Source organism: Mesorhizobium sp. M1163 (assembly GCF_040318415.1).
GTDB lineage: Bacteria > Pseudomonadota > Alphaproteobacteria > Rhizobiales > Rhizobiaceae > Mesorhizobium.
The window spans coordinates 53,801-110,618 of the sequence record NZ_JAMYMF010000011.1 but is presented as its reverse complement, the minus strand read 5'-3'; the positions used below and the strand labels follow the sequence as shown (position 1 = coordinate 110,618).

Genomic DNA, 56,818 nt, shown 5'->3' with positions numbered 1-56,818 from the left:
GTCGTGGACAGAAAACGCCATGGTCAAGCACAAGCATGCCGATGTCGGTGTTGCAGTGTCGATCCCCGGCGGCTTGATCACGCCAATCATCCGGCGTGCCGACGAAAAGACGCTGTCCGTTATCTCCAACGAGATGAAGGATCTTGCCGGCCGCGCCCGCAGCCGCAAGCTGAAGCCGGAAGAATATCAGGGCGGCACCACGGCAGTGTCCAATCTCGGCATGTTCGGCATCAAGGATTTTTCTGCCGTCATCAACCCACCGCATGCGACGATCCTGGCGGTCGGCGCCGGAGAGCAACGCGCGGTGGTCAAGAACGGCGAGATCAAGATCGCCACGATCATGTCGGTGACGTTGTCGACCGATCACCGCGCCGTCGACGGTGCGCTCGGCGCCGAGCTGCTCGTCGCCTTCACACGCATGGTCGAAAACCCGATGGGCATGCTGGTCTAAGAGAAGGGAACAGGGCGGTGCGGAAATTCTTCACCAGCCTTTTTGCCTTCTTTCTTTCCGGTTTGGCCGGCGGATTGGTGGCGCAGTGGCTCGCCGTCGCAACCAATGCCGACGTAGAGTACATCCTTGTGTTTATGATCTCGGCTCTCGTCACCGTCCTCGTGACGGTCGCGTTCTTCATCGCACAATTCATGTCGGACCCACGACGGGCAACAAAGCTGACGGCGACCATAGGGGTAGCGTTTTTTGTGCTCGTTGGAGTTTCCCTGATCGGCTGGACTTTCTCCCAGCCCCCAGGCAAGAGCCAATGGTCGGGCGATCTTCCCATAGTCGCGGGTCTCGTCCTGCCGGGCATCGCTACGGTGCTGGTCCAGTGGCTTTTCGTGCGCTGGCGATTGGCGCGCTCGCAACCAGGTTTCGGCGGGGCAGGCACATGAAGACGGTCCTCTGCTACGGCGATTCGCTTACTTGGGGCTATGACGCGGCAAACCTCGGCCGACATCCGCTGGAAGATCGCTGGCCGAGCGTGCTGCAGGCGGCATTGGGCAGCGGCGTCGAGGTCATCGCCGAAGGCCTGAATGGCCGAACCACCGCCTTCGACGATCACTTGGCCGGAGCGGACCGCAATGGCGCAAGGCTGTTGCCAACGATCCTGACGACTCATGCGCCGATCGATTTGATCGTCATCATGCTCGGCGCCAACGATATGAAGCCGTGGATTCACGGCAATCCGGTCGCGGCCAAACAAGGCGTGCAACGCCTGATCGATATTGTGCGCGGTCATGATTACCCGTTCGATTGGCCGGCGCCGCAGATCCTGATCGTCGCGCCGCCCGTAGTCAGCCGCACGGAAAACGCCGAGTTCAAAGAAATGTTCGCCGGCGGAGATGACGCGTCAAAGCGGCTGGCGCCGCAATATTCCGCCCTTGCCGACGAGGCCGGCTGCGGCTTCTTCAATGCGGGCACGGTGGCCGAAACGACGCCGCTGGACGGCGTCCACCTTGACGCGGAAAACACGCGGAGCATCGGGCAAGCGCTGGCGCCGCTCGTGCGCGTCATGCTGGAATTGTGAAGGAGAAAAGCCGTGGCTGAGAACTACGACGTTATCATCATCGGCTCCGGCCCCGGCGGCTATGTCACTGCAGTGCGTTCGGCGCAGCTTGGCTTCAAGACGGCGATTGTCGAGCGCGAGCACTTGGGCGGCATCTGCCTCAACTGGGGCTGCATTCCGACCAAAGCGCTGCTGCGCTCGGCCGAGATCATGCACTATTCGGATCATCTGAAGGATTACGGCCTGAAGATCGACGGCAAGGTCAGCGTCGACACCGCCGCCGTCGTCGATCGCTCGCGAACGGTCTCGCTGCGGCTCAACGGCGGCGTCGGCTTCCTGATGAAGAAGAACAAGGTCGACGTCATCTGGGGCGAAGCCAAACTGACGAAACCCGGCGAGATCGTCGTGTCGAAATCGTCGAAGAAGCCGATGGAGCCGCAGCCGCCGGCGCCCAAGGGCGTCAAAGGCGAGGGCACCTACACCGCCAAGCACATCATCCTGGCGACCGGAGCCAGGCCGCGCGCATTGCCCGGCATCGAGCCGGACGGCAAGTTGATCTGGACCTATTTCGAGGCGATGGTGCCGAAAGAGATGCCGAAGTCGCTGCTGGTGATGGGCTCGGGCGCCATCGGCATCGAGTTCGCCTCGTTTTACCGCACTATGGGCGCAGAGGTGACGGTGGTTGAACTGCTGCCGGCTGTGATGCCGGTCGAGGACGCCGAAGTGTCGAAGTTTGCGCAAAAGCAGTTCGAGAAGCAGGGCATGAAGATCATCCTCGATGCCAAGGTGACCAAGGTCGAGAAGGGCGCCAATTCGGTCACCGCGCATGTCGAGATGAAGGACGGCAAGGTCGAGAAGATCACCGCCGACCGCATGATTTCAGCCGTCGGGGTACAGGGCAATATCGAAAATCTCGGCCTCGAGGCGCTCGGCGTGAAGACCGAACGCGGTTGCATCGTCGTCGACGGCTACGGCAAGACCAACGTGCCCGGCATCTATGCCATCGGCGATGTCGCCGGACCGCCGATGCTCGCCCACAAGGCCGAGCATGAGGGCGTGGTGTGTGTGGAAAAGATTGCCAATTTCGCCGGCGTGCATGCCATCGACAAGCTGAAGATCCCGGGCTGCACCTATTGCAATCCGCAAGTCGCCTCGGTCGGACTGACGGAAGCCAAAGCGAAAGCCGATGGCAAGGACATCCGCGTCGGCCGCTTCCAGTTCGCCGCAAACGGCAAGGCGATTGCGCTGGGCGAAGACCAAGGCTTCGTCAAGACCATTTTCGACAAGAAGACCGGCCAGTTGCTGGGTGCCCACATGGTTGGCGCAGAAGTAACCGAACTGATCCAGGGCTTCGTCGTGGCTATGAACCTGGAAACCACCGAGGAAGAGCTGATGCACACAATCTTCCCGCACCCGACGCTGTCGGAGATGATGAAGGAGAGTGTTCTCGACGCCTATGGCCGTGCGCTGAACGCATGATAAATTGGCTGCGCGAGACTCACACATGTATGTCAAGGAACTCGACGGCAAGGTAATTCGTTTCCGGATGCATTCATCGCCACAGGAGAGGGCATATGGACGTGAACGGCGTGGGCTGGGTAGCAGCCATCATCATCGGCGGTTTGGCAGGCTGGTTTGCCGAGATGTTCATGAAGAGCAACACCGGCATCTTGATGAACATCATTCTTGGCATCGTCGGCGCGATCGTGCTGAATGCCATCCTGCAGGCGCTCAACATCGGCGCCTTCGGCGCCGGCTGGATCGCCTATCTGATCACCGGTTTCATTGGTGCCTGCCTGCTGATCTGGGTAGGACGCATGGTGCGCCGTTAATTGCTGAACTCATGCCATGCGAAAACGGCTGTGGCGGCATGCGCCGCCGCGGCCTTTTTCTTTGCAGCGAAAAGTCCTAGATGACTTGGGAAAGCGAACGTCGGACAGGCGATCGCGAATGAACCGGATTTCATATGGTCACCGTCCTCGACACGATCGCCAATGCGCCGCGCCTGCGGCATCCCGAAAAGGCGCACAAGCCCGACCAGGATGTGCTGCGCAAGCCCGACTGGATCCGCGTCAAGGCGCCGATGTCGAAAGGCTATGCCGAGACGCGCGAGATCGTGAAGTCGCATAAGCTGGTGACGGTGTGCGAAGAGGCCGGTTGCCCCAACATCGGCGAGTGCTGGGAAAAGAAGCACGCCACCTTCATGATCATGGGCGAGATCTGCACGCGCGCCTGCGCGTTCTGCAACGTGGCTACCGGTATACCGACCGCACTCGATCCCGACGAGCCGGCGCGCGTCGCACACGCCGTCAAGCAAATGGGCCTAAGCCATGTCGTCATCACCTCAGTCGACCGCGACGATCTCGCCGATGGCGGAGCTCAGCACTTTGCCGAGGTCATCCGCGCCATCCGGGCGGCAACGCCTCTGACGACGATCGAAATCCTGACGCCCGACTTCCTGCGCAAGGACGGCGCACTGGAGATCGTCGTGGCGGCCAAGCCCGACGTTTTCAACCATAATCTCGAGACCGTGCCGTCGAACTATCTGACGGTTCGGCCGGGTGCGCGCTATTTCCACTCGATCAGGCTCTTGCAGCGAGTCAAGGAACTCGACCCCTCGATCTTCACCAAGTCCGGCATCATGGTTGGCCTTGGCGAGGAGCGGAACGAAATCCTGCAACTGATGGACGATCTGCGTTCGGCCAATGTCGACTTCATGACCATCGGCCAATATCTTCAGCCGTCGAAGAAGCACCATCCGGTGATCCGCTTTGTCACACCGGAGGAGTTCAAGTCTTTCGAGACGATCGGCCGGACCAAGGGCTTCCTGCTGGTGGCGTCGAGCCCGCTGACGCGCTCGTCGCACCATGCCGGCGACGATTTCGCCAGGTTGCGCGCGGCGCGCGAAGCGTTTCTCAGGAAGTCCGCCTAACAAACTGGTTTCATGCCACAATTCGAAGCCCATCGCCGCGTCGCGCATACGCCTGAACAGATGTTCGCTCTGGTCGCGGATATCGAATCCTATCCGCAATTCCTGCCGCTTTGCGAGGCACTTACGGTTCGTTCGCGCAAGGAACGCGACGGACGCACGCTGCTCATCGCCGACATGAGCATTGGCTACAAGGCGATCCGCGAGACTTTCACCACGCAGGTGCTGCTGAAGCCTGACGAGAACGCCATCGACGTCAAATATATCGACGGCCCGTTCAAATATCTGAGCAATGTCTGGCGCTTCGACCCGGCGGACGGCGGTGGTTGCAACGTCTGCTTCTTTATCGACTATGAGTTCAAGAGCCGCATTTTGGGTGCGCTCATGGGAACCATGTTCGACCGCGCCTTCCGCATGTTCTCCGAGGCGTTCGAGAAACGCGCCGAAATCATCTACGGCACGCCATCGGCGGCCTGATCCGCAGCGAGCGCGCGCAGACCCAGTTCAAGCGCATGCCGGACCGTTTCCCGGCGGATGAAATCACGGCCCTTGTCGGCGAACAGCTGGCATTCGCTGACCACCGGCCGGCCAGCCACGGCAACGCCGAACCAGACCAGGCCGACAGGTTTTTCCGCTGAGCCACCGCCCGGACCGGCGATGCCGGTCACCGCGAGCGCAAGCCCGGCGGGCGAATGGGCCAAGGCGCCGGCCGCCATCTCCACCGCAGTCTCGCGCGAGACCGCCCCGTTCGCCTCGAGTGTAACGGCCGAGACGCCGAGCATCTCGGTCTTGGCCTGGTTGGAATAGGTGATGAAGCCGCGATCGACCACAGTGGAAGAGCCGGCAATGTCGGTCAGCGTGGCGATGATCATGCCGCCGGTGCAGCTCTCCGCCGTCGCCAGCATGATGCCGCGCTGCTGGCAGGCCTGAAGCAGGGCATCTGCGAGATCGCTATTGCTCATTCGGGGACATCCCCTGGAAACACAACGCTGGCGGTCGCGATGGCCGCTATGCCTTCCTCACGGCCGACGAAGCCGAGCTTCTCATTGGTTGTCGCCTTGATCGAGATGCGGTCGCGCGAAATTCGCAACATTGCGGAAAGCGTTTCGGTCATGGCCTCGCGATGCGGGCCGACGCGCGGCGCCTCGCAAACCAATGTGATGTCGGCGTTGGCGATGCGCCCGCCGCGCTCGCGCACCAGCTTCGCTGCGTGTTCGACGAAGATGCGTGAAGCGGCCCCTTTCCACTGCGGGTCGGAGGGCGGGAAATGCGTGCCGATGTCACCGGCGCCGCAGGTGGCGAGCAGCGCGTCGGTCAACGCATGCAGGCCGACATCGGCATCCGAATGGCCGGACAATTTCCTGTCGTGCGGAATAGCGACACCGCACAGGGTGACATGGTCGCCGGGCTCGAAGGCATGGACGTCGTAGCCGTTGCCGGTTCGGATGTCCGGAAAACGTGAGGCGCTGGAAAGCCGCTGATCCGCCATCGCAATATCCCGTGCCCAGGTCAGTTTGACATTGTCCGGCGAGCCGGGAACGATCTTCACCGGAATATGCGCCCATTCGGCGATTGCCGCATCGTCGGTGAAATCCGCCTTGCCCAATTGATGAGCCTTTTCGTGCGCGGCCAGGATCGGCCAGAACGGAAAGCCTTGTGGTGTCTGTGCGGCATGGAGCCCGGCCCTGGACACTGTTTCGCCGCTCATGCCTTCGGCCGTTTCGCGCTTCAGCGTATCGGCAACGGGCAAAGCAGGCAGCGCTCCCTGGCGCTCTTCAATGGCGGCGATCGTGCGATCTATCAGTTCCGCATCGACAAACGGCCGAGCCGCATCATGGATCAGGACCCGGCCCGGCGCATGGCTTCTCAACGCCAGCAGTCCAAGCCGGACGGACTCCTGCCGTGACGTACCGCCGATCACAGCGACGACACGGTCGGCGTTCGCGCCGGCGGCGCGGCGGAAAAGCGCGCCGTCTTCGGCATGGATAGCAACGACGACAGGTCCAATTTTCGGATGCGTCAGAAAGGCGTCGAGCGTGCGTGCGATAACGGCGCCGCCGCCAATCTGCTGGTACTGCTTCGGCCCATTGGCCTGCCCCGCGCGCGCGCCGCGCCCGGCAGCAACGATGACCACGGCGACCTTGTCGTCGGCAGCTGGCTTTTCGCTGACATGTCTCATGCCGAGACGCTTAGCGCATGATCCTGAAAAGTGGTATCGCTTTCACAAGACCTAGGATTGATGCCGTCCGGCGATCCATATTTTTCCCAAATGCGCCTTAATGTCACGACATTGCGCGTTGCACATTGCCGTCGTTCTGGCTAGAGAATGTGCAGCAATCGAAGGTGCTTGGTTTTTGTGCATGCCTGATGTGACCAAATTGGCTTCGCCGCTGGAGGTGGGTGGCGTGAGAATCCGCAACCGCGTGTTTCTCGCGCCGATGTCGGGCATTACCGACGAACCGTTCCGGCAGCGCGCCCATGCGCATGGCGCCGGGCTGGTTGTATCGGAAATGGTGGCGAGCGGCGAGCTTGCAAAGGGCAGGGCTGGCTCGGGCCTGCGCATCCGTCATTCCGGGCTGCCTGTCCACATGGTCCAGCTTGCCGGCCGCGACGCGGTGCACATGGCCGAGGGCGCACGAATCGCAGCCGGCGAAGGCGCCGACATCATCGACATCAACATGGGCTGTCCGGCCAAGAAGGTGACGGGCGGCTATGCCGGTTCGGCACTGATGCGAGACCTCGACCACGCGCTGTCGCTGATCGAAGCGGTAGTCGGCGCGGTCGACGTGCCGGTCACGGTCAAGATGCGGCTTGGCTGGGACGAGAGCGCGCTCAACGCGCCGATGCTGGCGCGACGCGCCGAGCAGGCCGGCGTCAGGATGGTGACGGTGCACGGCCGCACACGTTGCCAGTTCTATCAGGGCACGGCCGACTGGCGTGCCATCGCACGCGTCAAGCAGGCCGTCTCCATCCCTGTGGTTGCCAATGGCGATGTCGGCTCGCCGGCAGAGGCAGCCTTGATCCTCGACCAGTCCGGCGCCGACGCGGTGATGATCGGCCGTGCGCACTATGGCGCGCCGTGGACTGCCGGCAGCATTGTAGCGGCCGCGCTGGCCGAGCCAGTATCCGGCATGCCGGACAGCCCGCAAGCGCTGACCGACTACGTCATTGCCCATTACGAAGACATGCTGACGCTCTATGGCGCCGAAAGCGGATTGCGCCAGGCGCGCAAGCATCTCGGCTGGTATCTCGACCGCCATGCCGTCACAAGCGATGACTGGCGCAAGGCCATCCTCACGTCTTTCGAGCCTGGGCGGGTCATTGCCTTGCTGCGCGACATGTTTTCAAGCGCTCCCGAAGCGCCGAATCTGCGGAGTGCGGCATGAACGCCACCGTCACACAGAGCACGGACATGGCGGACGCCGCGCATATTGTGCTCAACACAATTCGTCGGCCGGTGATCATGGTCGATCCGCAAGGCTTCATCACCTTCGCCAATGCCGATGCCGAGGATTTTTTCCGCTCGAGCGCCACGATGCTCGCCCGCAACACGCTGCACAAGCTCATTCCTTTCGGCAGTCCGCTGCTGACGCTTGTCGACCAGGTGCGCGAGCGCCGTGCGCCGGTGAACGAATACCGGGTGGACGTGTCGTCGCCGCGTCTCGGCATCGAGAAGGTGGTCGATCTCTACGTCGCGCCGGTGACGGAATTTCCAGGCTCCGTCGTGGTGATGTTCCAGGAACGCTCAATGGCCGACAAGATCGACCGGCAGATGACGCATCGCGGTGCGGCGCGCTCGGTCACCGGCCTTGCCGCGATGCTTGCCCATGAGATCAAGAACCCGCTGTCCGGCATTCGTGGCGCCGCGCAGCTGCTAGAACTGTCGGCGTCCGATGAGGATCGCGCGCTGACGCGTTTGATCACCGACGAGACCGACCGCATTGTCTCGCTGGTCGACCGCATGGAGGTGTTTTCGGACGAGCGGCCGATCGACCGCTACCCCGTCAACATCCATGTCGTGCTCGACCATGTCAAAGCAATCGCCAAGAACGGTTTTGCCAAGCGGATCAAGATATTAGAAGACTATGATCCATCATTGCCTCCGGTTTTTGCCAATCGCGACCAGCTCATCCAGGTGTTCCTCAATCTGGTAAAAAATGCCGCCGAGGCGATCGGCAGCGATCCGCAGGGCGAGATCATGCTGTCGACCGCCTTCCGCCCGGGCATCCGTGTTTCCGTGCCCGGAACGCAGGACCGGGTGTCGCTGCCATTGGAATTCTGCGTGCGCGACAACGGTTCGGGTGTCTCCGAGGATATCCTGCCGATCCTGTTCGATCCCTTCATCACCACCAAGCCGAACGGCTCCGGTCTCGGTCTGGCGCTGGTCGCAAAGATCGTCGGCGAGCATGGCGGCATCATTGAATGCGAATCGACGCCGCGCGGGACCACCTTCCGCATCCTGATGCCGGCGTGGAAAGAAACCCAGTTTGCCGACGACGACGGTGAAGGAGACCGCAAATGACCATTCGCGGCAATATTCTCGTCGCCGACGACGATGCGGCCATCCGCACTGTCCTCAACCAGGCGCTTTCGCGCGTCGGTCACGACGTGCGCGTCACCTCCAATGCCTCGACGCTGTGGCGCTGGGTGGCCGCGGGCGAGGGGGATCTGGTCATCACCGACGTTGTCATGCCTGACGAGAACGCCTTCGACATGCTACCGCGCATCAAGAAGGCGCGACCGGAACTGCCGGTCATCGTCATGAGTGCGCAGAACACGTTCATGACGGCGATCCGGGCCTCCGAAACCGGAGCCTATGAATATCTGCCAAAACCGTTCGACCTGACGGAGCTGCTCAACATCGTCAATCGGGCGCTTTCCGAGCCGCGGCGGCCCAAGATCGATACGCGTGCCGACGAGCCGCCTGAAACGATGCCGCTGGTCGGCCGCTCGGCGGCCATGCAGGACATCTACCGCATGCTGGCGCGGATGATGCAGACCGACCTGACGGTGATGATCTCAGGCGAATCGGGTACCGGCAAGGAACTGGTGGCGCGCGCGCTGCATGAATATGGCCGTCGTCGTGGTGGCCCCTTCGTCGCGATCAACATGGCGGCGATCCCGCGCGACCTGATCGAATCGGAACTATTCGGGCACGAGAAGGGCGCCTTTACCGGCGCACAGAGCCGCTCCACTGGCCGTTTCGAGCAGGCCGAAGGCGGCACGCTGTTCCTCGACGAGATCGGCGATATGCCGATGGAAGCGCAGACGCGGCTTCTGCGTGTGTTGCAGCAGGGCGAATACACCACGGTCGGCGGCCGCACGCCGATCAAGACCGACGTGCGCATCGTCGCTGCCACCAACAAGGACCTGCGCACGCTGATCAATCAGGGGCTTTTCCGCGAGGACCTGTTCTACCGCTTGAACGTTGTGCCGCTCAGGCTGCCGGCGCTGCGCGAGCGATCGGAGGACATTCCGGACCTCGTCCGGCACTTCTTCAAGCTCGGCGCCAGTGAAGGCCTGCAGACCAAGCGCATTTCCACCGGCGGCATCGAGCTGATGAAGCGCTACCCATGGCCTGGCAACGTGCGCGAACTCGAAAACCTCATCCGCAGGCTGGCTGCACTGTATTCGCAGGACGAGATATCCGCCGAGATCATCGAGGCGGAGTTGAAGACTGGCGAAAGGCCTGTCGTTCCAGGTGGCGGCAACCTCATTCCCGACGACCTTTCCATCGGCCAGGCGGTGGAGCATTTCCTGCAGCGCTATTTTGCCTCGTTTGCCGGCGACTTGCCGCCGGCCGGCCTCTATCAGCGAATCCTCTCCGAGGTCGAGTATCCACTGGTCCTCGCCTCGATGACCGCAACGCGCGGTAACCAGATCAAGGCCGCCGAATTGCTAGGACTCAACCGCAACACGCTGCGCAAGAAGATTCGCGAACTCGGCGTCAACGTCTACAAGTCCTCCAGGCAGGTCTAGACGAACCCCTTACGAGCGCTTTCCAGGGGATCGATCGCCGAAAGATTTCCGTCTCGGCCACACTTGTTGCATAATCGCCACAATGCGTTGCATACATCCGACGCAATCACTGGCTCTAGACGGCGACATGGCTCTGCACGCACCGACACTGAGCAAACCGCTTTTCAGCACTACCGGCGCGCGAGACGGTCGCCGGCTGCTTGCGCTGCCCGGCGTGGTCGCCATTGCCGGTGCGCTGGTGACGGCGGCGATCTCCTTCGCCATTCTGGTTGGCGCCACGCCGATCACGCCCGACGCGCGGACGACGCTGGCGCTGATCGCGCTTAACGCCGCGTTCGTCCTGTTTCTGATCTTGCTGGTCGGCCGCGAAGTGCATCGCATCCTGATGGCACGCCGGCACGGCAAGGCTGCGTCGCGCCTGCATGTGCGCATCGTGGCGATGTTTGCGCTGGTCGCCGCCATCCCCGCGATCATGGTGGCGATCATCGCGTCGATCACGCTCGACATCGGCCTCGACCGCTGGTTCGAGATCCGCACCAAGACGATCGTCAATTCGTCGTTGTCGATCGCCGACGCCTATGTGCAGGAAAACGCACGAAATCTTCAGGGCACGACGTTGTCGATGGCTTACGACCTCGACGCTTCGCGCACGCTTTACGGCCTCGATCGGACCGGCTTCCTTGACCTCATGAACAAGGAGGCGGTTGGACGCTCCCTGGCACACGCAGCACTCATCAAGCCCGATGGTTCCTTCGTCATGAGCGCCAAGACCGACGCGGACTTTGCCATGCCGGAGCCGCCGGAGGGCGCTGTGGCAAGCGCGGCCAACGGCAAGCCGGTGCTGATCGAGCCGCGCACCCGTAACATCATGGGGGCCATCGTCAAGCTGCGCGAGATCGACGGGCTCTATCTCTACACCATTCGCCTCGTCGATCCCGAGGTGATCAAGGCACGGCAGATCGTCAAATCCAACACCGCAGAATATCGCGGTCTCGAAGACAATCGCCGCACCTCGCAAGTGGCTTTCGCGCTTCCCTATCTGTCGCTGACGCTGATCATCATCCTGTCCGCCATCTGGACCGGCATTGCGGTGGCCGACCGCCTGGTGCGGCCGATTCGTCAGCTCATCGGCGCGGCCGACGAGGTCGCTACCGGCAATCTCGATGTGGCCGTGCCAGTCCGCCCCTCCGATGGCGACGTCGCCTCGCTCGGCGACACCTTCAACAAGATGCTGATGGAGCTGAAATCGCAGCGCAACGAGATCCTGTCGGCCAAGGATCTGATCGACGAGCGGCGGCGCTTTTCGGAGGCTGTGCTTGCCGGCGTCACCGCCGGGGTCATCGGCGTCGATCCATATGGCATCGTCACCATCGTCAATCGTTCGGCCGAAACGATGCTGGCCATATCCGCCACCGCGGCGCTTGGGCAGAACCTTTCCGCCGTGCTACCGCATGTCGGCCGCGTCTTTGAGATCGGCCGCAAGTCGGGCAAGCCGGTCTATCGCGAACAGGTCACCTTCTATCGTGCCGGCACCGAACGGACCTTCAACGTGCAGATCACGATTGAAGCCGGCGACGACGGTTCGGAGGATAAATCCTACGTCGTGACAGTCGACGACATTACCGATCTGGTCCAGGCACAGCGTTCCTCTGCATGGGCCGACGTGGCGCGGCGCATCGCCCACGAGATCAAGAACCCGCTGACGCCGATCCAGCTTTCGGCCGAGCGTATCAAGCGCCGTTACGGCAAGGTCATCACCGAGGACCGTGAGGTTTTCGATCAATGCACCGACACCATCATCCGGCAAGTGGAGGACATCGGCCGCATGGTCGACGAGTTCTCAGCGTTCGCCCGCATGCCGAAACCAGAAATGAAGGCCATCGATCTGCGCGATTCGTTGCGCGAGGCCTCGTTCCTGGTCGAAGTGAGCCGCGCCGACATCACCTTCGAGCGCGTCTTCGGCAATGAGCCGCTCAAAGGCACGTTCGACAGCCGCCTGATGGCGCAGGCTTTCGGCAACGTCATCAAGAATGCTGCCGAAGCTATCGACGGACTTGATGCAGAGGATCGTCCGCACGGCATAATCCGGATTCAAGCCGGGCGTCAGAATGGCGCGATTCGAATCGACGTCATCGACAACGGCAGGGGCTTGCCGCGCGAAAACCGGCAGCGCTTGCTCGAGCCTTACATGACGACACGCGAGAAAGGCACCGGGCTTGGCCTCGCTATCGTCAAGAAGATCGTGGAGGACCATGGCGGGCGACTCGAATTGCACGATGCACCAGCGGAATTCCACGATGGGCGGGGTGCGATGATCAGCATCATCCTGCCGGTTGCCGCCACCGTTCCGATACGCGGCGAAAGCAAGACGGAACACGAAAAAGAAACTGAAAAGGTCGGTAATGGCGTCTGATATTCTCATCGTCGACGACGAGGAAGACATCCGCGAACTCGTCGCCGGTATCCTGAGCGACGAAGGTCACGAAACCCGCACGGCGTTTGACGCCGACAGCGCGCTGGCGGTGGTTGCCGACCGGGCACCCAGGCTGATCTTCCTCGACATCTGGCTGCAGGGTTCGCGGCTCGATGGCCTCGCTTTGCTGGACGAGATCAAGACGATGCACCCGAACCTGCCGGTGGTGATGATCTCGGGCCACGGCAATATCGAAACGGCAGTCTCGGCCATCCGCCGCGGCGCCTATGATTTTATCGAAAAGCCGTTCAAGGCCGACAGGCTGATCCTTATTGCCGAACGGGCGCTTGAAACGTCCAAATTGAGACGCGAGGTTTCGGATCTCAAGCTGCGCAGCGGCGAGACTTTCGACCTCATCGGCATGTCGTCGGCAATGAGCCAATTGCGCCAGACCATCGAGCGCGTCGCGCCGACCAACAGCCGCGTCATGATTATCGGCCCCTCCGGCTCGGGCAAGGAACTGGCGGCGCGCGCCATCCACGCACTGTCGGCGCGCAAGAGTGCACCGTTTGTGACGCTGAGTGCCGCCAACATCACGCCTGAGCGTATGGAGATCGAGTTGTTCGGCACCGAATCGAACGGCGTCGAACGCAAGGTCGGTGCGCTGGAGGAGGCCCATCGCGGCATTCTCTACATCGATGAAGTGGCCGACATGCCGCGTGAGACGCAAAACAAGATCCTGCGCGTGCTGGTCGAACAGCAGTTCGAGCGGGTAGGGGGCACCAAGCGGGTCAAGGTCGACGTACGCATCATCTCGTCGACCTCGCAGAACCTGGAAGCCATGATCGCCGACGGCCGTTTCCGTGAGGACCTTTATCATCGCCTGGCCGTGGTTCCGGTCATGGTGCCGGGACTGGCCGAGCGTCGCGAGGACATTCCTTATCTGGTCGACAATTTCATGAAGCAGATCGCTCGCCAGGCCGGCATCAAGCCGCGCCGCATCGGCGACGACGCGCTGGCGGTGCTGCAGGCGCACAACTGGCCGGGCAACGTTCGGCAGTTGCGCAACAATGTCGAGCGCCTGATGATCCTGGCGCGCGGCGACGATGTCGATGCGCCGATCACCGCCGACCTCCTGCCAGCCGAGATCGGCGACGTCATGCCGCGCACTCCAACCAAGTCCGATCAGCACATAATGGCACTGCCGCTGCGTGAAGCACGCGAACAATTCGAGAAGGACTATCTGATCGCCCAGATCAACCGTTTTGGCGGCAACATCTCGAAGACGGCAGAGTTTATCGGCATGGAACGCTCTGCACTGCACCGCAAGCTGAAGTCGCTGGGCGTCTGAGAGCCAAACCAGCCGTGGCCCACGCAATTACCGGTTACGGCGGTCGTGGAATCGCATAAGAGCACTGCAGCGCCGCGCGTCTTTGGGACGCATAAAGGAGGCTGTAGCATTTTGATTTTTGCGCATGATCCTTTCCGAAATCGATTCCGATTTTCGGGCTCATGCGCTGACTTCTCCAGGGGTTATCCATGCCGCGCATTGCCTATGTGAACGGACGCTATGTCGCTCACGCCGAAGCTTCCGTGCACATCGAGGACCGTGGCTATCAATTCGCCGACGGCGTCTACGAGGTCTGCGAGGTGGCGCGGGGCTTCATCGTCGACATGCCGCGCCATGTCGCCCGATTGAACCGCTCGCTCACCGAACTCTCGATCGACTGGCCGATCACGCGCGGCGTGCTGCCGCTCGTCATGGGCGAGGTGGTGCGCCGCAACCATGTCGTCGACGGCCTGGTCTATGTCCAGGTGACACGCGGTGTCGCCAGCCGTGAGTTTTTCTTCCCGCCGGTGGGCACGAAGCCGTCGCTGGTGGTGACCGCCAAAAAAGCCGATCCTGCAGCTGCCGCGAAGCGGGCCGAGAGCGGGATCCGGGTTATCACGGTGCCGGAGAACCGGTGGGATCGGGTCGATATCAAGTCGGTCGGCCTGTTGCCGAACGTGCTGGCCAAACAGAAAGCCAAGGAAGCAGGCGCCCAGGAGGCGTGGTTCGTCGATGTTGACGGCACCGTCAAGGAAGGTGGATCGTCGAACGCCTGGATCATCACCAGGGACGGCGTGCTGGTGACGCGGCCGGCCGAGCATGGCATCCTGCGCGGTATCACCCGCACGACACTGTTTGATGTCGCCGCCAAGCTCGGCCTGAAGATCGAGGAGCGCGGCTTTTCGGTTGCCGAGGCCAAGGCCGCGCGCGAGGTTTTCATCAGCTCCGCGACCACGATCGCCATGCCGGTGGTGGCAATCGATGGCGCTCCCGTCGCCAACGGCCACCCGGGCTCGATAACAGTTTCACTACGGCGGGCCTTTTTTGACGTTGCGGAAAAAAGTCCAGCCTGATAACCGCACAGATGGAATGAACATCAATATATCTCGTTCTGCTTGTCGTTACTGACGGCAAGATGGTGTTTGCGTGCTTGACATGTGCCAGCTAATTTGGCGCATTGGCTTGCAAACCGAAGGGGATCGGCGAAAGACAAGAACAATGGCGGAACGATCGCAAAATCTTCAGGACCTGTTCCTGAATTCAGTTCGCAAGAGCAAAAACCCACTCACCATCTTTCTCATCAACGGCGTGAAGCTGACCGGCGTGGTCACTTCGTTCGACAATTTCTGCGTTCTGCTGCGTCGCGACGGCCATTCCCAGCTCGTCTACAAGCACGCCATTTCCACGATCATGCCGAGCCAGCCGGTTCAGATGTTCGATGGTGAGGAAAGCCAGGGCGCCTGATTGGCACGTGAGAAAGACGCGGACCGCAGCGTTCGCGGAAAACCAGCACATCAGACCGGGACAGAGGCCAACGGTCCGACCCGGGCGGTGGTCATCGTGCCGGTGCTTACCCGGCAGCCGCGTGGCAACGACGACACCAATCGCCCGCGCCTGACCCGTTCCGCCGAGGCCCGTCGCGACGAGGCGGTCGGCCTCGCCAGCGCCATCGACCTTGACCTGGTCCACACGGCAGTGGTGACCGTCAACGATCCACGCCCGGCGACCTTGCTCGGCAGCGGCAAGGTCGCGGAGTTCGCCGAGATCGTCAAAGAGGGGCACGCGGAAGTGGTCATTGTCGATCATCCGCTGACACCGGTACAGCAGCGCAATCTCGAAAAAGAGTTGAACGCCAAGGTGCTCGACCGCACCGGGCTGATCCTGGAGATTTTCGGCGAGCGCGCCCGCACCAAGGAAGGCACGCTGCAGGTCGACCTTGCCCATCTCAACTACCAGAAGGGCCGCCTTGTGCGGAGCTGGACCCACCTTGAGCGCCAGCGCGGCGGCGCCGGCTTTCTCGGCGGCCCTGGCGAGACGCAGATCGAGTCGGATCGGCGTGTGTTGCAGGACAAGATCACCAAGCTGAAGCATGAGCTCGAAACGGTGCGCCGCACCCGCGACCTGCACCGCGCCAAGCGCAAGAAGGTGCCGTTTCCGGTGGTGGCGATCGTCGGCTACACCAATGCCGGCAAGTCGACGCTGTTCAACCGGCTGACCGGAGCAGGGGTGCTGGCGGAAGACATGCTGTTTGCCACGCTCGACCCGACGCTGCGCCGCGTGCGCCTGCGGCACGGAACGCCGGTCATCCTTTCCGATACGGTCGGCTTCATTTCCGACCTGCCAACGCATCTGGTCGCGGCCTTCAGGGCGACACTGGAGGAAGTGGTCGAGGCAGACCTCGTCATTCATCTGCGCGATATCTCCGACCCCGATACGGCCGCACAGGCCGAAGATGTCGAGCGCATCCTTGCCGATCTCGGCGTTGATGCCCGCGATAGCAAGCGCGTCATCGAAGTGTGGAACAAGATCGACCGGCTCGACGAGGGCAACCGCGCGCGGCTGCTTGCCGATGGTGCTGACGGCAGGAAGGCGCCGCCTATCGCCATATCGGCGGTTACCGGCGAAGGCATCGATGCGCTGAAGGCGATCATCGAGACGATGATGTCGGGCGAACTGGAGACGTTCACGGTCACGCTCAAGGCCGACCAACTCGGCGTCGTCGACTGGCTTTACCGCAACGGCGACATCGTCTCGCGTGATGACAATGAGGATGGCAGCGTGACCATCGCGCTCAAGGCCACACACAGTGCTCGACAAGAGATAGAAAGCCGATTGCGACGTCAAAACAATGGGTAGGGCGTTTATTTCGCGCTTTTTGCCTGCTGCCAGAGCGCTTCCATCTCGTCCAGCGTCGCCTCTTCGAGGTTGTTTCCCGACGCTTGCAGCGCCTGCTCGACATGGTGGAAGCGCGACCGGAATTTTTCGTTGGTGCCGCTGAGTGCCGCTTCGGAATCGATTTTGAGGTGCCGGCCGAGATTGACGATCGCAAACAGCATGTCGCCGAACTCGTCCTTGATCGGTGCGCTGTCGCCTTTGGCCAGCGCTTCGCGTAATTCGCCGATCTCCTCCTCGATCTTTTCGAGGATCGGTGCCGCCTCGCTCCAGTCGAAGCCGACGCGGGCGGCCTTTTCCTGCAGTTTGAGGGCCCGGGTCAGCGCGGGCAGGGCGACCGGCACGCTGTCGAGAAAGCCCTTGCCATGGTCCTCGGGGTCGAGCCCTCGGACGAGGCGGGCGCTGCGCTTCTCCGCTTTTTCCTCCGCTTTGATCTTTTCCCACATGCCCTTCGCCATGCCGGCGCTGCGCGCCTTTTCGTCGCCGAAAACATGCGGGTGGCGGCGGATCATTTTTGTGGTGATGGCCTCGACCACATCGCCGAATGAGAATTCGCCGGCCTCCTCGGCCATTTGCGCGTGGTAGACCACTTGCAACAGGAGATCGCCGAGTTCATCGCGCAGATCGTCCAGGTCGCCCCGCGCGATGGCGTCCGCCACTTCGTAGGCTTCCTCTACCGTGTATGGCGCGATTGTCGAAAAGTCCTGCTCGATATCCCACGGGCAGCCGGTTTCCGGCGCCCGCAGCGCTGCCATGATCTCGATCAGCCGGGAAATGTCTTTCGAGGGTTTCATCTGGGAAACGCTATCCTGTACACGGCTGTGCGGCCAACAGCTTCAGCCGGTGAGGGCGCCTTGTCCACAGATCGGCGGCCAGACCATGATCGTGGAAGCCGGTTTTCGGAAAAGATCATGGTCAAGCAAAAAGTATCAGTCGAGCACGGAGACAATCGCCTTGGCGAGCGCGTCCATGCCGTCCTCGGGCAGGCCGGCAACGTTGATGCGGCTGTCGCCGACCATGTAGATGCCATGCTCGGCGCGCAGCCGCTCGACTTGCGCTTCCGACAGGCCAAGCCGGGAAAACATGCCGCGATGGCTGGCGACGAAATCGAAACGGTCGGAGTTGGACTGCCGCCGCAGCGCTTCGGCGAACTGGACGCGCAGCCGCAGCATGCGCAGGCGCATCTCTTCAAGCTCTGCTTCCCAGTCGGCCCGCAACGTAGCGTCCTCGAGCACCATGCGCACCGCAGCCGCGCCATGGTCCGGCGGCATCGAATACATGGCGCGCGCCGCCGACAGCATCTGGCCCATCGCCATATCCGCCTGCGCACCGTCTTTCGCCATGATCAGCGCTGCACCAACGCGGTCGCGATAGACGGCAAAGTTCTTCGAGCAGCTCGAGGCAACGACCATTTCCGGAACTTTCGCCGCCAGCAGGCGCAAGCCGGCGGCATCCGCATCAAGCCCCTCGCCAAAGCCTTGATAGGCGATGTCGACAAAGGGCAGCAGACCACGCTCAACGACGAGATCGGCAACGGCAGCCCATTGCGAGATGTCTAGATTGGCGCCCGTCGGGTTATGGCAACAGCCATGCAACAGCACGACGTCGCCGGGATTCGCGGTTCTCAACGCATCCAGCATGTCGTCGAAGCGAACCGCACCAGAAGCAACGTCGAAATAGGGGTACTCGCGTATCTGCAGGCCAGCGGCGCGCATCACCGGCATGTGGTTCGGCCATGTCGGATCCGATAGCCAGACCGTCGCGTCGGCGCGGGTCCTTTTCAGCAGCTCTGCCACCAGCCGCAGCGCGCCGGAGCCGCCGGGCGCCTGTGCCGCACGAATGCGCGTCATGTCGGCGGTTGGGCCGAACACCAACCTAGCCATTGCCGCGTTGAAGGCGGTATCGCCGGCAAGGCCGAGATAGGTCTTGGTGTCCTGGCCTCGCAGCAGCCGCTTTTCGGCTTCGCGCACCGCGCGCATCACCGGCGTCTTGCCGTCGCGATCCTTATAGACGCCGACCCCAAGATCGACCTTGTCGGGACGCGGGTCGGCGCGATAGAGCCCGATCAAGGCAAGGATCTTGTCGGCGGGCGCGGGCTGGAGATTTTCGAACATCGACAAGGTTCCGTTGGCGGCGGAGTGATACGCAAACCGGCCGTGCTTTGCCAGCGGTTTCATATGCGCCAACTCGGCGCCGGTTTGCCTCGAGGGCGGCCGATACTATCTGCCGGTCGAGGGCAGGCCCGAGATCTCCCAGGACGAGAGCGCGGCGAGCCGAAAAAATTCGGGGAGAGCGGGATTAAAACCCCGACCTGCTCCGTAAACAGGACATGAAACGGCCGATGCCACGCTTCGATATTCTGGGACAGCTCGGTTCGCTGCGCCGCTACGCACGCTCGCTGACGCGCGACAGCGCCGATGCAGAGGATCTGGTGCATGATGCGCTGGTGCGTGCCTATGAGCGACGCGGCAGCTTCCGCTCAGGCGGAAATCTTCGCGTATGGCTGCTGTCAATCGTCCACAATGCGTTCATCGACGGCTTGCGATCCCGCAAATCCGAAGCGGTGCGCATCGAACAGGCCGGCCATCTCACCGAGGCCAGCGTCCAGGCTCCGCAGGAACATTCCGTCCGGCTGGCACAGGTGCGCGACGCTTTTTTCACATTGCCGGAAGAGCAACGTTGCGCGCTGCATCTCGTCGCCATCGAGGGGCTTAGCTACAGCGAGGCGGCCGAGGTTAGCGGCGTGCCGCTTGGCACGCTGATGTCGCGCATCGGCAGGGCGCGTGCGGCACTCCGCGAGATGGAGGACGCGGCACCGGCACGCACGAAAAGCCATCTGAAGATCGTCGGAGGTGGATCATGAACCAACTGCGCGATCCCGTCACCGACACCGATCTCGACGCCTATGTCGACGATCAGCTGGACGTTGCTCGTCGCATCGAGGTCGAGGCGTTCCTTTCGGCTCGCCCGGAAGCGGCCGCGCGGGTGATGACTGATCTGAGGACGCGTGACGAGCTGCGCGTGGCGCTTGCCGGATCGAAAGGCATGGCGCGGCCGGCGACGGCTGATGCGGCACGGCGGCTGGAGCGGGGGTTAGCGCGCGGCCGTGTCCTTGGTGCTTTGCAGCGCGCGGCGGCTGTCGCTGTTTTCGTCGCCGCCGGCTGGCTTGCGAACGGGCTCATCGGACCGATATCGGTGACGGAAGTCGTCGCTTCGACCCATCCGCCCGCCTATGTGGAGGACGCAGTCCGGGCGCATCGGACGACGCTCGTGCGCGAGGCGATGTCGTCACAACTCGAGGCGCCCGGCTACAATGCCGACGAAATCCGCGCCGCCACGGCGATCGTCATGCCATCGCTGCCAACGGACTGGACGGTCCGTGACGTGCAGATCTACCCATCGCAGTTCGGCCCGAGCGTCGAGATGGCTGTCGAGACAAAAGAGATGGGGCTGCTCTCGCTGTTCGCCATCCGGCCCGGAACATTCGACGTCGTCAAGCCGACTGTCGTTCCGTCGGGCGAGGTTTCCTCGGCCTATTTCCAGATCGGCGAGGTCGCCTACGCAGTCGTCGCACGTAGCGATGTCCGCGGCCTCGATCGCACGGCCGAAGCGCTCGCCAAAACACTCTACTGATCGACTACCTCTAAGAAGGAGAACCAAATGAACAATCTGGGATACATTGGGACCAGAGCCCGAGCCGGAGCCGTCTACGACGAAGGCCTGCGCCGGCACATGCTGCGCGTCTATAACTACATGGGCCTTGGCCTCGTCGTTACGGGCGTGATCGCCCTCGTGGTGGCCTCCACGCCCGCCCTTTACGTGCCGATCTTCTCCACCCCGCTGAAATGGGTGGTGATGCTGGCGCCGCTGGCCTTTGTGCTGCTGTTCTCGTTCCGTATGCAGACGATGTCGGCGGCCGGGGCCCAGGCAATGTTCTGGGCGTTCTGCGCGGTCATGGGTCTGTCGCTGGCTTCCGTGTTCCTGGTCTTTACCGGCACCAGCATCGCCCGCACCTTCTTCATCGCCGCCACCATGTTCGGCGCCACCAGCCTTTATGGCTATACAACCAGTCGCGACCTGACGCAGTTCTCGTCCTTCCTGATCATGGGCCTGATCGGCGTGGTGATCGCCAGCATCGTCAATATCTTCCTGGGTTCGACAGCGCTGCAGTTTGCGATCTCGGTGATCGGCATCGCCGTCTTCGTCGGGCTCACGGCCTGGGACACGCAGACGATCAAGGAGCAGTACGCCGAAAACTTCGGCGCCGAAACACAGCAAAAGCTCGCCGTTTTTGGTGCATTCTCGCTCTATCTGAACTTCGTCAACATCTTCCAGCTGTTGCTGAACTTCACCGGCGAGCGCGAATAGCCGCGTCGGACCGAGACCGGAATAGTACATCATGGACAGAAACGACCAGCAGGCGATCGGACAGCTCTTCGAGAAGCTCGCAAATGTCGAGCGCCAGGCGCCGCCGCGCGATGCCGAAGCGGAACGCTTGATCCAGGACCAGATCACCCAGCAGCCTGGGGCGCCATACTACATGGCACAGACGATCGTGGTGCAGGAGCGGGCCCTGAACGCAGCGCAGGCGCGCATCGAAGAGCTGGAGGAGCAGGCGCGGCAGCCTGCCGGCGGTGGACCGCTCAGTGGCTTCTTCGGCCGCAGCGGCGGCAGGCGCTCAGGCTCGGTTCCGCGGGTAGGGCGCACCGCCTCTGCTGCCGCGGAGGAGCCACAAGACCAGTCACAGCGGGCCGGCGGCGGGTTCCTTGCCGGCGCCGCGCAGACCGCGATGGGGGTGGCAGGCGGCGTGCTGCTCGGCAATGCGATCGCCGGCATGTTTGGCGGCAGCGAAGCGCAGGCAGCCGAACGGCCGGCACCGCAGCCGGACGAAGCCGACCAGGCAGACGATGCCAGCTCCGATAATGGCGGTGACTTCGGGGATATGGAATTCTGACGAGCGACCCAGCCTGTGCCGGCGCTCGTGACGATTGCCGGTCACCGGGTAGGCGGGGGCAGCATCCGGCAAGCGAGCTCTCGCCGGCGGCTAATAGCCCAAGCGCTTCAATTCAGCCTTGACCGCCCTGATCGTCTTGAAACGGAAACGCTTCGTCGTGCCGTCGCGCCATCCGCAGTCGCAGGTGGCGTCGAACTTTTGGCTCACTTTCAATTGCGTCAGCGCCTTCTGGCCCGGTTTGGGGGCGTCGAAGATGCGAACTTCGTAGAGCGTCCCCGAAACGTCGTAGTGCGAAACAGGCCAGGCAAGTATGACAGTCAGTTCCTTTGCCGGATCGTGATCGGCGTTGACGAGGCCGAGCGCTGTAATCTCTGGCGTGCCGCCTTCGTGTTCGCCAAGCGTGACCTGGATTGTACGGTACCCGTCGGGTTGCTGCTGTAGTGCGACGAGTGGGCGTTCCGGATATTCCTCAGTGGTCTGGTAATCGACGAACAGTGTCTGGAGGCCGTTCCAGGTCACGGCTGTGGTGTGCGGATCAACGTTGTCCGCGAACCCAACCACACGTTTCGCGAAAGCCAGGTCATTCTCGCCTGGCGCACGATCAAAGTCCTGCGCTCGCGCGTCAGTGAATGCGCAGGCGAGGGTGAGGGCAAGACTTGCAAGCAGTGTGTTCATGATTCGCAACCCTAGCACGCCGTTGCCCCACAAATGCTGTCTCGCTGCCAACGGACGCTACAGGCTTCAGTGGACGCTACAGGCTTCAGTCGCATAAGATAGATTATGGAACTGACATGGCCGATAGGACGTGGCGAAGATAGCATAAGCGAGCCGCTGGGCGGTTTGGAGCGAACTCTGTAACCCAGCTATGAAAACCTTGGTCCTTTACGCTGATTTGTAAGGGATTTCGATCGTCATGCCGTCATAGGCAGGCTCGACGTTGGCCGGCGTCTCGGCCATTACCGTGGCGTAGTCGAGCGGCACATGCATATGCGTCAGCACCGCGTTCTTCGGCGCCAGTCTTTCGATCCAGCCGAGCGCCTGGCCAAGCGACAGATGGCTCGGATGGAAGGTGTATTGCAGCGCGTCGATGACCAGCATGTCCAGCCCGCGCATACGCTCGGCTGTCGCTCCCGGAAAGTCGCTGATGTCAGGGCAATAAGCGAGATTGCCGATACGAAAACCCAGCGAGATGATGTCGCCGTGGATTTGCGGCAGCGGTTCGATGGTGAGGGCGCCGCCCTCGCCTTCGATCACCACCGGCCTGTTGTGGTCGAGGATATGGGCGTTGACGATCGGCGGATACGAACTGCCTTTCGGTGTTTCGAAACAGTAGCGGAACGCTTCCCTCAGCCGCAGCATGGTAACCTGATCGGCATGGATGTCGATCCGGTGGCGCTGCTCGAGCACGAAGCCGCGCAAATCGTCGATGCCGTGGATGTGGTCGGCATGCGGATGCGTATAGACGACCGCATCGATGCGCCTGACCGATGCCAGCAGCATCTGCTCGCGAAAATCCGGGCCGGTGTCGATGACGACCGTGGTCCTGGCGCCATTCGCCGCGATCCGCTCGACGAGCGCTGCGGTGCGCATGCGCCGGTTCTTTGGGTTGGTCGGATCACAATTGCCCCAGTCGCCGGTGATGCGTGGCGTGCCCGGCGATGAGCCGCAGCCGAGGACGGTAAGACGCAACCGATCGCTCATGCGTCAGGCGCCCGGCGCGCTCGGGCGCGGCATTTTCCTGAACAACCGGAAGAAATTGTCGGTGGTGATAGCAGCGATCTCGGCCTCGCTGACGCCGATCGTGTCGGCCAGCACCTTGGCTGCATGCGCGACATAGGCAGGCTCGTTGCGCTTGCCGCGAAACGGGATCGGCGCAAGGTATGGCGCGTCGGTTTCGACCAGCAGACGGTCGCGCGGCACATCGGCGGCGACGGCGCGCAGCTCGGCGGAGTTCTTGAAAGTCAGGATGCCGGAAAACGAAACGTAGCCGCCGAGCGCCACGCCGATCTCGGCCAGCCGGCGCCCCGATGAAAAACAGTGCAAGATGAAGGGGAAGGCGCCCTTCCCTGTTTCTTCTTCGAGGATATCAGCCATGTTGTCGTCGGCGTCGCGTGAATGGATGACCAGCGGCAGACCGGTCTCACGAGCCGCGGCGATGTGGGTGCGAAAGCCCTGCGCCTGTGCATCGCGCGGCGCATGATCGTAGAAATAATCGAGCCCGGCCTCGCCGATCGCCACCACCTTGTGATGATCGGACAGCCGCACCAGATCCTCGACAGTCACATCAAGCTCTTCGGCCGCATTGTGCGGATGGGTACCGACCGAGCAATAGACCTCATCGAAAGTCTCCGCAATCTCAAGCACTTGTTGAAACCGCTTCACCCGCGTCGAGATCGTCACCATGCGGCCGACACCGGCCGCAAGGGCGCGGGCGACGATGGCCGCCCGCTCCTCGGCGAAATCCGGAAAGTCGAGATGGCAGTGACTGTCGACCAGCATCAGGCGCTTGTATCCGTTTGCTCGACATAGCGTGGAAATACCGGTTCCGGCGCCGGCAGTGCCGTGCCGGATACCAGCGCGTGAGCCTCGGCGACATTCGCGAAATCGCGGCTGTCCGCCGGCACCGCCAAAAGGTCGAGCAGCTTTGCCGCCGACTCCGGAATGAAGGGCTGGCACAGCAGCCCGACACGCCGGATCACTTCAGCCGTCGTCCACAGCACCGTTTCCATGCGTGCCGGATCGGTCTTCTTCAGCGCCCATGGCTCCTGGCCGGCGAAATAGCGGTTGGCTTCCGCCACCACGCCAAAGATCGCCGCCAGCGCCAGATGGATGCCCTGGTCGGCCATCGTCCTGCGCGCCGTGACAAGGGCGGCATTGGCCTGATCGAGGATCGCCTTGTCGGCATTGCTCAATTCGCCGCGCTTAGGCACCACGCCGCCGCAGTTCTTGGCGATCATCGACAGCGAGCGCTGCGCCAGATTGCCGAGATCGTTGGCAAGATCGGCATTGGTGCGGTTGACGATGGCATCGTGACTGTAGCTGCCGTCCTGGCCAAACGGCACTTCGCGCATGAAGAAATAGCGCACCTGGTCAAGGCCGTAGTGCTCGATCATCGCGAACGGATCGACGACATTGCCGACCGACTTCGACATTTTCTCGCCACGGTTGAACAGAAAACCATGCGCGAACACGCGCTTCGGCAATTCGATGCCAGCCGACATCAGGAATGCCGGCCAGTAGACCGCGTGGAAGCGGATGATGTCCTTGCCGATGACGTGGGCGTTTGCCGGCCAGAAAGACCATCTCTCATTGGCCGGATCCGGATAGCCGGCGGCGGTGATGTAGTTGGTTAGTGCATCGACCCAGACATACATCACATGCTTCTCATCGCCGGGCACCGGCACGCCCCATTTGAATGTGGTGCGCGAGATCGACAGATCCTTCAGGCCGGATTTGACAAAGCTGATGATTTCGTTGCGCCGCTCCGCCGGTCCGACGAATTCGGGGCTGTTCTCGTAGAGCGCGAGCAGTCTGTCCTGATAGGCGGAAAGGCGGAAGAAATAGCTCTCTTCCTCGGTCCATTCGACGGGCGAGCCGAGTGGTTCGCGGCGCACGCCGTCGTCACCGACCTTGGTTTCGGCCTCGTCGAAATAGGCTTCCTGCCGCACCGAATACCAGCCGCTGTAGCGGTCGAGGTAGATGTCGCCATTCTCAGCCATGCGCGTCCAGATCGCCTGGCAGGCCTTGTAATGACGCTCCTCGGTGGTGCGGATGAAAACGTCGTTCGAGCAACCGGTCGCTTCGAGCATCGAGCGGAAGATCGCCGAGTTGCGATCGGCAAGCGCTTTCGGCGCTAAGCCTTCGGCGTCCGCCGTCTGCTGCATCTTCAAACCGTGCTCGTCGGTTCCCGAGACGAAGAAGACGTCCTTGCCGTCGAGCCGCTGGAAGCGGGCCAGCGTGTCGCTGGCGATGACATTGTAGGCATGGCCGATATGCGGCTTGCCGTTCGGATAGAAAATCGGCGTCGTGACGTAGTATTTTTCGCGTGCCATGGATGAGCCGTCATGAATGTCTGAATGAAAGATGTCGCGGTGAGATATCGCATCGAAACGGCAATTGCCATCCGACGCCAATGTGGTGGCTTCGAAGTTCCTGCGATTGATTGGGATCAAAACTCAGGGGCTTCAAAGCCACGCCAGCGGCCGTCACATTCGCATTGCAGAATTCAGGCGGTCGATCATGGTCAGGGCGTGCTGCTTCTTGTCGAGATTGTAGGTCTCGGTTTCAGATATAGCGTTCAAAGCCTCGTGCCAAGTATCCGACAGCGTTTTGGCCCGCGCCAAATCGCCGGCCAGCGCGGCCTGGCTGGCGCCGGCCGACAGAAGATCAAGTGCGCGGCGATTGAATATCTCGAACGGGATCGCCTGGTCGCGGCCGGCGACCGCCTCGGCAAGACGGTAGGCGCCGGCGACATCTGTCTTTTTGGCCATCACCAGGGCGTCGAGGGTGGCGGCGATTTCCAGCCCGCCATATTGCGTCAACAGGATCGCAGTGCGGGCGCTGCCCCCTGCCCGTTCCGCCAGCGCCGCGCGCGCCGCAGGATCCTCCGGTGGCGGTGGCTCGATGCCCTCCAGAACCGTCATCAAGCTCTCGGCATCGAGCGGCGCCAACCGCACCATCTGGCAGCGCGACCGGATCGTCGGCAGCAGGCTGCCCGGCGCATGGACGATGAGGATGAACAAGGTGCGCGCCGGTGGTTCTTCAAGATTCTTCAGCAAGGCATTGGCAGCATTGGTGTTCATGTCGTCGGCGGGATCGACGATAACCACCCGGTAGCTGCCGTCATGCGAGGTCAGCGACAGAAAGCGGCTGACCTTGCGGATCTCGTCGACGGTGACCACGGTCTTGAAGCTCTTGGTCTTGTCGTTTGCGGGGCGCGTAAGATGCAGCACCGAAGGATGCGCGCCGGTGGCGATCTGACGAAACAGCGACGATGCCGGATCGGGAACGGCAAGGCTTTCCGGCGCCTGCCCGAAGGCCGCGTGCTTCAACAGGTGATGCGCCAGGTGAAAGGCCAGCGTCGCCTTGCCGATGCCGACCGGCCCGGCAAAGATCAGCGCGTGCGGCAGCTTTCCCGAGCGATAGGCGGCGGCAAGCATATCGGCGGCCTGAAGATGTCCGACGAGACGCGGCGTCTCGGATGGCTCCGGCACCCCGTCCAGCGTATCGTGCTGTTCGGGTGCGATGCGTTCGAAAATCATGCCGGCGCCGCCTGTCTGCTTTGCGCCGGCATCATCTTCTCGAGAGCCGCGAAGACGGTGGCGGTAACGACATCCTCCACCGTGTCCGGGTCTGCTGATGCATCGACGACGACGCAGCGTTCGGGTTCAGCCGCGGCGATGGTCAGAAACGCCTCGCGGCGGCGCTGGTGGATGGCCAATGTTTCCTTCTCGAAGCGGTCCGGGCCGTCACTGCTGCCCCGTCGGGCGGTAGCGCGCCTCAGTCCCTCGGCGGGGTCGATGTCGAAGATCAGCGTCATGTCCGGCACCATGCCGTTGATGGCGACCTTCTCCAACGCGTCCATGAATGCCGGGTCGAGGCCTCCGGTGACGCCCTGGTAGACGCGAGAGGAATCCATGAAGCGGTCGCAAAGCACGACCGAGCCGCGCTCGACTGCCGGCCGGATGACCTGTTCGACATGGTCGGAACGCGCGGCGGCGAAAAGCAGCGCTTCCATCTTGGGGCCGAACGGCTCGGCTGCGCCTGAAAGCAGGACATGCCTGACCGCCTCCGCGCCCGGCGAGCCACCCGGCTCACGCGTCACCAGTACATCGTATTTCTTGGCGCGCATCTTCTTTGCCAGCCGCCCGATCTGCGTCGACTTGCCTGCTCCTTCGCCGCCTTCAAAAGTGATGAAAAATCCGCGCGCCAAAGCCTTTGTCCATACTTCGGGGACCGTATAGTCCCGGCGGGAAAAAAGGTCCACCGCGACGGTGCTAACGCAGCCAGCCGACGGCCAGTTCCTTGGCGGCATCGAGCGCGCGTTGCGGCAACGAACCGACACCGATCGACTCGGCGGCAAAAAGCGGCGTCTCCTGGCTCAGCGTATCGCCGATCCAGACGCGCAGCGTACCCACCGGCTGCCCCTCCTCCACCGGCGCTGCCACCGGTCCGTCATAGACAATCCTGGCGGTGAGCTTGTCGCGGTTGGCGATCGGTAGGAAGATCTCCACGGGTCCATTAGCCTTTAACGCGACGCCGGATTTGGAGCCGCCAAAGACCTGGGCTTCGCCAACCACTTCGTCCTTGGCGAATATCTCCGTCTTCTCGAACGAGCGAACGCCCCAGTCGAGCAGCTTTCGCGCTTCCTCGGCGCGCTCGCGGTCGTTTGCCAGTCCGCTCATTGCCGCAATCATCCTTGTTCCATTGTGGCTGACCGAGCCGACTATGCCGAATCCGGATTGCTCGCTGGCGCCGACTGCAAGGCCGTCGGCGCCTATATCCATGGCCAGCAACGGGTTGCGGTTCCTCTGGGAAATCTTGTTCCAGCTAAAATCCTTCTGGCCATAATAGCGGTAGAGATCCGGGTAGTTGCGCCAGATATGCAGGGCCAGAAGCGCAAGCTCGCGAACGCTCGTTTGCTGCCCGTCGGCCGGCAGACCGGTGGAATTGACGAAGGTCGATTTCTGCAAGCCGATCTGGCGGGCGCGCTCGGTCATCTGCGCCGCGAAATTCGCTTCGGACCCGGCCATTCCTTCAGCGATGACGATACAGCCGTCATTGGCCGCCTGCACGGTCACGCCCTGGATCAGGTCCTCCAGCCGGATCGTCGACTTGAGTTTCGCGAACATGGTCGATGTCCCCGAAGGAGCGCCGCCCTTGCGCCAGGCGTTCTCGCTGACCACGAAAGTGTCGTCGAGCGTCATGCGCCCTGATTTGATGGCGTCGAAGACCACTTCCATCGTCATCAGCTTGGCCAGCGAGGCCGGCGGGATCAACCTGTCCGCATCCTTGGAAAACAGCACGGTGCCGGTTTCGGCGTCGATCATGAAGGCCTGCGCGGCCTTGGTCTCGAAAAGCTGTGCTGAGACCGGCACAAGCGAGAGCAGCAGCAGGCCGAGCGTCATGAGCCCGGTGGAAGGACGGAAAAATTTCATCGGGTTCGACCAGTCAGCCGGCGCTCTTTTGCAAGTTGGCCGAAGCTAGCAGGCTTTTCCACGGCGGATCAATCGCGCACGAGAAAGCCAGGCGACCCGCCATCAGTTGCGTACGGCAAGCGCATCCGGCGCGCCATGCGACCACGCGGCCTGCAGCATCTCGTCCAGGCTGCCATGGCCGTCGGCATAGAGGTTGACCGAGTACCAGCCTTTGCCGTCGAGTTCGGAGCGCTGGATCTCGGTCTTGCCGAAGCTGGAAAGTTTGGCCGCCACCCGCTCGGCTTCGGCGGCATCCTCGAACGAACCCGCCGCGACATAGTCCGTGGGCGACCCGGCTGGAGGAGCTTGCCGTTTCCAGGATTGAAGAATCTCGGCGGGCGACATGCCGACGCCATCCAGCGCGGCGAAGGCGTTGGAGGCGCGCTGCACGCGCTCATTGGCATAGGACAGCGACGCCACAGTGAATGGCGATTGCGCCGGCAGGTTGATTTCCGGACGCTCCGGCACGATCGGTCCAAATTCGGGCAGCGTCACATCGCCGGAGGCCGGTGCCTGCGTCGCAACGACAGCTTCCGATGCCTGCCCGGAATTCGTCAGCTGACCGGGGAACGGCACCGCCGCGGCGCTTACCGGCAGGCTCGGCGACGGCCCATTCATGGCGACCATGACACCGCTGGGCAGACCGTCCGATGGATCCGGTGCCCTGTTGCCGGGATGGTACGAGGCCATCAGATATTGACCGTCATTGCCTTCGAGCGGCGCACGGCCGACATATTCGACCTTCACCTCCGCCGTACCGATATTGGCATAATCGAGCATTTCAGCAGCGCGCTTAGACACATCGATGATGCGTCCATCATGATAGGGTCCGCGATCGTTGACGCGCACGATCACCGAACTGCCGGTCTTCATGTTGGTTACCCGCGCATAGCTCGGCAGCGGCATGGTCGGATGCGCCGCCGTCAGATCTGCCATGTCGTAGACTTCGCCGTTGGCGGTCAACCGGCCGTGGAAGGCCTCACCATACCAGGATGCGAGGCCAACCTTGGCGTAACGCTTGTCTTCCTTCGGATAGTACCACTTGCCGCGCACCTGATAGGGTCTGCCGAGCTGATCGCGTCCGCGAGACGTCTTGAACATCACGCGCGGGCTGGCTTTCACACCGTATTCGGCTTCGGAAAAATATTCCTTGGAGCGTGGTTTCTTGTTGACCATCGCCTTTTGCTGCGGCCCGGCACATGCCGCAAGAAAGGCTGCCGACAAGGCAAACAGCGCGAAAGCGGAAGCGCGACGAAGACGCGGGCGCGCCGTAGTCTGCATTTTCGATTGTCCCCTACAGTCTCGACGAAGGCACCGCAGCTTAACGTTGGCGGTGCCAAAGCACCCACTCCAGAAACGCCGGCGACTCCCAACCCCAATCCTTTTGTGCGCAGGAATTGTTTATCACCGTATTAACCGATTGTGGTCGGAACCGGGCGAGATTGTGGCACGACCGTCTCGCCGATCGGCATGAAAATCATCGCGTATCGATCACCAGCGCCATTCGTGCCCGCACGCTTTGCTGCCCGGCGTTGGCATGTCTCCGAGCGCAGATTCAGGGACCGAATATCACAAGCTCGGTGAACGTCAGATCTCCAAGTGCGGGTGGTCTGGGGCCCTTGAAGTATTTCAGCCCCTTGTTGGCGCGGTACCACCCCAACAAACCTGGAATCGGCTCCTTGGCGTCGACAAAGCAAACCAGGATTCCCCTTCGCAAGAGAAAGCGCCCCACGGCACCGGCGCACCGGCTTAAATCCGCGAGCGAGCGGCAATAGATGATCTGATGGCATCGGATAAGACCGTGCAACATTCGGCGCGGCATCAACACCAAGGGAAACGCTGCTCCGTCGCAAATGCAGATCAACGACAGGCAGCCCAGCGTGGAGTGTTCAGAGAGTATGTATCTCTCACTCTCGGACAGCATCGCCAATTCCGGAAGATCGGGACGCGCTTCGAGCACGCGACATGACCGCTGCGCCGAACTTAATGCCGGCACGAAGGTAAATTGTCCGCTGGAGAAGAGCCGAAAGCCGAGCGCCCGGTTGGCTTTCAATGTCGCTTGTGCCGGCGAAATGTTCGTGTAGGTCACATCCCTTCGCTTGAGAACCGCCGCAACCAACATGGCGCCGTAGGGACGGAATTCTGCGTCGACTGACCAGCTTGAAAGATTGCAGCGGATTTCGTCGCCCTCCGACCCCGGGTAGCGAGCATAAAGGGTGAGCACAACGCCGACGATCCGACCGGCATGCTCCAAAACAAAGCCATATTGTGGGAACTCGGCAACTGCGGGCCGCTGCGACAAACGGGTCAGAGCCTGTATCCAGTAACTCCGGTTACGCGCCGGAAAGCCCCTGCACAGACAGTCGACCACTCCCTCCCAGTCGGTTTCTCGAATTGGTCTACAGCGAAGACCGGGCGGGAGAGCGCCAAGTACGGCCAAAATCAACTCCGGAATACGATTTACTTACATGTGTTTAATGCGCCCAACATATCGGCGCACAACGATTAATAGTCTGTGCGGGTTTTAAAAACGATTTTCCACACTCAGCACAAAACACAGGTCGCCATGCCGGGCTGCTCACCGTCCTGAATCGCGCCCAAAGGTGCGGTCGCCATGGTTGACTTGGTGTTGAATGCGGCTTTACAGGAATGAAGCGCGAACCGGTCGGGGAACGTCCTGGTGCCAATCCGGTACCGACTGCTCGAACCCGCCCTCTCGCGATATCCTAAGTGATTGAAAAATCACCTTGGAGGGATGGCCGAGCGGTTTAAGGCACCGGTCTTGAAAACCGGCGTGGGTGCAAGCCCACCGTGGGTTCGAATCCCACTCCCTCCGCCATTTGAAGCCTTGTCCCGAAAGCAATCTCCTGGGCTTGCGTCGAGATGACCGGGAAGTGACCCCCGATCGGGTTGATTTCTCCGTCCGAATATGATGCTTCTCCCGCCTATGAATAAACTATTTTCTGCGGTTTTCGCATGGACGATAGTGGCTTGGCCGGCCACCGCGATGGACAGCGCATTGCGCGCCGGCCTGCTTAAACTCGACCCGCAAACCCGGCTGGAGCAGCGATGCGACGCCGAAATTCTCGACCGGATTACCCGCGACGACCACAAATACAGAGCCGATCGCGTCGTCGCTTACGCCTTTGCGACGCCCGAAATGGGCGCCGATGCGATCAGGAGCCCGGGCGCTGCGTTTCGCAGCAAGGGACAATGGTACCGGCTGAAATTTAAATGCGAGACAGCGCCGGACCATATGGAGGTCCTGCAGCTCCGCTACCGGATCGGCGACGAAATTCCCGAAAGCGACTGGCCCAAATACAATCTCTACAACTAGGCATTCGCGACCTCTGGCCGCATTTTCGCCGGTGTTTCGGGCCGATCGTCGCAAACTCTGTATGTTGCCGCCGTGACGAGCGGTTTGCCGACCTTGTTCCAACCAGTCCCTTGACGCGCGGGAACCATACACGTTAGGGCCTCCAGGCATTCGACGCGAACGGCCGGCCAACCAGCAAGGGAACTCCCAGTCGATGGAAATTTTCACCGCCGCGGGCTTCTCTGCCCTGCTCCAGGTCATCGCCATCGATCTCGTGCTTGCAGGCGATAACGCCATTGTCATCGGCCTTGCCGCTGCCGGCCTGCCGGTCGAGCAGCGCAAGAGAGCGATCCTTATCGGCGTGGTGGCGGCGACGGTGCTGCGCATCGGTTTTGCAGCTATCACTGTCACTCTGCTCCAGATTGTCGGCCTGCTGCTGGCCGGCGGCATCCTGCTGCTGTGGGTGTGCTGGAAGATGTATCGCGAACTGCGCACCTCCCATGCCGACGAAGTGGAGGCGACCGAGGCGTTGTCCAATTCCGATATCAACAGCGATAATATGGTGGCCGGGAAGGCGCGTAAGAAGACCCTGGGTCAGGCTGCATTGCAGATCGTCATCGCCGACGTCTCTATGTCGCTCGACAACGTGCTGGCAGTCGCCGGCGCAGCGCGCGATCACTTCCAGGTGCTGGTGATCGGCCTGGTCCTGTCGATCGCGCTGATGGGCCTTGCCGCGAGCTTCATCGCCAAGCTGCTGCACCGCCATCGCTGGATCGCCTATATCGGCCTTTTGATCATCTTCTATGTCGCACTCGATATGATCTATCGAGGCGCGGTGGAAGTCTTGCCGCATGTCAGCAGTGCGGTGAGCTGACGCATCGACTCGAATTCGCATCGGCCGGCACTTCGACTTCGGCCAGCCTTCGGGGGCGCTTGCGTTTCGCTGCAGCCGCTGCCCATACCAATGCGGCAACAACTGTGGTACTGCGCCGCCAATCCTGAAAATCCGGAAAAGCTTTGATGTCCGCCCCTCGTGTCAGCTTCGTCAGTCTTGGATGCCCGAAAGCCCTTGTGGATTCGGAACGCATCATCACGCGCCTGCGCGCCGAAGGCTACGAGATCGCCCGCAAGCACGACGGCGCCGACCTGGTCGTCGTCAACACCTGTGGCTTCCTCGATTCGGCCCGCGACGAATCGCTCAACGCCATCGGCTCGGCACTTTCGGAGAATGGCAAGGTCATCGTCACCGGCTGCCTCGGCGCCGAACCGGACGTCATCCGTGAAAGACATCCCAACGTCCTCGCCATCACCGGCCCGCAAGCTTATGAAAGCGTGATGGCGGCAGTGCATGAGGCCGCTCCCCCGAGCCACGATCCCTATATCGACCTTTTGCCGCCGCAGGGCGTCAAGCTCACGCCGCGCCACTATGCCTATCTCAAGATTTCGGAAGGCTGCAACAACCGCTGCACCTTCTGCATCATCCCGGCGCTGCGCGGCGATCTCGTATCGCGGCCGGCCGCCGACGTGTTGCGCGAGGCCGAGAAGCTGGCCAAGGCCGGGGTCAAGGAGATCCTCGTCATCTCGCAGGACACCAGCGCCTACGGCATCGACATCAAATACCAGACCAGCATGTTCGGCGATCGCGAAGTGCGGGCGAAATTCCTCGATCTGTCGGAAGAGCTGGGTAAGCTCGGTGTCTGGGTGCGCATGCACTATGTCTATCCCTATCCGCATGTCGCCGACGTCATCCCACTGATGGCCGAAGGCACTATCCTTCCTTATCTCGATATCCCGTTCCAGCACGCCTCGCCGCAGGTGCTGAAGAACATGCGCCGGCCCGCCCATGGCGAGAAGACGCTCGAGCGCATTCGCGGCTGGCGCGAGATTTGTCCGGATCTCGCCATTCGCTCCACCTTCATCGTCGGTTTCCCCGGCGAGACGGACGACGATTTCGAGATGCTGCTCGACTGGCTGGACGAGGCCAGGATCGATCGTGCCGGCTGCTTCAAATACGAGCCGGTCAGAGGCGCCCGTTCCAACGAGCTCGGCCTCAAGCAAGTGCCGCAGGAGGTCAAGGAAGCCCGCTGGCACCGCTTTATGCAGCGCCAGCAGAAGATTTCGGCAACGCAGCTCGCCAAGAAAATCGGCAAGCGCCTGCCGGTACTGATCGACGAAGCACATGGCAATTCGGCCAAGGGCCGGACCAAATACGATGCGCCCGAAATCGACGGTGCGGTGCATATCCAATCGCGGCGGCCGTTGCGCGCCGGCGACATCGTCACGGTCAAGATCGATCGTGCCGACGCTTACGACCTCTACGGCTCGGCGGTCTGATATCACTCAATCCAAAACAAAAAGGGCGCCGCGTGGCGCCCTTTCGTTCGATGTGTTTCCGGTTGCTTACTGTGGCAGCTTGTCGTCGACGCCCTTCACGTAGAAATTCATCCCAAGCAGCGTGCCGTCGTCAGCGACCTCGCCGTCCTTCAGCCATGGTGTGCCGTCCTGCTTGGCGATCGGCCCGGTGAAGGGATTCCAGCCGTCGGCTATCTTCTTGGTGGTGGCCTCGGCCATCGCCTTGACGTCGTCGGGCATATTGGTGAACGGCGCCAGCTTGACGGCGCCGTCCTTGATGCCGAGCCAGACATTGTCGGGCTTCCAGGTGCCGTCGAGCGCCGCCTGGACCCGGCTGATGTAGTACGGCCCCCACTCGTCGGTCAGCGAGGTCAGCTGCGCGTGCGGCGCGAACTTGATCATGTCGGAGGACTGGCCGAAGCCGTGCAGCTTGCGCTCCTCCGCCACCTGCAAAGCAGCGGTCGAGTCGGTGTGCTGGACGATGATGTCGGCGCCTTGATCGAACAATGCCTTGGCTGCGTCGGCTTCCTTGCCCGGATCGAACCAGGAGTTCACCCAGACGATCTTCGCCTTGAAGTTCGGGTTGATCGACTGCGCGCCGAGCATGAAGGAATTTATGCCCATCACCACTTCCGGGATCGGGAAGGAAACGATGTAGCCGGCGACGCCCGACTTCGATTGCTTGGCGGCGATCTGGCCAAGCACGTAGCGGCCCTCATAGAAACGCGCATTGTAGATGCCGAGATTTTCGGCCGTCTTGTAGCCGGTGGCGTGCTCGAACATCACCTTGGGGAATTTCTTGGCGATCTTCACTTCCGGGTCCATGAAGCCGAAGGATGTGCCGAAAATGATCTTGCAGCCCTCGCGTGCCAGGCGTTCGAAGGCGCGGTCGGCATCGGGGCCTTCGGAGACGTTCTCGAGATAGGCGGTCTCGACCTTGTCGCCGAGTGCCTTTTCCACCTCGAGGCGGCCTTGGTCGTGCTGGTAGGAGTAGCCGAAATCGCCGATCGGGCCGGTATAGACCCAGCAGGCCTTCAGCTTGTCCGCCGCCTCGGCTGAGGCAGCCAGCGACAATGCGGCCGTCGTCGCCATCAGGGCAATAAGCAGTTTTTTCATTGTGTTACCTCTCTGAGTTAAGCCTTGGAGCTTCCGTCTTTTTGTTGTCAACGATCCGGAACGAATGGCTGCCCCAGGGAAGCCGGCGTGTTCATCATCGTCAGACGCTTGTTGCGGGAGATTAGAACGAGAACCACGACGGTTGCCAGATAGGGCAGCGAAGAAAGCAGTTGCGAGGGGACCGGAATGCCAAATGCCTGTGCATGAAGCTGGCCGATCCAGACCGCGCCGAAGATATAGGCGCCGGCCAACACCCGCCATGGCCGCCAGGAGGCGAAGACGACCAGAGCCAGCGCGATCCAGCCGCGGCCGGCGGTCATGTTCTCCACCCATTGCGGTGTGTAGACCAGCGATAGATGACCGCCGGCGAGGCCGGCACAAGCGCCGCCGAAAATCACTGAGAGATAGCGGTAACGGATGACGTGGATGCCAAGCGCATGGGCGGATGCATGGCTGTCGCCGATCGAACGCAGAGTGAGCCCGGTGCGGGTCTTGAACAGGAACCACATGACGACGGCGGTCAGCGCGATCGAGATGTAGAAGATCGGATCCTGACCGAACAGCAGCCTGCCGACGATGGGGATTGCGGTCAGGCCGGGAATATCGAGGTTGGGCAATCTCTCACCGGGCTGGCCGACAAAATTCGTCCCCATCATGCCGGAAAGGCCGAGGCCAAGCAGCGTCAGCGACAGGCCGGTGGCCACCTGATTGGTGGCCAGCGACAGGGTCATGAGGGCGAACAGAAGCGAGAACACTGCCCCCATGGCAATTGCCGCCAACAGCCCTATCCACGGCGAGCCGGTCAGATAGCCGGCGCCGAAGCCGCCGACCGCACCCATGATCATCATTCCTTCGACGCCGAGATTGAGCACGCCGGAACGTTCGACCACCAGTTCGCCGATCGCCGCTATCAGCAGCGGCGTCGCCGCCGTCGCGATGGTCAAGAGGATGTTGACGGTGATGTCCATCAGCGGGCTTCCTCCAGCTTCGGTGCTGCCTCGAGTTTCGGCGCGGCAAAGCCGATTAGGCGGATGCGATAATGAATGAGCGTGTCGCAGCCGAGCACGAAGAACAAAAGCATGCCCTGGAACACGCGCGCCACCTTGTCGGAGATGCCGAGCGCGCTTTGCACCGCCTCGCCGCCGAGATAGGTCAGCGCCAGCACAAGGCCGGCGGCAACGATGCCGAGCGGATTGAGCCGGCCGAGGAATGCCACGATGATGGCGGTAAATCCGTAGCCGGGCGAGATCACCGGCTGCAGCTGGCCGATGGCGCCAGAGACCTCCGAAATGCCGGCAAGTCCGGCCAGTGCGCCCGACAGCAGAAAGGCAAAGAAAACCATGCGGCTCAGGCCGAAACCGGCGAAGCGCCCTGCCCTCGGGCTCGAGCCGAGCACGCGGACCTCAAAGCCTTTCAGCATCCGGCTCATCAGGATCCAGATCAGTACTGCCGCGATCAGCGCGAAGACAAATCCCCAGTTCGCCCTGCCGGATTCCGGGAGGAGTTCCGGCAGTATGGCCGAGTCGTTGAACTGGATGGTCTGCGGGAAACCGTGGCCTTGCGGATCGCGCCACGGCCCGCGCACCAGCCAATCGAGGAAGAGCTGGGCGACATAGACCAGCATCAGGCTGGTCAGGATCTCGTTGGTGTTGAAGCGCGTCTTCAGCAGTGCCGGAATTGCGGCATAGGCGGCCCCGCCGACCATGCCGAGCAGAAGCATCAGCGGCAGCACCAATGGACCTTCGAACTGCGGAAACAGCACGGGAATGATCGAGCCGACAATGCCGCCCAGGATGAACTGGCCTTCGGCGCCGATGTTCCAGATGTTTGCCTTGTAGCAGACCGACAGCCCGACCGCGATCAGGATCAGGGGGGCGGCCTTGATCGCCAGCTCATGCAACTGCCAGACTTGGCTGACCGGTTCAATGAAGTAGATGCGGAACGCGGTCAACGGGTTGACGCCGAGCAGCGCGAACATGATAGCACCAGCAATGATCGTCAAAACGAAAGCGATGAACGGCGAGAGTGCCGAAAACAGCATCGAGCGCTGCGGGCGTTTTACAAGTTCGAGGCGCATCAAGCCGTCTCCAACGTATGTTCGGCATGCCCGGGTTCTGAGCCGCCCATCAGCAGCCCGATCTTCTCGAATGTCGCTTCAGCTATCGGCAGCGGCCTCGACAGTTCGCCATTGTGCATGACCGTGATCGCATCGGAAATCTCGAACAGCTCGTCGAGGTCCTGGCTGATCACCAGCACCGCCGAGCCGCTGCGCGCTAGCTCGATCAGCGCCTGGCGGATGTGGGCCGCCGCACCCGCGTCGACCCCCCAGGTCGGCTGATTGACCACCAGGACGCTTGGCCGGCGGTCGAGTTCGCGGCCGACGATGAATTTCTGCAGATTGCCGCCCGAAAGAGCCGCAGCCTCCGGATCCGGCGCGCTCTTGCGCACGTCCATCGCCTTTATGATGCGCTGGGCAGCGGAATAGATTGCATCGCTCTTGACCATTCCACCGGCGCCGACAAACATCTTGCCATCGGTGGCGTGGCGCGACAGAAGCAGGTTCTCCGAAAGCTTCATGCGCGGTGCTGCGCCGTGGCCGAGCCGCTCTTCCGGGACGAAGGCAGCGCCCATCAGGCGCCTGCCGGTGATCGTGAGGCCGCCGGCATCTTTGCCGCGGATGCGGACCGAGCCGGCATCCTGCTGCAGCACCTCGCCGGAAACGGACTCGAAGAATTCGCCCTGGCCGTTGCCGGCGACACCGGCAATGCCGATCACCTCGCCGGCGCGGACCTCGAGATTGATGTTCCTGAGCGGGATGGAGAACGGAGTCGTCGGCTTGCGGGTGAGTTCGCGGACTTGAAGCAGCACCGGCGCGGTCTCGATACCTTCGGCCGGCGCCCGCACCACAGCCTGAACCTCGTTGCCCACCATCATCCGCGCCAACGAAGACGCGGTTTCCTGGCGCGGATTGCAATGGCCGACCACCTTGCCGTGACGCAGCACGGTGGCGCGGTCGCAGATGCGTTTGACCTCTTCCAGCCGGTGCGAAATGTAGAGGATGGACTTTCCTTCCGAACGCAACCGCTCGAGCGTCTCGAACAGCTTATCGGCTTCCTGCGGCGTCAGCACCGAAGTCGGCTCGTCGAGGATGATGAGTTGCGGCGTCTGCAACAGGCAGCGGATGATTTCGATACGCTGACGCTCGCCGACCGACAGATCACCGACCAGCGATAGCGGATCGAGAGGCAGGCCATAACTGTAGGAGAGCGCCCTCGCCTTGGCCGCGATCGTGCTGATCGGCGAGCCGTCATCCAGCGACAGCGCGATGTTCTCCGCCGCCGTCAGCGCCTCGAACAGCGAAAAATGCTGGAAAACCATGCCGATGCCGAGCTTTTTTGCGGTGCCGGGGCTGGTGATCCGGACTGCCTGGCCATTCCAGAAAATCTCGCCTGAATTCGGTTCCAGCGATCCAAACAGCATTTTCACCAGCGTCGACTTGCCGGCGCCGTTCTCGCCAAGCAACGCGTGGATCTCGCCCTTGGCGATGTTGAGATCGACATGGTCGCACGCCGTCAGCGTGCCGAATATCTTGGTGAGGCCGCGAACCTCCAGCAGGTTTGCGCCGTCTTGATCTGCACTCACAGTGCCTCCATCTGGTTTGCCAGATATGTTCTGTGTTCCCGCAAGCATCGTATGCGCGCCCTGCTCTCGACGGTAAGCGCCTCACGACTTGAAAGAGCTTCAAGAATTTCAGCGGAAACTCAAGCGGTAAAGCGCAGTTCGCAAGAACCGCGGCGTCGGCGGGCCGAAACTGCGGGCGCTCAAGGGATAAGTATCGTTGTCCCGGTCGTCCTGCGCCCTTCGAGATCGGAATGCGCCTTGCCGGCATCGCTGAGCGCGTAACGCTGATTGATCTTGATCTTGACGGCACCGCTGAGCACGACATCGAACAAGGCGGCGGCGGAAGCCTCGAGGTCCTCGCGCTTGGCATTATAGACGAACAGCGTCGGCCGCGTTGCGAACAACGAGCCCTTCTGCGCCAGCAATGAGATGCTGAAGGGCGGGATCGGCCCAGATGATTGACCGAAGCTGACGAACGTGCCGAGCGGCCGCAGGCAATCGAGCGAGGCCGGGAACGTATCGTTGCCGACCGAATCGTAGACCACGTCGCATTTCTTGCCACCGGTGATGGCGGCAACACCGGCGACGAAATCCTGCTCGCGATAGTTGATCACGTGGTCGAAGCCGTGCGCCTTGGCGAGCTCGATCTTGTCGGTCGAACTTGCGGTGCCGATCACCGTCGCGCCGAGATGCTTGGCCCATTGGCCGAGGATCAGGCCAACACCGCCGGCCGCCGCATGAAACAGGATCGTATCGCCCGCCTTCACTTTGAACGTACGGCGCAACAGGTACTCGGCGGTCATGCCCTTCAGCATCATAGCCGCGGCCTGTTCGTCGCTGATGCCGTCGGGCACCTTCACCACGCGGTCGGCGGCGATCACGCGCTGCCCGGCATAGGCGCCGGTGGTCACCGCATAGGCGACGCGATCCCCGGGCGTCAGCCAGTCGACATCTGTGCCGACCTCCAAAACCACGCCAGCCGCCTCACCGCCGGGGATCAGCGGAAATCCGCCCTGCGGCGGATAAAGGCCCGAGCGATAATAGACGTCGATGAAATTGAGACCGATCGCGGTGTGCCTGACCAGAATCTGCCCCGAGCCCGGCCGCCCGGGATCGGTATCCTCATAGGTCAGGACCTCCGGACCGCCATTGGCGTGGATGCGGATCGCTTTGGACATTTTCCGGCTCTCTTGGGATCAGGCTTTCTTGTCCGGCTTGGCGCCGAGATTTGGAAAGAACTGCATGATAGCGCCGATGCAAGCTAGGTAAAGCCCGGTGACCGTAATTCCGATCTTGATGAAATCGCTGACCTGCTCGCCCAGCACGCCGATCTGGTCATAGAAGGAGGCAAGCGCGGCCTGCGCCAGCGCCAGCGCGCCGAAAGCACACCAAAGCAGCGTCATGCCGAGATTGATGGGCCGCAGCCGCTTCACCCGCACCGGATGGATGAAATGGATCGGCACGAAAGTGAGAATGCCGGCCACCACGACCACGGCGAAGGAAACCCATTGTCCGGGTTCGATGACGAACAGCGTGAACACCACCATGTTCCAGACGACCGGAAAACCCTTGAAGAAATTCTCCTTCGTCTTCATGCCGGTATCGGCATAGTAGATTGCGCTCGACACGACGATGATCGCCGCCGACAGGAACGACAGGCGCTCGCCCATGAAGCCGCGCTGATAGAGCGCGAAGGCCGGAATCAGCACGTAGGTCACGTAGTCGATGATGTTGTCGAGGAGTTCGCCCGACCATGTCGGTAGGATTTCCTTGACGTCGAGCTTCCTGGCGATCGGCCCGTCGATGCCGTCGACGAACAGCGCCAGCCCTAGCCACCAGAACATCGCCGTCCAGCGCTGCTCGCTTGCTGCGACCAGCGACAGAAACGCCAGGAATGAGCCCGACGCGGTCAAGAGATGGACCGAGAACGCCCGCGCCTGCGGCCATGTGACTTTCTTCTTCGGCCGCGGAATCCGGTCGGCGATTTTCCTGGCCGTCGTCTTCTTGCTCACGGTCCCCGCCAGTCCAGCTTGCAGATTTCGGCCGAGCGGCCGGCAAAGTTCCAGTTGCGGCCAAAGGCCCGCATTTTGCTCCTGTCGGATTTGGCGACGATGATCTCCGGCGCGATCCAGTATTCCGAATTGCTGATGACCGTATCCTTGTCGCGATCCTTGCCGGTGATCGGCGTCACCGCGCCATCGATGATCTTCGGTATCTGAAAGATGCGCGTTTTCTCACGCGTCTCGTAGGTGATCGGCACCTGCTCGGCGCCGAGGAACTGTCCGACCAGGATCGAGAGCAGCGATGTGGTTCCGCCGGCCTTGCCGGTGAATATCTTCGTCAGTGCCTTCACAGCGTAGACCGAGGCGCGCTTGTCGATGAACAGGCCGGCAGTCCAATTGCCGCGGCTCATATAGCCGGGGATTTCCATGACCAGCCCAAGATTGAGACCAGACAGGTCGACCTCGCCGAAATGGCCGGCATCGATGCGGAATCCGGCCCAGGTCTGGCAATAGCCTTCTGTCGGCGGATGATTGCCGAGCGACAGCACGCAAGGGCAAAAAACCGTGCAATTGCAGGAGAGGACGAGCTCTCCCTTCATTGCCCAGTTTTGGTCTGTCATCGAATTCTCCCCCTCATGTCGAGACTACTAGCAGCGTGGCTGCCCAGACAAGCAGTATCGCGCCGGCCAGCCGCGTCGGCAGATTGCCTGCCGTCTGTTTTTCGACCAGGCTAAACAGGCCGATGAGCGCCATCCAGAACACGTTCATCACGCCGACGGCAAGCATTACCAGCATCAGCGCCCAGCAGCATCCAAGGCACCACAGGCCCTGCTCCATGCCGAGCCGGAAAATGCGAATGGGCCTGGCGCTCCAGTTGGCGAACAGGACCGAGAACGGATTTCTGCACTTCTCCAGACAGGCTTCCTTCAGCCAGCTGAACTGATAGAGACCAGCGATCGACAGCGCGGCTGCTCCGGCAATTCCAACCGCCGGATCGAGCATCTGCCCGGGTGACGCGAATGCATCGACTGCTAGCGTCAGGGCTGCGAACATTGCCGAGACGGCAAGCCAGACGCTTAAATATCCAGCGACGAGGACCAACGGATGGGCGACCGGCTCCCTCTTGATCCTGGCGGTATCTGCGATCTCGCAATAAGTCCGGATCATCGGCGCCGCGGAGGGCAGCATGGTCGCGATGGCCATCAACAGCCACATCGCGGTGAGTGCCCCGCCTTGCGCGCCTAGGCTTGCGTGAAGCGGCGCCGGCGCAAGGCAGAGGGCGAAGAAACGCGCAAGGAAATCCGGCAGCGGCAGTTGCGGCAGATATCTCAGCATAGTGTCACCGGGTGCATCGGTGCCCGGGAGCCGGCTTACGGCACCACGAACTGCAATTGCGCCGAGAAGGAGCCATGCAAGGGCGATGCCCATGCCAGCAACAACGCTCACCGTCAGTCGAGGGCTGCGCGCAACGCCCGCCATCGCACGGCCGATACCGTCCAGGTGGCTGAAATCGTCTTGTTGGCCGGTCATGGCAACCGAATGGGCCGAATCGCCGCGTTGATCAAGCGACATCACCTGACCTATATGGACCGGCAGGTCGGATAGGCCTCACCTCGCAATCGGGAAGCCGAATTTGGATCATCGGGAAACAGCACGGATACTCGTTGCCGGCAGCGGCCCCGCAGGGCTGATCGCGGCGCTTGGCTTTGCCGAGACCGGCTTTCCGGTGACGCTCGTCGGACCCGAGGCAGCCGGCCCCGATGCCCGGACGACAGCCTTGATGAACCCTGCCCTGAAGATGTTAGAACGGCTCGGGATCCTGGATAGAATCAGGCCGCACACAGCGCCGCTCAAGGTGATGCGCATCGTCGATGCAACAAGCCGGCTGATCCGCGGCCCGACAGTGACCTTTCGCGCCAGCGAGATCGACGAAGAGCAATTCGGACTGAACGTGCCCAACAGCGTTCTCAACCGCGCGCTAGCCGAGGCTGTCGGCGCGCATGCGGGCATCGAGTGGCGAAAGTCGATGGTGGAGGCATGGCGCCTCGATGCCGACCATGCCCATGCCGTTCTCGCCGACGGCAGCGAGATTGAGGCGTCGTTGGCGGTTGCCGCCGATGGCCGTCAGTCGCCGGCCCGCGAGGCAGCCGGCATCCGGACATCGGTCCGATCCTATCCGCAGGCGGCGCTGGTGCTCAATTTCGGTCACCGCAGCGACCATGCCTTTACTTCGACCGAATTCCACACCGAGACCGGTCCGTTCACACAGGTTCCCCTGCCCGGCAACCGGTCCAGCCTTGTCTGGGTGCTCGAGCCCGATACCGCCAGGGACCTTGCAGCACTTGACGACGCCGAGCTTTCGACGCGGGTCGAACAGCGGATGCAATCGATGCTGGGCCGCGTGTCGGTTGAGCCCGGCCGACAGGTCTACCCCCTTTCAGCGGTGAGCCCGTGGCGGTTTGCGCAGGACCGCGTGGCCCTTGTCGGCGAAGCCGCCCATGTGTTTCCCCCAATCGGCGCGCAAGGCCTTAATCTCGGCATCAGGGACATCGACGACCTGATTGGTACCGCAAGCAGGAATCGCTCGGACCCGGGCGCCGCCAAGGCGCTTGCGACCTATGATTTCAAGCGGCGGCCGGACATCCTGGCACGCAGCAGCGCGGTCAACCTGCTCAACATGTCGTTGCTTTCCGACATGCTGCCGGCCCAGTTGGCGCGCAGCGCTGGTCTTGGCGTGCTTGAAGGGTTTGCGCCGTTGCGGGCGTTTTTTATGCGCGAGGGTCTGCGACCCGGCAGCGGTTTTGCGGCATTTTTTGGTGGATTGCGAAAACCGGCTGAGCGCTAGCGATCTTGGGTACCGCCCTTGCTCCGCATCTTGCGAACTCAACCCGGCGTCACGCGCTTCGGGATTGAATTGACGCAGAGTCTGCGCCAAATAACGAACATGTCGACGGCAAGGTCTGGACCAATCTTTGCCGGACCGATGCGTTAGAGTCTAAAGTCTTGGAGCGTTCCTTGCGTGTTCCAGGATGCGTGGCGTCCAAGAAGTTCAAGTGGTGAGTGCGATGAAGACAGCCAAATTCTCGATCGGACAGGTGGTTCGCCACCGGCTGTTTCCGTTCCGCGGCGTCATTTTCGATGTCGACCCGCAATTCGCCAACACCGACGAATGGTACGAGGCGATCCCCGCTGACGTGCGGCCGCGCAAGGACCAGCCCTTTTATCATCTGCTCGCCGAGAATTCGGAAACGGAATACATCGCCTACGTGTCCGAGCAGAATTTGCTCGAGGACCGGTCGGGCGAACCGGTCCGGCATCCACAGATAGGTGAGATGTTCGAGAAGAGGCCGGACGGGCGCTACGAACCGAAGCACCAATCGAGACATTGATGACTTAGCTAGGACTTGGCCGGCTTGAGACATGGCTGGACCCGACAATCAGCCGGTTCAGCAAAAAAAGCGGGGCATGAACCCCGCTTTTTGTTTGTTCGAAAACCCGTCGATCAGTTGGCGGCAGTGGATCAGTTGGCGGCCTTCGCCTTTTCCTGCTCTTCCTTGAGCTTCTTGGCAAAATCCTGGTTGTTCTTGGCGACGAACTCCTGGAGCTTCTTCTGCCGGTCCTCGATGTCCGACTGCTGCAGCGGCGGGCCGTCGAAGGCGCCGCTGAAGCCGGTCAGCGCAATCTTGATCGGATTCGGCTGGTTCTGGAAATTGATCGAGGTCAGTGTCAGCGCCGATCCCTTCTTGAAGGATGCGACGAGCTGATCGGTCAGCGGCACTTCCGCCACGCAGCGGTCCGGGAAGCAGATCACATAGTCGAGCTTCTGCGCCTTGCCGCCGTCGATCTGGAGGCCGATGCCGGGAGGAACCAGCCGGCCGGTCGGAACCGTCACCTGGAACACCTTGCGGTTCACCTTGCCCTTCAATTCGATCAGGCTGACGCCGGTGATGAGCTGGCCGTTGCCGGCGGTGGTGATGTTCTGGACATTGCAGATGTCGACGTCTTCCTGCTTGGTGCAGGCCTTGAACCAGCCTTGCGGAATCTGCTGTTGCTGCTGCGCGGAAGCAGCGGGAATCCCGGCGCCGAGAATGCCGACCACGCCAGCGGCCATGACCGACAGGCGGTACGCGTTGCTGTTCAGGCTGGTCATGTCGTGCATTCCTCTCAAATGATCCCGGAACCGGCTTTTTCGTGCCGTGTGGTCCAGCTACCTGTTGCCGAAATGAGGCAACAGAATGACTTCGGACGGCGTGTTACACTGCAAGCGATGCCGAATCCAGCCCGAGCCTCGCGAATCTTGGCCGAAGGATTGGCTCAGGGGGTTGGCCGGTGCACGACCGGCTCATGTATGCTGCGCATCGAATCGGGAAGGAGACGGTCATGGGCCGCGTTGTCATTTGGCTGATCGCCACAATGTTGTTTGTCGGCCTTTCCCTGCAACCGGCCCTGTCGGAACCGAAGCACGCGCTTGCCATGCAGGGCGAGCCGGCGCTGCCGGCCGACTACAAGCATTTCAACTACGTCAACCCCGACGCGCCGAAGGGCGGTAGCATTACCTATTGCGTCGTGGGCAGCTTCGCCACGCTCAATCCGTTCATCCTGAGACGCCTGCGCACCACGGGGCGGGGCTTCATGGCTCAGAGCTTTGCCAGTCTGCTCTTCGCGCCGTTGATGCAGCGCAACTACGACGAGGCCTTCAGTCTCTACGGCCTGCTAGCCGATACCGCCGACATGGATCCCGAGCGCAAGGGCATCGAATTCCACCTCGATCCCAGGGCCAAATGGTCAGACGGCGAACCGGTGACGCCGGAAGACGTGTTGTTCACCTATGACGTCTTCACCGAGAAGGGCCGGCCACCTTACAGCCAGCGGATGAAAGCGATTGCCAAGCTCGAAAGGACCGGCGACCGCAGCGTGCGCTTCACCTTCAACGACAAGGCCGACCGCGAATTTCCGCTGATCATTGCGCTGACGCCGATCATCCCGAAACACGCTTTCAACAAGGACACATTCGACAGGACCACGCTGAAGCCGGTGGTCGGCAGCGGCCCTTACACGGTGGCGCAAGTCGTGCCCGGCCAGCGCATCGTGTTCAAGCGCAATCCGGACTATTGGGGCAAGGACGTTTCGTCCAAGCGCGGCTTCGACAATTACGACCAGATCACCATCGAATATTTCCTCAACGCCAACGCCAAGCAGGAAGCGTTCAAAAAAGGCATCTGCGCCATCGACGACGACAGCGACCCGGTCAAACGCGAGCGCGATCTCGACTTTCCGGCCTTCCACCGGGGCGAGGTCATCGCCGAAACTTTCGACACCGGCATTCCGCCGGTGGTCAACGGTTTTCTGTTCAACACGCGGCTGCCGAAATTTTCCAATCCGGTCGTGCGGCGTGCGCTCGGCATGCTCTACGATTTCGAATGGGCCAACAAGAATCTATTCGGCGGCAAATACACGCGAACGATGAGCTTTTGGCAGAATTCCGAACTCTCCGCGCTCGGCCACCCGGCCAGCGAAAAGGAAAAGGCCCTGCTGGCCCCCTACCCCGGCCGCGTGCCTGCAGATGTCATGGACGGCACCTACAGGCCGTCTGTCACCGACGGCTCTGGCCAGGACCGCAAGGTGCTGAAGGCCGCATTCGAGCTGCTGAAGAGCGCAGGCTATACGGTGCAGGACGGCGCGATGCTCGATCCCGAGGGAAAGCCGTTCGGTTTCGAGATCCTGACCGCCTCGCAGGACGAAGAGCGACTTGCCGCTATCTATCAGCGCACGCTTGAGAAGCTCGGCATCGATGTCGGTATCCGCAGCCTCGACGGTGATCAGATCCAGTCGCGCAAGCAGCGTTTCGATTTCGAGGTGCTGGTCGGCTCGACCGGTTTCAACAACTCGCTGTCGCCCGGTATCGAGCAAACCGGGCGCTGGGGATCCGCTGCCGCCAAGGCCGAAGGCTCGTTCAACCTCGCCGGCGTCGCCGATCCGGCGGTGGACGCGGCGATCGAGGCGATGTTGAGAGCTCGCTCGAAGGAGGACTATGTCGCCGCCGTCCGCGTCCTCGACCGGCTGTTGATCTCCGGTAACTACATGGTGCCGACGCAGCACAACAACCGGCAATGGCTCGCTTATTGGAACTATCTGGAACATCCGCAAAAGACGCCCATATACGGTTATCAGTTGCCGACCTGGTGGCGCAAACCGAAGTGACCTCTTCAGAACAGGAGATCAAGATGAACGACGAGAACTCGATTACCGTCGATGTGGTCTCCGACGTCGTCTGCCCCTGGTGCTTTATCGGCCAGAAACGGCTCGACAAGGCGATTGCCGCCGTCGATATCGACGTTCACATACGCTGGCGGCCCTTCCAGCTCGACCCGACGATTCCGCCCGAAGGCAAGAACCGCCGCGACTACATGGTGGCGAAATTCGGCAGCGAGCAACGCATCCGCGAAATCCATGCCCGGATCGAGCCGTTGGGCGAGGCTGAAGGGATTTCCTTTGCCTTCGACGCCATCAAGGTCGCGCCCAATACGCTGGATGCGCACCGGCTCATTCGCTGGGCCGGGACTGCCGGCGAGGCCGTTCAGAACCGGCTGGTGCGCCGGCTGTTCCAGCTGAATTTCGAGGAAGGCGCCAATCTCGGCGATCATGCCGTGCTGATCGAAGCCGCCCGCGAGGCCTGCATGGATGCCTCCGTGGTCGAAACGCTGCTGCCGACCGACGCTGATGTCGAGGCGGTGCGCACCGAAATCGCCACCGCTTCGCGCATGGGCATATCGGGCGTGCCGTGCTTTCTGCTTGAGGGCAAATATGCCGTAATGGGAGCCCAGGACGCCGATACGCTTGCCGATGCGATCCGCCAGGTTGCAGCGGCCAAGGCGCGCGGCGAGCTGGAAACGGCCAACTGAGCCGGACTATTTCACCGTCACCTTGGCCTTGCTGACGAAAAAGCCATGGCCATGCTTGCCGGTGCAGGTCAATCCCTTGGTGGATGACTGGCAGGAAAACGGCCCCTTGCTCCAGCTATTGCCGTAGGCCAGCTTGGTGACGTCGCCGCAGCAGCCTTGCTCGCCCGGATATTTGATCAGCGTCGCCGGGCCTTTCGGCCCGAGGATGATGGTGACGTAGCTGGGCTCGACACGCGAACAGCTCAGCTCCGGTCCGCCATCCTGCGGCTCGTAGGTGCTGGTGCCGCCCTTCGGCGTATAGATGCAGCCGATATTGCCGGACGGAGTGTTGAACTCGACCTGCCCCTCGGCGTTTGCAGGAACGGTCTGGCTGCCGGCATATGTTTGCGGCAGCCAGGCAAATGTTGCGAGCATCGCGGCAAAAAAAGTCCGTGCAAGCATGAAGAACTCCCCCCGGTTCAAACGTGGATGCGCCCCGGCAGGTTCGATCCGTAGCGCATCATTGTCAAACGCAGTTTTGTTCGCGCTCTAAAAAAGCATGGTCTAATGGATGTTGGTCCGCATCCTAGACTGTGCCGGAGAAGTCATTGCTTGGCTGATTACGGGTTCGTGACAAGGCGGCTTCAACCACGAATCATACGGTCACGTTCTGGCCACCGACGAGGTCGGACCTGACCGTAAAGGCGGGCTGAAGATCGGTTCAGCTTGTGAAAATCGACTGCTGGACGGCGCTTCTATGTTCACAAAGCTGTGTGAAGACCTTCCCTAGGGGAAGGTGTCTAACTGCTCTGGGGCGGGCAAGTAACTGTTTGAAATTGCGTTAATATTCCGCCCCTCGAAACGTGACAGCTTAGCGCCGTGAGCATTCATTCTGTTGCTCCACTGCAACGGCCGGCCAGCCAATCCACCTGCGGTTGGAGAAAAGCTAATGGAAAATGATCAATTGGTGTTACTGTCCGTAACAAAAGAAAAACCGTTTGGGCGGGATTAGTGATTCGGGTCGATAGACCAACGCGACATTCAATATCGGAAAAATGGCTCCGCGGTGCCGCAAGGCAGTCGCCCCTGACGCCCGTATCGTCGATGCGCAGCTTCTGGGGACTGATGCGGGCCTACTGGTTCTCAGACCGTTGGGTGGAAGCCTGGACGCTGACACTGGTGATCGCCCTGCTCACCGCGCTCTCCAGCAAGGCAGGCGTATGGTTTGCCGTAGCATCCGGAGAGCTGGTCAACTCGATCGCCTTTTTCCACGATGCCGCAAACACCACGCCGCTTCAGACATTGCTGACCAATGCCGGGATACTTGTCCTCCTGGTCGTGCTCAAAGATGCGGGTTTTACCGGTATCCGCAGCCTGGTATCCGCAACGTTGCATCGCAAATGGCGAGGCTGGCTCGACAGCCAGTTCAACGAAGCCCTGCTTGATTCCAATCACACGCATTTCCACGCTCAGCATGGTTCGTCAGGCGCCGCCGCTCCCGATAATATCGACCAGCGCATCCAGGAATCGATCAAGGATATGACGGGCGGAGCCATCGGCCTCGCCATGGGGGTCCTGGCCGTTGCTACTTCATTGTATTTCGTCGGCCAGCAACTGCTTGCACACTCGGCGGAGGTCAAAGGGTTGGAGTTCCTCGGCAGCTATGGCAGCGCCGTCCTCGCGTTTCTGGCAGTCGCCACCTACGTGCCGTTGAACACCTGGATCGCGGTCAAGCTGGGCAGGCTGCTGGAACGGCTCAATGTCAGAATGCAGCAGGCCGAAGGCAGCTATCGCGGCGAGCTGATCACGTTCCTACGCCGCAGTTTTCATGTCGCCGCATCGCAAGGCGAGAACGTGCAGAAGACGGTGCACAGCCAGCGCTATGTCGACATCGACCGCACCTGGGCGCGGCTGAACATCGTCAACACAGGCTACAATTCGTTCGAGCTGATCTACAATTTCATCGGCGCCCGCATTGTGGCCTACGGGCCTGGGCTAGTGCCGTTCATCCACAACGGGTTCGATCTCAAGGGTTACATAACTGGCTCTGAAATGGTCAATTCACTGATCAGCCAGTGTTCATGGTTCATCCACGTCATGCCTGCCATCGCCGCGGTGCGGGCCAACAGCCAGCGAGTCACCGAACTCGCAAATGCGATCGAAAACGTCCAGCACCCGCAGGAATTCTACGGGCTGACCGGCCGCTCCGATTTTCGTTACGACCGCCAGAACCCGGTGTTCGGCCTGACCATCCAGAAGCTCGAATTGGCGCATCAGGGCGAGGACGCCACCCCGTTCCTGAGCGCTGCAAACTTGCGCTTCCGGCGTGGCGAGTGGACGTTCCTGAAGGGCGAATCCGGATGCGGCAAAACCTCGCTGATCAAGGCGATCAACGGCCTGTGGCCTTATGGCCGCGGCACCATTGTCTTCCCTGAAGGGGTCAGGAGTTTCTACGCCGCCCAGGAGGTGAAGCTGCAGCAGGTCTCGCTGAAGCAGCTTGTCTGCCTGCCCGGTTCCGAGCATGATTACGCCGACCGGCAGGTCGCATCCGCCCTGCACAAGGCCGGCCTCGGCGACTTCATCGAGCATCTGGCCGATGAGAGCCGTGAAGGAAAGATCTGGGATCAGGTTCTTTCGGGTGGGCAGAAACAGAAGCTGGTCGTCGCCCGCATCGTGCTGCAGCAGCCCGGACTGCTGTTCCTCGATGAAGCCACCGGCGCGCTCGATCCTGAAGGACGAATTGCCTTCCATCAGGCGATCAAGGACAATTGCCCCGACGCAACGGTGATCTCGATCATGCATGAGGCGACGCCGCCGAGATCGGTCGCGGGAACCGAATTCTACCACAGCGTGGTTGCGATCGCCGACGGCGTCGCGACCAAGAAGCCGCTGGTTCCGAGCTTGCCGGTCGAGCTCACCACCATCCTCACGCAGCCGACGCGGCCGGCCGAGGACAAATGGCTGCGCTTTCCCCGCCGGCTGAAGCAGAGATAGCCGCGGCACCACTGCCGGCATCCAGCCAGCCTGCCACGCAGCCCGATCACAGTCTCGCGATCCAGTCGGTTTGCCGCCGTTTTGACCCGCTCTCGCGATTGACTCGGCAAGGCGCGCTCCTATGTTGCGCCGGCCCGCAGAGATCCCAACCCGAACCCGCGAGCAGAAAGGTCACCGCGCCATGCCTGGCGACAGTCACAGTCGAACGCAACCGCCGTCCGCTTGACGTGACCTGACCGGCTCACGTCCTGCCGGACGGCAAGGAGTGAGCCATGAACGAGTTTTCCCCTGTCGCGGGCGGCGATGCTATCGCCGTTGCCCGCGTGCTTGCCAACGAACACATCGCCGATATCGTCGAGGCCTTGAACCAGGAGCCGCGCAAGACGGCATCGGAGCTGCTTTGCGAAGTGCCGTTCGAGCGGCTGGTCGAGATCTTCGACCAGCCTGAACTCGACGGCGCGTCCGAACTGGTCGAGGCGCTGCCCCGCAGCAGGGCAGGCAGGCTGCTTGCCGCCATGTCGGTCGACCGCGCCGCCGACATACTGCGCGCTCTGAACGAACCGGCTCGTTCCGAACTGCTTGGGTGCCTGGCGCCGCCGCTGCGCGCGACGCTGCTTGCCATTCTAGGCTACCCCGAGGGCAGCGCCGCCTCGCTCATGACGACCGAATATGTCAGCGTGCCGCCGGACTGGAGCGTGGCCCGCACACTGGATTACATCCGTAAGGTGGGTCGGACACGCGAAACCGTCTATGCGATCTACATCGTCGATCCCAAAACGCATGTCCTGTTGCGCTCGACCAGCTTGCGCCGGCTGATTGCCGGTGAGCCGGATGAGCTGATCATGGCGGTTGCGCCGGATCGCGCGCCTATTACCGTGTCGCCGCTGACCGATAGCGAGAAGGTCGCACAGCTGATCTCGAAATACGATCTGCTCGCCGTCCCGGTCGTGGACAACGGCAAACTCCTCGGCATTGTCACCATCGACGACATCATCGACACGATGATCGAGGAAACGACCGAGGACGTGCATCGCTTCGGCGGCATGGAGGCTCTGGACGAGCCCTATATGAAGATGAGCTTTCTGGCGATGATCCAGAAGCGCGCCGGTTGGCTATGCGCGCTGTTCGTCAGCGAGATGCTGACCGCCAACGCGATGCAGAGCTACGAGGGCGAGCTGGAAAAGGCGATCGTGCTGACCCTGTTCATTCCACTGATCATGAGCTCCGGCGGCAATTCCGGCTCGCAGGCGACCTCGCTCGTCATCCGGGCGCTGGCGCTGCGCGAGATCGGCCTTGGCGACTGGTGGCGGGTGGCCCTGCGCGAGCTGCCGACCGGCCTGGTGCTTGGCTCGATCCTTGGCGTAGTCGGCGTTTGCCGCATCGCGCTCTGGCAGTATCTCGGCTTCTACGACTACGGCCCCCACTGGCCGCTGATCGCAATGACGATCGGCGCCACGCTGGTTGGCATCGTCACCTTCGGCTCGCTGTCTGGATCGATGCTGCCGTTCGCCCTGAAGCGCATCGGCTTCGATCCGGCCAGCGCATCGGCTCCGTTCGTCGCCACGCTGGTCGACGTCACCGGGTTGGTGATTTATTTTTCTGTGGCGCTGGTGATCCTGCGCGGAACGCTGCTGTAAAAAAACTCACGCACTTCCATCGCGGCAATCCCGTTGCCGCGATGGGTTCTTGTCGCGTCAGACGCGCTCACCATCTCTCACCCGGTAAGTCGGCTTGTATATGGTGACGAGTTCTTCCGCCGCGGTCGGATGCACCGCCATGGTACGATCGAAATCATCCTTGGTCAGCCCGGCCTTCAGCGGTATGCCGAGAAGCTGCGCCATTTCGCCGGCATCCGGCCCGAGGATGTGGGCGCCGAGGACTCTTTTCGAGGCGCCGTCGACGACCAGCTTCATCAGCATCTTTTCATCGCGGCCGGAAAGCGTGTGCCGCATTGGCCGGAAGGTGGCGCGGTAGATTTCGAGATCCGAAAAGCGTTTTGCCGCCTCATCCTCCGACAGGCCGACCGTGCCGATCTCGGGCTGGGAAAAGACCGCGGTCGCGATCGTGTCGTGGTCGGGCGCCGTCGGCTTGTCCTTGAAGGCGGTCTCGACGAAGCACATCGCCTCGTGGATCGCCACCGGCGTCAATTGCACGCGGTGGGTGACGTCACCGATCGCCCAGATGTTGTCGATATTGGTGCGGGAGTATCCGTCGACCTGGATTGCCCCGGTCTTGGTCATCTCGATGCCGACGCCTTCCAGGCCCATGTTCTCGGTATTGGGAATGCGGCCGATGGCGAGCATGACCTGATCGACCGTCAGCACCGTGCCGCCGGTGACAAGCGCGTCGAGCCGGCCGTCAGGCCGCTTCCTGACCCACTCTGACACGGCGTGGCAGAGGATTCTTATCCCCTTCTTTTCCATCGTCTCGTGCAGCATGCGTCTGAGGTCCATGTCGAAACGGCTGAGGATTTCCTTGCCGCGGTAGACAAGCGTCGTGTCGACGCCAAGCCCGTGAAAGATGTTGGCGAATTCGACGGCGATATAGCCGCCGCCCTCGATCATGATTGCCTTCGGCAGCTCCTTGAGGTCGAAGGCCTCGTTGGAGAAGATGCAGTGCTCATGGCCGGGCAATGCCGGGTGCGGTGCCGGACGCCCGCCGGTAGCGATCAGGATCTGGTCGGCGGTAACGGTGCGATCCTCACCGAGAAGATGCACCACATGCGGATCGACCAGCACGGCGCGTGAGTGAAAGACTTCGCCGCCGGCGCCCTGCACGTTGTTCTGGTAGATGGCCTCCAGCCGGCTGATTTCGCGATCCTTGTTGGCGACCAGCGTCTGCCAGTCGAAACGCGCCTCAGGCACCGTCCAGCCATAGCCGGCGGCGTCGGCGAAATGCTCGGGGAATTGCGAGGCATAGACATAGAGCTTTTTCGGCACACAGCCGCGGATCACACAGGTGCCGCCATAGCGGTATTCCTCGGCGATGCCGACGCGCTTGCCGAGTGCTGCCGCGACGCGCGCCGCCCTCACCCCGCCGGAGCCGCCGCCGATGACGAAAAGATCGTAGTCGTAACCGGCCATGGCTGAACTCCTTGCCCCTCAAACACCGAGACAGGTAGGCTGCCGACCATCAAAAGAAAAGCCCGGACTTGCCGGGCTTTCTGGTCCAGTGGCGGTCAGGCCGCTCGGAAGTTCGCGATCAATTCGGTGTCGCGTCCGCAGGAGCAGCGCCATCGGCCGGGGCGGCACCGTCGGCAGGTGCGGCCGGCGCCTTGGCATTCGCCGCTGCACCCAGGGTCTCGCCTACCTGTTGGGCGAGATCGCGAGCCAGGCCGTTCTGCCAGATGTCGGCAGCCTTCACCAGCTCGCGCGTCACGATCGAGCCGTTGTCGAGCAGCTTCTTGCCGGTATCGGAGTTGTAGAAGGCGGCGATTTCAGTGAGCTCCTTTTCCGAGAACACTTTTGCATAGGCAAGCGCTGCTTCCTTTTCCAGGTCGGCGCGGCGCGATGCCAGGGCCATCGCCTTCTCGTTGATCGTCTTGGCGATCAGTTCCTGCATGTCCGGGTTCTTCTGGATCAGCTGCTGCTCGAGCGCCGCGGCAGCTTGCGGCAGGATGTTGTCGAACGTATCCGTCGCATGGATCGCCGCGACCGCGGCGCGCGCCGCCTTCAAATGCGCATCAGTGACATCCTGCGAAAACGCCGGCGACGAAAACGCGAAAACGGCCGAGGCCGCCAGAATGGCAAAAAAGCGGCCAACCCGGTTATGCAACATCATGATCGGTAAAACTCCCTGGTTTTCGGGCGGCATGGACGGTTTGGATGCCGTCGCCGCCGGCTATGATGGCCGTTGATGCCAGCCCGATGAAAAGACCATGCTCGACCACGCCCGGAATGGCGTGGAGAGCATTCGAAAGCGCTCTTGTATCCGGAATGCGGCCAAAAGATGCATCGAGGATAAAATGGCCGCCGTCTGTAACAAATGGCTGGCTCCCCGTCATCCTCAGTGTAACAGGGCCGGAAAGGCCAAGGTTTGCAGCCACTGCGCCAACTGCAATTTCGGTGGCGCGCAGGCCAAATCGGTTGACTTCGATGGGCAGCGGAAAACGGCCGATCATCTCGACCATCTTGGAGCTGTCGGCGATGACGATCATGCGGGCGGAGGCCGCCGCGACGATCTTTTCGCGCAGCAGCGCGCCGCCGCCGCCCTTGACCAGTGTCAGCGCCGGATCGATCTCGTCGGCGCCGTCGATGGTGAGGTCGAGCTCGGGCGTTTCCTCGAGGGTCGACAGCGGCACACCAAGCTCGGTGCAAAGGACGGCGGTGCGCTCCGAGGTCGGCACGCCGATGACAGTCAGGCCGGTGGCGACCTTGTCGGCGAGCAGCCGCACGAACTCATCCGCTGTCGTGCCGGTGCCGATGCCGAGCCGCATGCCGTCCGTGACATGGGCAAGCGCTGCCCGCGCAGCCTCAACCTTCAATTGCCTCGCATCCATGCCGGGTCCCGAGATTCGTTTCGGCGCTCGTAGCATTTTTGCCGGGCTGGTCAAAGGACCTTGCCCGCGATGCATAAGCCGGCTTGCCTGAACGGGCCGCAGCGGTTATCGCCTGCCGGCAATCAAATCGTCACAGGACAGGCCATGACCCGACCGATCATCGTGTTCGACCTCGACGGGACGCTGATCGACACGGCGCCGGATCTGCTCGACAGCCTCAACCACAGCCTTGCCGCCAGCCAGCTCACGGCCGTCGACGAAGCCGGCTTCAAGCGCTTCGTCGGCCATGGCGGCCGGGTGATGATAGAGCGCGCCCATGCAGCGCAGCACAGGTCGCTGGCAGTGGAGGAGCACGACCGCCTGCTAAAGCTGTTTCTGGACCATTACACCGTTAACATTCCCGGCAAATCGCGCCCCTACCCGGGCGTACCGGAGGCGATCGCGCGGTTCGAGGCGGCCGGGTACCTGCTGGCCATCTGCACCAACAAATACGAGGCCAATTCGGTGGCACTGATCGAGGCGCTCGGCATGACCAGGCATTTCGCGGCGATCTGCGGCCAGGACAGTTTTCCGTTCCGCAAGCCAGACCCGCGCCATCTCACGCAGACCATCGCGCGTGCCGGCGGCGACCCGCACCGTGCACTGATGGTCGGTGATTCGCAGACCGACATCGACACGGCAAAGGCGGCCGGCATTCCGGTGGTGGCAGTCGATTTCGGCTACACCGACCGTCATGTGCGGGAGTTTGAACCGTCGGCGGTGATCTCGCATTTCGATTCGCTGACGCTCGATATGGTACAAGGGCTGATGGCCGCGGCAGAGGGCTGAAGCCGGCCATAGTC

55 protein-coding genes and 1 tRNA gene (1 of these 56 only partly in view) are annotated in these 56,818 nt (G+C 61.9%); 30 read left to right on the top strand and 26 right to left on the bottom strand.

What is annotated here, in order from left to right:
* The 7 genes from NKH43_RS13185 to NKH43_RS13155 form a co-directional block, all read left to right on the top strand.
* Positions 1 to 451: the end of a pyruvate dehydrogenase complex dihydrolipoamide acetyltransferase gene (locus NKH43_RS13185; protein ID WP_352858556.1), read on the top strand. It extends 965 nt beyond the left edge of the window; the window shows 451 of its 1,416 coding nt (coding positions 966-1,416); the start codon falls outside the window, past its left edge; its stop codon occupies positions 449 to 451.
* A gap of 17 nt (positions 452 to 468) precedes the next feature.
* Positions 469 to 888, top strand: coding sequence for a hypothetical protein (locus NKH43_RS13180; protein ID WP_023717565.1), 420 nt, complete (start codon positions 469 to 471; stop codon positions 886 to 888).
* On the top strand, positions 885 to 1,523 hold the full coding sequence (locus tag NKH43_RS13175) for an SGNH/GDSL hydrolase family protein (protein WP_352858553.1): 639 nt from the start codon (positions 885 to 887) through the stop codon (positions 1,521 to 1,523). Before NKH43_RS13180 ends, NKH43_RS13175 begins: the two co-directional genes overlap by 4 nt.
* Before the next feature lie 12 nt (positions 1,524 to 1,535).
* Positions 1,536 to 2,981 (top strand): dihydrolipoyl dehydrogenase, encoded by a 1,446-nt coding sequence (gene lpdA / locus NKH43_RS13170; RefSeq protein WP_352858550.1) that lies wholly within the window; start codon positions 1,536 to 1,538, stop codon positions 2,979 to 2,981.
* A 95-nt stretch (positions 2,982 to 3,076) separates the two neighbouring features.
* On the top strand, positions 3,077 to 3,334 hold the full coding sequence (locus NKH43_RS13165; protein ID WP_023717568.1) for a GlsB/YeaQ/YmgE family stress response membrane protein: 258 nt from the start codon (positions 3,077 to 3,079) through the stop codon (positions 3,332 to 3,334).
* A gap of 134 nt (positions 3,335 to 3,468) precedes the next feature.
* On the top strand, positions 3,469 to 4,434 hold the full coding sequence (gene lipA, locus NKH43_RS13160) for a lipoyl synthase (protein ID WP_023717570.1): 966 nt from the start codon (positions 3,469 to 3,471) through the stop codon (positions 4,432 to 4,434).
* A 12-nt stretch (positions 4,435 to 4,446) separates the two neighbouring features.
* Complete coding sequence (locus NKH43_RS13155; RefSeq protein ID WP_023717571.1) at positions 4,447 to 4,908, top strand: type II toxin-antitoxin system RatA family toxin; 462 nt, start codon at positions 4,447 to 4,449, stop codon at positions 4,906 to 4,908.
* On the opposite strand, the gene NKH43_RS13150 is transcribed toward NKH43_RS13155, so the two are convergent.
* Together NKH43_RS13150 and NKH43_RS13145 are read right to left on the bottom strand one after the other, a co-directional pair.
* Positions 4,884 to 5,393: a CinA family protein gene (locus tag NKH43_RS13150; RefSeq protein ID WP_352496543.1), complete on the bottom strand. Its 510-nt coding sequence runs from the start codon at positions 5,391 to 5,393 to the stop codon at positions 4,884 to 4,886. The genes NKH43_RS13155 and NKH43_RS13150 overlap by 25 nt on opposite strands.
* On the bottom strand, positions 5,390 to 6,610 hold the full coding sequence (locus NKH43_RS13145) for a bifunctional 2-C-methyl-D-erythritol 4-phosphate cytidylyltransferase/2-C-methyl-D-erythritol 2,4-cyclodiphosphate synthase (RefSeq protein WP_023717573.1): 1,221 nt from the start codon (positions 6,608 to 6,610) through the stop codon (positions 5,390 to 5,392). Before NKH43_RS13145 ends, NKH43_RS13150 begins: the two co-directional genes overlap by 4 nt.
* Positions 6,611 to 6,791: 181 nt before the next feature.
* Here NKH43_RS13145 and dusB point away from each other — a divergent pair, with 181 nt between their 5' ends.
* From dusB to hflX, 8 genes are all read left to right on the top strand, one after another.
* Entirely contained in the window at positions 6,792 to 7,817 is a 1,026-nt protein-coding gene (dusB, locus tag NKH43_RS13140; protein WP_023717574.1) for a tRNA dihydrouridine synthase DusB, read from the top strand.
* Positions 7,814 to 8,953: a two-component system sensor histidine kinase NtrB gene (locus NKH43_RS13135; protein WP_352496544.1), complete on the top strand. Its 1,140-nt coding sequence runs from the start codon at positions 7,814 to 7,816 to the stop codon at positions 8,951 to 8,953. The genes dusB and NKH43_RS13135 overlap by 4 nt, the downstream gene beginning before the upstream one ends.
* Complete coding sequence (ntrC, locus tag NKH43_RS13130; RefSeq protein ID WP_023717576.1) at positions 8,950 to 10,410, top strand: nitrogen regulation protein NR(I); 1,461 nt, start codon at positions 8,950 to 8,952, stop codon at positions 10,408 to 10,410. The genes NKH43_RS13135 and ntrC overlap by 4 nt, the downstream gene beginning before the upstream one ends.
* Before the next feature lie 127 nt (positions 10,411 to 10,537).
* Complete coding sequence (locus tag NKH43_RS13125) at positions 10,538 to 12,823, top strand: sensor histidine kinase NtrY-like (protein WP_352789972.1); 2,286 nt, start codon at positions 10,538 to 10,540, stop codon at positions 12,821 to 12,823.
* The gene (ntrX, locus tag NKH43_RS13120) at positions 12,813 to 14,174 is read left to right on the top strand and encodes a nitrogen assimilation response regulator NtrX (RefSeq protein ID WP_352482545.1); all 1,362 of its coding nucleotides are present in this window, start codon (positions 12,813 to 12,815) and stop codon (positions 14,172 to 14,174) included. Before NKH43_RS13125 ends, ntrX begins: the two co-directional genes overlap by 11 nt.
* Positions 14,175 to 14,362: 188 nt before the next feature.
* Positions 14,363 to 15,226: a D-amino-acid transaminase gene (locus tag NKH43_RS13115; RefSeq protein ID WP_352858546.1), complete on the top strand. Its 864-nt coding sequence runs from the start codon at positions 14,363 to 14,365 to the stop codon at positions 15,224 to 15,226.
* Positions 15,227 to 15,371: 145 nt separating this feature from the next.
* The gene (hfq, locus tag NKH43_RS13110) at positions 15,372 to 15,617 is read left to right on the top strand and encodes an RNA chaperone Hfq (protein WP_006202172.1); all 246 of its coding nucleotides are present in this window, start codon (positions 15,372 to 15,374) and stop codon (positions 15,615 to 15,617) included.
* Complete coding sequence (gene hflX, locus NKH43_RS13105) at positions 15,618 to 17,009, top strand: GTPase HflX (RefSeq protein ID WP_023717580.1); 1,392 nt, start codon at positions 15,618 to 15,620, stop codon at positions 17,007 to 17,009. It abuts the gene before it with no gap.
* Positions 17,010 to 17,014: 5 nt separating this feature from the next.
* On the opposite strand, the gene mazG is transcribed toward hflX, so the two are convergent.
* The gene (gene mazG, locus NKH43_RS13100) at positions 17,015 to 17,839 is read right to left on the bottom strand and encodes a nucleoside triphosphate pyrophosphohydrolase (RefSeq protein ID WP_023717581.1); all 825 of its coding nucleotides are present in this window, start codon (positions 17,837 to 17,839) and stop codon (positions 17,015 to 17,017) included.
* Between the two features lie 135 nt (positions 17,840 to 17,974).
* Complete coding sequence (locus NKH43_RS13095; protein WP_352587530.1) at positions 17,975 to 19,159, bottom strand: amino acid aminotransferase; 1,185 nt, start codon at positions 19,157 to 19,159, stop codon at positions 17,975 to 17,977.
* A gap of 215 nt (positions 19,160 to 19,374) precedes the next feature.
* Between NKH43_RS13095 and NKH43_RS13090 the strand changes: the two genes are divergently transcribed.
* The 4 genes from NKH43_RS13090 to NKH43_RS13075 are packed head-to-tail and all read left to right on the top strand — an operon-like array spanning position 19,375 to position 21,999.
* Positions 19,375 to 19,908, top strand: coding sequence for a sigma-70 family RNA polymerase sigma factor (locus NKH43_RS13090; RefSeq protein WP_023717583.1), 534 nt, complete (start codon positions 19,375 to 19,377; stop codon positions 19,906 to 19,908).
* Entirely contained in the window at positions 19,905 to 20,678 is a 774-nt protein-coding gene (locus NKH43_RS13085; RefSeq protein WP_023717584.1) for an anti-sigma factor family protein, read from the top strand. Before NKH43_RS13090 ends, NKH43_RS13085 begins: the two co-directional genes overlap by 4 nt.
* A 27-nt stretch (positions 20,679 to 20,705) precedes the next feature.
* Entirely contained in the window at positions 20,706 to 21,413 is a 708-nt protein-coding gene (locus tag NKH43_RS13080; protein ID WP_023717585.1) for a Bax inhibitor-1/YccA family protein, read from the top strand.
* A gap of 31 nt (positions 21,414 to 21,444) precedes the next feature.
* Complete coding sequence (locus NKH43_RS13075) at positions 21,445 to 21,999, top strand: DUF2076 domain-containing protein (protein ID WP_352789979.1); 555 nt, start codon at positions 21,445 to 21,447, stop codon at positions 21,997 to 21,999.
* A 90-nt stretch (positions 22,000 to 22,089) separates the two neighbouring features.
* Here the strand turns inward: NKH43_RS13075 and NKH43_RS13070 are convergent, their stop codons facing one another.
* From NKH43_RS13070 to NKH43_RS13030, 9 genes are all read right to left on the bottom strand, one after another.
* The gene (locus NKH43_RS13070; RefSeq protein WP_023717586.1) at positions 22,090 to 22,674 is read right to left on the bottom strand and encodes a hypothetical protein; all 585 of its coding nucleotides are present in this window, start codon (positions 22,672 to 22,674) and stop codon (positions 22,090 to 22,092) included.
* A 207-nt stretch (positions 22,675 to 22,881) separates the two neighbouring features.
* Positions 22,882 to 23,700 carry an MBL fold metallo-hydrolase gene (locus tag NKH43_RS13065; RefSeq protein ID WP_352858542.1) on the bottom strand — a complete coding sequence of 273 codons (819 nt, stop codon included), beginning with the start codon at positions 23,698 to 23,700 and terminating at the stop codon, positions 22,882 to 22,884.
* 3 nt (positions 23,701 to 23,703) lie between these two features.
* Entirely contained in the window at positions 23,704 to 24,498 is a 795-nt protein-coding gene (locus tag NKH43_RS13060; protein ID WP_352789984.1) for a TatD family hydrolase, read from the bottom strand.
* Positions 24,498 to 26,084, bottom strand: a complete 1,587-nt coding sequence (metG, locus tag NKH43_RS13055; RefSeq protein WP_352482677.1) for a methionine--tRNA ligase — start codon at positions 26,082 to 26,084, stop codon at positions 24,498 to 24,500. Before metG ends, NKH43_RS13060 begins: the two co-directional genes overlap by 1 nt.
* Before the next feature lie 120 nt (positions 26,085 to 26,204).
* On the bottom strand, positions 26,205 to 27,260 hold the full coding sequence (locus NKH43_RS13050; RefSeq protein ID WP_352547214.1) for a DNA polymerase III subunit delta': 1,056 nt from the start codon (positions 27,258 to 27,260) through the stop codon (positions 26,205 to 26,207).
* Entirely contained in the window at positions 27,257 to 27,931 is a 675-nt protein-coding gene (gene tmk, locus NKH43_RS13045; RefSeq protein WP_352482558.1) for a dTMP kinase, read from the bottom strand. The genes NKH43_RS13050 and tmk overlap by 4 nt, the downstream gene beginning before the upstream one ends.
* A 64-nt stretch (positions 27,932 to 27,995) precedes the next feature.
* Positions 27,996 to 29,126, bottom strand: a complete 1,131-nt coding sequence (locus tag NKH43_RS13040; protein ID WP_036244342.1) for a D-alanyl-D-alanine carboxypeptidase family protein — start codon at positions 29,124 to 29,126, stop codon at positions 27,996 to 27,998.
* 132 nt (positions 29,127 to 29,258) lie between these two features.
* Positions 29,259 to 30,476, bottom strand: a complete 1,218-nt coding sequence (locus NKH43_RS13035; protein ID WP_352858538.1) for a septal ring lytic transglycosylase RlpA family protein — start codon at positions 30,474 to 30,476, stop codon at positions 29,259 to 29,261.
* Positions 30,477 to 30,750: 274 nt separating this feature from the next.
* Entirely contained in the window at positions 30,751 to 31,497 is a 747-nt protein-coding gene (locus NKH43_RS13030) for a hypothetical protein (RefSeq protein ID WP_352858536.1), read from the bottom strand.
* 447 nt (positions 31,498 to 31,944) lie between these two features.
* On the opposite strand from NKH43_RS13030, the gene NKH43_RS13025 reads away from it, so the two are divergent.
* The 4 genes from NKH43_RS13025 (at position 31,945) to rimO (ending at position 34,845) form a co-directional block, all read left to right on the top strand.
* Positions 31,945 to 32,034: transfer RNA gene (locus NKH43_RS13025), tRNA-Ser, on the top strand.
* 90 nt (positions 32,035 to 32,124) lie between these two features.
* Entirely contained in the window at positions 32,125 to 32,532 is a 408-nt protein-coding gene (locus tag NKH43_RS13020; protein WP_352482561.1) for a DUF930 domain-containing protein, read from the top strand.
* A 193-nt stretch (positions 32,533 to 32,725) separates the two neighbouring features.
* Positions 32,726 to 33,385, top strand: a complete 660-nt coding sequence (locus NKH43_RS13015) for a TerC family protein (protein WP_023717595.1) — start codon at positions 32,726 to 32,728, stop codon at positions 33,383 to 33,385.
* A gap of 146 nt (positions 33,386 to 33,531) precedes the next feature.
* Complete coding sequence (gene rimO, locus NKH43_RS13010; RefSeq protein WP_352641841.1) at positions 33,532 to 34,845, top strand: 30S ribosomal protein S12 methylthiotransferase RimO; 1,314 nt, start codon at positions 33,532 to 33,534, stop codon at positions 34,843 to 34,845.
* A 66-nt stretch (positions 34,846 to 34,911) separates the two neighbouring features.
* On the opposite strand, the gene NKH43_RS13005 is transcribed toward rimO, so the two are convergent.
* From NKH43_RS13005 to NKH43_RS12970, 8 genes are all read right to left on the bottom strand, one after another.
* Positions 34,912 to 35,979, bottom strand: coding sequence for a BMP family ABC transporter substrate-binding protein (locus NKH43_RS13005; RefSeq protein ID WP_352482565.1), 1,068 nt, complete (start codon positions 35,977 to 35,979; stop codon positions 34,912 to 34,914).
* A gap of 47 nt (positions 35,980 to 36,026) precedes the next feature.
* Entirely contained in the window at positions 36,027 to 36,947 is a 921-nt protein-coding gene (locus NKH43_RS13000; RefSeq protein WP_352858532.1) for an ABC transporter permease, read from the bottom strand.
* A complete protein-coding gene (locus NKH43_RS12995; RefSeq protein ID WP_352858529.1) occupies positions 36,947 to 38,059 on the bottom strand; it encodes an ABC transporter permease in 1,113 nt (370 codons plus the stop codon). Before NKH43_RS12995 ends, NKH43_RS13000 begins: the two co-directional genes overlap by 1 nt.
* Positions 38,056 to 39,621 carry an ABC transporter ATP-binding protein gene (locus NKH43_RS12990; RefSeq protein ID WP_352858526.1) on the bottom strand — a complete coding sequence of 522 codons (1,566 nt, stop codon included), beginning with the start codon at positions 39,619 to 39,621 and terminating at the stop codon, positions 38,056 to 38,058. The genes NKH43_RS12995 and NKH43_RS12990 overlap by 4 nt, the downstream gene beginning before the upstream one ends.
* A 179-nt stretch (positions 39,622 to 39,800) precedes the next feature.
* Entirely contained in the window at positions 39,801 to 40,778 is a 978-nt protein-coding gene (locus tag NKH43_RS12985) for a quinone oxidoreductase family protein (protein WP_023717601.1), read from the bottom strand.
* An 18-nt stretch (positions 40,779 to 40,796) separates the two neighbouring features.
* A complete protein-coding gene (gene pcsA / locus NKH43_RS12980; protein ID WP_352858525.1) occupies positions 40,797 to 41,612 on the bottom strand; it encodes a phosphatidylcholine synthase in 816 nt (271 codons plus the stop codon).
* Positions 41,609 to 42,223 carry a DUF1326 domain-containing protein gene (locus NKH43_RS12975; RefSeq protein ID WP_352858522.1) on the bottom strand — a complete coding sequence of 205 codons (615 nt, stop codon included), beginning with the start codon at positions 42,221 to 42,223 and terminating at the stop codon, positions 41,609 to 41,611. The genes pcsA and NKH43_RS12975 overlap by 4 nt, the downstream gene beginning before the upstream one ends.
* A 13-nt stretch (positions 42,224 to 42,236) precedes the next feature.
* A complete protein-coding gene (locus NKH43_RS12970) occupies positions 42,237 to 43,175 on the bottom strand; it encodes a DUF2182 domain-containing protein (protein WP_352858520.1) in 939 nt (312 codons plus the stop codon).
* Between the two features lie 61 nt (positions 43,176 to 43,236).
* On the opposite strand from NKH43_RS12970, the gene NKH43_RS12965 reads away from it, so the two are divergent.
* Both NKH43_RS12965 and hspQ read left to right on the top strand, forming a co-directional pair.
* Positions 43,237 to 44,448 (top strand): UbiH/UbiF family hydroxylase, encoded by a 1,212-nt coding sequence (locus NKH43_RS12965; protein ID WP_352858517.1) that lies wholly within the window; start codon positions 43,237 to 43,239, stop codon positions 44,446 to 44,448.
* Between the two features lie 220 nt (positions 44,449 to 44,668).
* The gene (hspQ, locus tag NKH43_RS12960) at positions 44,669 to 44,992 is read left to right on the top strand and encodes a heat shock protein HspQ (protein ID WP_352482577.1); all 324 of its coding nucleotides are present in this window, start codon (positions 44,669 to 44,671) and stop codon (positions 44,990 to 44,992) included.
* Positions 44,993 to 45,123: 131 nt separating this feature from the next.
* Here hspQ and NKH43_RS12955 read toward each other — a convergent pair whose 3' ends face one another.
* Positions 45,124 to 45,753 carry an invasion associated locus B family protein gene (locus NKH43_RS12955; protein ID WP_023717607.1) on the bottom strand — a complete coding sequence of 210 codons (630 nt, stop codon included), beginning with the start codon at positions 45,751 to 45,753 and terminating at the stop codon, positions 45,124 to 45,126.
* A gap of 230 nt (positions 45,754 to 45,983) precedes the next feature.
* On the opposite strand from NKH43_RS12955, the gene NKH43_RS12950 reads away from it, so the two are divergent.
* Both NKH43_RS12950 and NKH43_RS12945 read left to right on the top strand, forming a co-directional pair.
* Positions 45,984 to 47,804 carry an extracellular solute-binding protein gene (locus tag NKH43_RS12950; RefSeq protein WP_352858514.1) on the top strand — a complete coding sequence of 607 codons (1,821 nt, stop codon included), beginning with the start codon at positions 45,984 to 45,986 and terminating at the stop codon, positions 47,802 to 47,804.
* 23 nt (positions 47,805 to 47,827) lie between these two features.
* On the top strand, positions 47,828 to 48,505 hold the full coding sequence (locus tag NKH43_RS12945) for a DsbA family oxidoreductase (RefSeq protein ID WP_352858511.1): 678 nt from the start codon (positions 47,828 to 47,830) through the stop codon (positions 48,503 to 48,505).
* 6 nt (positions 48,506 to 48,511) lie between these two features.
* Here the strand turns inward: NKH43_RS12945 and NKH43_RS12940 are convergent, their stop codons facing one another.
* Positions 48,512 to 48,946, bottom strand: coding sequence for a hypothetical protein (locus NKH43_RS12940; RefSeq protein WP_352858509.1), 435 nt, complete (start codon positions 48,944 to 48,946; stop codon positions 48,512 to 48,514).
* Positions 48,947 to 49,588: 642 nt separating this feature from the next.
* On the opposite strand from NKH43_RS12940, the gene NKH43_RS12935 reads away from it, so the two are divergent.
* Together NKH43_RS12935 and mgtE are read left to right on the top strand one after the other, a co-directional pair.
* Positions 49,589 to 51,478 (top strand): ABC transporter ATP-binding protein/permease, encoded by a 1,890-nt coding sequence (locus tag NKH43_RS12935; protein ID WP_023717611.1) that lies wholly within the window; start codon positions 49,589 to 49,591, stop codon positions 51,476 to 51,478.
* Between the two features lie 272 nt (positions 51,479 to 51,750).
* Positions 51,751 to 53,115 carry a magnesium transporter gene (mgtE, locus tag NKH43_RS12930; RefSeq protein ID WP_352858506.1) on the top strand — a complete coding sequence of 455 codons (1,365 nt, stop codon included), beginning with the start codon at positions 51,751 to 51,753 and terminating at the stop codon, positions 53,113 to 53,115.
* Between the two features lie 57 nt (positions 53,116 to 53,172).
* On the opposite strand, the gene gor is transcribed toward mgtE, so the two are convergent.
* The 3 genes from gor to rpiA form a co-directional block, all read right to left on the bottom strand.
* On the bottom strand, positions 53,173 to 54,561 hold the full coding sequence (gene gor, locus NKH43_RS12925; protein ID WP_352858503.1) for a glutathione-disulfide reductase: 1,389 nt from the start codon (positions 54,559 to 54,561) through the stop codon (positions 53,173 to 53,175).
* Positions 54,562 to 54,679: 118 nt separating this feature from the next.
* Positions 54,680 to 55,258, bottom strand: a complete 579-nt coding sequence (locus NKH43_RS12920) for a DUF2059 domain-containing protein (RefSeq protein ID WP_352494650.1) — start codon at positions 55,256 to 55,258, stop codon at positions 54,680 to 54,682.
* Complete coding sequence (rpiA, locus tag NKH43_RS12915) at positions 55,245 to 55,976, bottom strand: ribose-5-phosphate isomerase RpiA (protein ID WP_023717615.1); 732 nt, start codon at positions 55,974 to 55,976, stop codon at positions 55,245 to 55,247. The genes NKH43_RS12920 and rpiA overlap by 14 nt, the downstream gene beginning before the upstream one ends.
* A 144-nt stretch (positions 55,977 to 56,120) precedes the next feature.
* Between rpiA and NKH43_RS12910 the strand changes: the two genes are divergently transcribed.
* Positions 56,121 to 56,804: a phosphoglycolate phosphatase gene (locus NKH43_RS12910; RefSeq protein WP_352482587.1), complete on the top strand. Its 684-nt coding sequence runs from the start codon at positions 56,121 to 56,123 to the stop codon at positions 56,802 to 56,804.
* Positions 56,805 to 56,818 lie beyond the last annotated feature (14 nt).

Bases quoted from the DNA above. Each gene is read 5' to 3' on its own strand.
- NKH43_RS13175 (WP_352858553.1), top strand. From the start codon at position 885: ATGAAGACGGTCCTCTGCTACGGCGATTCGCTTACTTGGGGCTATGAC.
- NKH43_RS13165 (WP_023717568.1), top strand. From the start codon at position 3,077: ATGGACGTGAACGGCGTGGGCTGGGTAGCAGCCATCATCATCGGCGGT.
- lipA (WP_023717570.1), top strand. From the start codon at position 3,469: ATGGTCACCGTCCTCGACACGATCGCCAATGCGCCGCGCCTGCGGCAT.
- NKH43_RS13155 (WP_023717571.1), top strand. From the start codon at position 4,447: ATGCCACAATTCGAAGCCCATCGCCGCGTCGCGCATACGCCTGAACAG.
- NKH43_RS13150 (WP_352496543.1), bottom strand. From the start codon at position 5,393: ATGAGCAATAGCGATCTCGCAGATGCCCTGCTTCAGGCCTGCCAGCAG.
- NKH43_RS13145 (WP_023717573.1), bottom strand. From the start codon at position 6,610: ATGAGACATGTCAGCGAAAAGCCAGCTGCCGACGACAAGGTCGCCGTG.
- dusB (WP_023717574.1), top strand. From the start codon at position 6,792: ATGCCTGATGTGACCAAATTGGCTTCGCCGCTGGAGGTGGGTGGCGTG.
- NKH43_RS13135 (WP_352496544.1), top strand. From the start codon at position 7,814: ATGAACGCCACCGTCACACAGAGCACGGACATGGCGGACGCCGCGCAT.
- ntrC (WP_023717576.1), top strand. From the start codon at position 8,950: ATGACCATTCGCGGCAATATTCTCGTCGCCGACGACGATGCGGCCATC.
- NKH43_RS13125 (WP_352789972.1), top strand. From the start codon at position 10,538: ATGGCTCTGCACGCACCGACACTGAGCAAACCGCTTTTCAGCACTACC.
- ntrX (WP_352482545.1), top strand. From the start codon at position 12,813: ATGGCGTCTGATATTCTCATCGTCGACGACGAGGAAGACATCCGCGAA.
- NKH43_RS13115 (WP_352858546.1), top strand. From the start codon at position 14,363: ATGCCGCGCATTGCCTATGTGAACGGACGCTATGTCGCTCACGCCGAA.
- hfq (WP_006202172.1), top strand. From the start codon at position 15,372: ATGGCGGAACGATCGCAAAATCTTCAGGACCTGTTCCTGAATTCAGTT.
- mazG (WP_023717581.1), bottom strand. From the start codon at position 17,839: ATGAAACCCTCGAAAGACATTTCCCGGCTGATCGAGATCATGGCAGCG.
- NKH43_RS13095 (WP_352587530.1), bottom strand. From the start codon at position 19,159: ATGTTCGAAAATCTCCAGCCCGCGCCCGCCGACAAGATCCTTGCCTTG.
- NKH43_RS13090 (WP_023717583.1), top strand. From the start codon at position 19,375: ATGAAACGGCCGATGCCACGCTTCGATATTCTGGGACAGCTCGGTTCG.
- NKH43_RS13085 (WP_023717584.1), top strand. From the start codon at position 19,905: ATGAACCAACTGCGCGATCCCGTCACCGACACCGATCTCGACGCCTAT.
- NKH43_RS13080 (WP_023717585.1), top strand. From the start codon at position 20,706: ATGAACAATCTGGGATACATTGGGACCAGAGCCCGAGCCGGAGCCGTC.
- NKH43_RS13075 (WP_352789979.1), top strand. From the start codon at position 21,445: ATGGACAGAAACGACCAGCAGGCGATCGGACAGCTCTTCGAGAAGCTC.
- NKH43_RS13070 (WP_023717586.1), bottom strand. From the start codon at position 22,674: ATGAACACACTGCTTGCAAGTCTTGCCCTCACCCTCGCCTGCGCATTC.
- NKH43_RS13065 (WP_352858542.1), bottom strand. From the start codon at position 23,700: ATGAGCGATCGGTTGCGTCTTACCGTCCTCGGCTGCGGCTCATCGCCG.
- NKH43_RS13060 (WP_352789984.1), bottom strand. From the start codon at position 24,498: ATGCTGGTCGACAGTCACTGCCATCTCGACTTTCCGGATTTCGCCGAG.
- NKH43_RS13050 (WP_352547214.1), bottom strand. From the start codon at position 27,260: ATGATTTTCGAACGCATCGCACCCGAACAGCACGATACGCTGGACGGG.
- NKH43_RS13040 (WP_036244342.1), bottom strand. From the start codon at position 29,126: ATGACGCTCGGCCTGCTGCTGCTCTCGCTTGTGCCGGTCTCAGCACAG.
- NKH43_RS13035 (WP_352858538.1), bottom strand. From the start codon at position 30,476: ATGCAGACTACGGCGCGCCCGCGTCTTCGTCGCGCTTCCGCTTTCGCG.
- NKH43_RS13020 (WP_352482561.1), top strand. From the start codon at position 32,125: ATGATGCTTCTCCCGCCTATGAATAAACTATTTTCTGCGGTTTTCGCA.
- NKH43_RS13015 (WP_023717595.1), top strand. From the start codon at position 32,726: ATGGAAATTTTCACCGCCGCGGGCTTCTCTGCCCTGCTCCAGGTCATC.
- rimO (WP_352641841.1), top strand. From the start codon at position 33,532: ATGTCCGCCCCTCGTGTCAGCTTCGTCAGTCTTGGATGCCCGAAAGCC.
- NKH43_RS13005 (WP_352482565.1), bottom strand. From the start codon at position 35,979: ATGAAAAAACTGCTTATTGCCCTGATGGCGACGACGGCCGCATTGTCG.
- NKH43_RS13000 (WP_352858532.1), bottom strand. From the start codon at position 36,947: ATGGACATCACCGTCAACATCCTCTTGACCATCGCGACGGCGGCGACG.
- NKH43_RS12985 (WP_023717601.1), bottom strand. From the start codon at position 40,778: ATGTCCAAAGCGATCCGCATCCACGCCAATGGCGGTCCGGAGGTCCTG.
- NKH43_RS12975 (WP_352858522.1), bottom strand. From the start codon at position 42,223: ATGACAGACCAAAACTGGGCAATGAAGGGAGAGCTCGTCCTCTCCTGC.
- NKH43_RS12970 (WP_352858520.1), bottom strand. From the start codon at position 43,175: ATGTCGCTTGATCAACGCGGCGATTCGGCCCATTCGGTTGCCATGACC.
- hspQ (WP_352482577.1), top strand. From the start codon at position 44,669: ATGAAGACAGCCAAATTCTCGATCGGACAGGTGGTTCGCCACCGGCTG.
- NKH43_RS12955 (WP_023717607.1), bottom strand. From the start codon at position 45,753: ATGACCAGCCTGAACAGCAACGCGTACCGCCTGTCGGTCATGGCCGCT.
- NKH43_RS12950 (WP_352858514.1), top strand. From the start codon at position 45,984: ATGGGCCGCGTTGTCATTTGGCTGATCGCCACAATGTTGTTTGTCGGC.
- NKH43_RS12945 (WP_352858511.1), top strand. From the start codon at position 47,828: ATGAACGACGAGAACTCGATTACCGTCGATGTGGTCTCCGACGTCGTC.
- NKH43_RS12940 (WP_352858509.1), bottom strand. From the start codon at position 48,946: ATGCTTGCACGGACTTTTTTTGCCGCGATGCTCGCAACATTTGCCTGG.
- NKH43_RS12935 (WP_023717611.1), top strand. From the start codon at position 49,589: ATGCGCAGCTTCTGGGGACTGATGCGGGCCTACTGGTTCTCAGACCGT.
- mgtE (WP_352858506.1), top strand. From the start codon at position 51,751: ATGAACGAGTTTTCCCCTGTCGCGGGCGGCGATGCTATCGCCGTTGCC.
- gor (WP_352858503.1), bottom strand. From the start codon at position 54,561: ATGGCCGGTTACGACTACGATCTTTTCGTCATCGGCGGCGGCTCCGGC.
- NKH43_RS12920 (WP_352494650.1), bottom strand. From the start codon at position 55,258: ATGATGTTGCATAACCGGGTTGGCCGCTTTTTTGCCATTCTGGCGGCC.
- rpiA (WP_023717615.1), bottom strand. From the start codon at position 55,976: ATGGATGCGAGGCAATTGAAGGTTGAGGCTGCGCGGGCAGCGCTTGCC.
- NKH43_RS12910 (WP_352482587.1), top strand. From the start codon at position 56,121: ATGACCCGACCGATCATCGTGTTCGACCTCGACGGGACGCTGATCGAC.